Origin of the sequence: Streptomyces sp. NBC_00247 (genome assembly GCF_036188265.1) — a bacterium.
In the GTDB taxonomy this organism is placed as follows: Bacteria; Actinomycetota; Actinomycetes; order Streptomycetales; family Streptomycetaceae; genus Streptomyces.
The window spans coordinates 921,087-976,905 of record NZ_CP108093.1 but is presented as its reverse complement, the minus strand read 5'-3'; the positions used below and the strand labels follow the sequence as shown (position 1 = coordinate 976,905).

The 55,819-nt window shown below is 72.2% G+C and carries 54 protein-coding genes and 3 pseudogenes (2 of these 57 only partly in view); 26 read left to right on the top strand and 31 right to left on the bottom strand.

What is annotated here, in order from left to right:
- A protein-coding gene (locus OHT52_RS03950) for a hypothetical protein (RefSeq protein WP_328718718.1) crosses the window boundary here: on the bottom strand, positions 1–362 show its 5' portion. 61 nt of this gene lie to the left of the window's left edge; only the first 362 of its 423 coding nucleotides appear in the window; it begins with the start codon at positions 360–362; the stop codon falls past the left edge of the window.
- Positions 363–623: 261 nt separating this feature from the next.
- On the opposite strand from OHT52_RS03950, the pseudogene OHT52_RS03945 reads away from it, so the two are divergent.
- Both OHT52_RS03945 and OHT52_RS03940 read left to right on the top strand, forming a co-directional pair.
- A pseudogene (locus OHT52_RS03945) lies at positions 624–812 on the top strand (flavoprotein); the annotation flags it as partial.
- A gap of 8 nt (positions 813–820) precedes the next feature.
- Positions 821–1,357: pseudogene (locus OHT52_RS03940) on the top strand (dienelactone hydrolase family protein); the annotation flags it as partial.
- 208 nt (positions 1,358–1,565) lie between these two features.
- On the opposite strand, the gene OHT52_RS03935 reads toward OHT52_RS03940, so the two are convergent.
- The gene (locus OHT52_RS03935; protein WP_328718717.1) at positions 1,566–1,925 is read right to left on the bottom strand and encodes a hypothetical protein; all 360 of its coding nucleotides are present in this window, start codon (positions 1,923–1,925) and stop codon (positions 1,566–1,568) included.
- Positions 1,926–2,055: 130 nt separating this feature from the next.
- Positions 2,056–2,856 (bottom strand): aminoacyl-tRNA hydrolase, encoded by an 801-nt coding sequence (locus OHT52_RS03930; RefSeq protein ID WP_328718716.1) that lies wholly within the window; start codon positions 2,854–2,856, stop codon positions 2,056–2,058.
- A gap of 112 nt (positions 2,857–2,968) precedes the next feature.
- On the opposite strand from OHT52_RS03930, the gene OHT52_RS03925 reads away from it, so the two are divergent.
- Both OHT52_RS03925 and OHT52_RS03920 read left to right on the top strand, forming a co-directional pair.
- Entirely contained in the window at positions 2,969–3,646 is a 678-nt protein-coding gene (locus OHT52_RS03925; RefSeq protein ID WP_328718715.1) for an AIM24 family protein, read from the top strand.
- Positions 3,647–3,692: 46 nt separating this feature from the next.
- The gene (locus OHT52_RS03920) at positions 3,693–3,887 is read left to right on the top strand and encodes a hypothetical protein (RefSeq protein WP_328718714.1); all 195 of its coding nucleotides are present in this window, start codon (positions 3,693–3,695) and stop codon (positions 3,885–3,887) included.
- 74 nt (positions 3,888–3,961) lie between these two features.
- Here the strand turns inward: OHT52_RS03920 and OHT52_RS03915 are convergent, their stop codons facing one another.
- The 4 genes from OHT52_RS03915 to zapE all read right to left on the bottom strand — a co-directional run bounded on the left by OHT52_RS03915 (position 3,962) and on the right by zapE (position 8,254).
- Positions 3,962–4,810: a polysaccharide deacetylase family protein gene (locus OHT52_RS03915; protein WP_443046487.1), complete on the bottom strand. Its 849-nt coding sequence runs from the start codon at positions 4,808–4,810 to the stop codon at positions 3,962–3,964.
- A gap of 101 nt (positions 4,811–4,911) precedes the next feature.
- The gene (locus OHT52_RS03910) at positions 4,912–6,372 is read right to left on the bottom strand and encodes a nucleobase:cation symporter-2 family protein (RefSeq protein WP_328718713.1); all 1,461 of its coding nucleotides are present in this window, start codon (positions 6,370–6,372) and stop codon (positions 4,912–4,914) included.
- Positions 6,373–6,620: 248 nt separating this feature from the next.
- Entirely contained in the window at positions 6,621–7,046 is a 426-nt protein-coding gene (locus OHT52_RS03905) for an OsmC family protein (RefSeq protein ID WP_328718712.1), read from the bottom strand.
- Positions 7,047–7,162: 116 nt separating this feature from the next.
- Positions 7,163–8,254, bottom strand: a complete 1,092-nt coding sequence (gene zapE / locus OHT52_RS03900; RefSeq protein ID WP_328718711.1) for a cell division protein ZapE — start codon at positions 8,252–8,254, stop codon at positions 7,163–7,165.
- Between the two features lie 37 nt (positions 8,255–8,291).
- Between zapE and OHT52_RS03895 the strand changes: the two genes are divergently transcribed.
- The 4 genes from OHT52_RS03895 (at position 8,292) to msrB (ending at position 11,612) form a co-directional block, all read left to right on the top strand.
- Positions 8,292–9,077 (top strand): pyrimidine reductase family protein, encoded by a 786-nt coding sequence (locus OHT52_RS03895; RefSeq protein WP_328718710.1) that lies wholly within the window; start codon positions 8,292–8,294, stop codon positions 9,075–9,077.
- 204 nt (positions 9,078–9,281) lie between these two features.
- Positions 9,282–9,734 (top strand): indole-3-glycerol phosphate synthase, encoded by a 453-nt coding sequence (locus OHT52_RS03890; RefSeq protein WP_328718709.1) that lies wholly within the window; start codon positions 9,282–9,284, stop codon positions 9,732–9,734.
- A 58-nt stretch (positions 9,735–9,792) separates the two neighbouring features.
- Positions 9,793–11,193, top strand: a complete 1,401-nt coding sequence (gene murC / locus OHT52_RS03885) for a UDP-N-acetylmuramate--L-alanine ligase (protein WP_328718708.1) — start codon at positions 9,793–9,795, stop codon at positions 11,191–11,193.
- A 14-nt stretch (positions 11,194–11,207) separates the two neighbouring features.
- Positions 11,208–11,612 (top strand): peptide-methionine (R)-S-oxide reductase MsrB, encoded by a 405-nt coding sequence (gene msrB, locus OHT52_RS03880; RefSeq protein ID WP_328718707.1) that lies wholly within the window; start codon positions 11,208–11,210, stop codon positions 11,610–11,612.
- Between the two features lie 105 nt (positions 11,613–11,717).
- Here msrB and OHT52_RS03875 read toward each other — a convergent pair whose 3' ends face one another.
- From OHT52_RS03875 to OHT52_RS03865, 3 genes and pseudogenes are all read right to left on the bottom strand, one after another.
- On the bottom strand, positions 11,718–13,238 hold the full coding sequence (locus OHT52_RS03875; protein WP_328718706.1) for a SulP family inorganic anion transporter: 1,521 nt from the start codon (positions 13,236–13,238) through the stop codon (positions 11,718–11,720).
- Between the two features lie 625 nt (positions 13,239–13,863).
- On the bottom strand, positions 13,864–14,295 hold the full coding sequence (locus tag OHT52_RS03870) for a DUF2267 domain-containing protein (protein WP_328718705.1): 432 nt from the start codon (positions 14,293–14,295) through the stop codon (positions 13,864–13,866).
- Between the two features lie 241 nt (positions 14,296–14,536).
- Positions 14,537–14,791, bottom strand: a pseudogene (locus OHT52_RS03865) (hypothetical protein); the annotation flags it as partial.
- Between the two features lie 283 nt (positions 14,792–15,074).
- On the opposite strand from OHT52_RS03865, the gene OHT52_RS03860 reads away from it, so the two are divergent.
- Positions 15,075–16,133, top strand: a complete 1,059-nt coding sequence (locus tag OHT52_RS03860; RefSeq protein WP_328718704.1) for an aminoglycoside phosphotransferase family protein — start codon at positions 15,075–15,077, stop codon at positions 16,131–16,133.
- 204 nt (positions 16,134–16,337) lie between these two features.
- Positions 16,338–16,913, top strand: a complete 576-nt coding sequence (locus OHT52_RS03855) for a TIGR03086 family metal-binding protein (protein ID WP_328718703.1) — start codon at positions 16,338–16,340, stop codon at positions 16,911–16,913.
- Between the two features lie 30 nt (positions 16,914–16,943).
- On the opposite strand, the gene OHT52_RS03850 is transcribed toward OHT52_RS03855, so the two are convergent.
- Positions 16,944–19,427, bottom strand: a complete 2,484-nt coding sequence (locus OHT52_RS03850) for a GTPase-associated protein 1-related protein (RefSeq protein ID WP_328718702.1) — start codon at positions 19,425–19,427, stop codon at positions 16,944–16,946.
- Between the two features lie 237 nt (positions 19,428–19,664).
- Positions 19,665–20,057: a VOC family protein gene (locus OHT52_RS03845; protein ID WP_328718701.1), complete on the bottom strand. Its 393-nt coding sequence runs from the start codon at positions 20,055–20,057 to the stop codon at positions 19,665–19,667.
- Positions 20,058–20,122: 65 nt separating this feature from the next.
- On the opposite strand from OHT52_RS03845, the gene OHT52_RS03840 reads away from it, so the two are divergent.
- On the top strand, positions 20,123–20,779 hold the full coding sequence (locus tag OHT52_RS03840) for a nucleoside/nucleotide kinase family protein (RefSeq protein ID WP_443046485.1): 657 nt from the start codon (positions 20,123–20,125) through the stop codon (positions 20,777–20,779).
- A 71-nt stretch (positions 20,780–20,850) separates the two neighbouring features.
- On the opposite strand, the gene OHT52_RS03835 is transcribed toward OHT52_RS03840, so the two are convergent.
- Positions 20,851–21,822, bottom strand: a complete 972-nt coding sequence (locus OHT52_RS03835; protein ID WP_328718699.1) for a GNAT family N-acetyltransferase — start codon at positions 21,820–21,822, stop codon at positions 20,851–20,853.
- A gap of 307 nt (positions 21,823–22,129) precedes the next feature.
- Between OHT52_RS03835 and OHT52_RS03830 the strand changes: the two genes are divergently transcribed.
- Positions 22,130–23,257, top strand: coding sequence for an aminopeptidase P family protein (locus OHT52_RS03830; RefSeq protein ID WP_328718698.1), 1,128 nt, complete (start codon positions 22,130–22,132; stop codon positions 23,255–23,257).
- Positions 23,258–23,377: 120 nt separating this feature from the next.
- Complete coding sequence (locus OHT52_RS03825) at positions 23,378–24,229, top strand: hypothetical protein (protein ID WP_328718697.1); 852 nt, start codon at positions 23,378–23,380, stop codon at positions 24,227–24,229.
- 120 nt (positions 24,230–24,349) lie between these two features.
- Here OHT52_RS03825 and treZ read toward each other — a convergent pair whose 3' ends face one another.
- Entirely contained in the window at positions 24,350–26,110 is a 1,761-nt protein-coding gene (treZ, locus tag OHT52_RS03820) for a malto-oligosyltrehalose trehalohydrolase (RefSeq protein WP_328718696.1), read from the bottom strand.
- Positions 26,111–26,375: 265 nt separating this feature from the next.
- Here treZ and OHT52_RS03815 point away from each other — a divergent pair, with 265 nt between their 5' ends.
- Both OHT52_RS03815 and OHT52_RS03810 read left to right on the top strand, forming a co-directional pair.
- A complete protein-coding gene (locus OHT52_RS03815) occupies positions 26,376–27,851 on the top strand; it encodes a GH1 family beta-glucosidase (protein WP_328718695.1) in 1,476 nt (491 codons plus the stop codon).
- Positions 27,852–27,910: 59 nt separating this feature from the next.
- Positions 27,911–29,050 (top strand): alpha-L-fucosidase, encoded by a 1,140-nt coding sequence (locus OHT52_RS03810; RefSeq protein WP_328718694.1) that lies wholly within the window; start codon positions 27,911–27,913, stop codon positions 29,048–29,050.
- 62 nt (positions 29,051–29,112) lie between these two features.
- Here the strand turns inward: OHT52_RS03810 and OHT52_RS03805 are convergent, their stop codons facing one another.
- Positions 29,113–29,721 carry an NAD(P)-dependent oxidoreductase gene (locus OHT52_RS03805; protein WP_328718693.1) on the bottom strand — a complete coding sequence of 203 codons (609 nt, stop codon included), beginning with the start codon at positions 29,719–29,721 and terminating at the stop codon, positions 29,113–29,115.
- A gap of 146 nt (positions 29,722–29,867) precedes the next feature.
- On the opposite strand from OHT52_RS03805, the gene OHT52_RS03800 reads away from it, so the two are divergent.
- The 4 genes from OHT52_RS03800 (at position 29,868) to OHT52_RS03785 (ending at position 32,492) form a co-directional block, all read left to right on the top strand.
- Positions 29,868–30,206: a winged helix-turn-helix transcriptional regulator gene (locus OHT52_RS03800; RefSeq protein WP_328718692.1), complete on the top strand. Its 339-nt coding sequence runs from the start codon at positions 29,868–29,870 to the stop codon at positions 30,204–30,206.
- A 116-nt stretch (positions 30,207–30,322) separates the two neighbouring features.
- Positions 30,323–30,928 carry a DUF1707 and FHA domain-containing protein gene (locus OHT52_RS03795; RefSeq protein WP_328718691.1) on the top strand — a complete coding sequence of 202 codons (606 nt, stop codon included), beginning with the start codon at positions 30,323–30,325 and terminating at the stop codon, positions 30,926–30,928.
- 221 nt (positions 30,929–31,149) lie between these two features.
- Positions 31,150–31,821 (top strand): DUF2238 domain-containing protein, encoded by a 672-nt coding sequence (locus tag OHT52_RS03790; protein ID WP_328718690.1) that lies wholly within the window; start codon positions 31,150–31,152, stop codon positions 31,819–31,821.
- Between the two features lie 128 nt (positions 31,822–31,949).
- Entirely contained in the window at positions 31,950–32,492 is a 543-nt protein-coding gene (locus OHT52_RS03785) for a GNAT family N-acetyltransferase (protein WP_328718689.1), read from the top strand.
- Between the two features lie 113 nt (positions 32,493–32,605).
- Here the strand turns inward: OHT52_RS03785 and treY are convergent, their stop codons facing one another.
- The gene (gene treY, locus OHT52_RS03780; RefSeq protein WP_328718688.1) at positions 32,606–35,014 is read right to left on the bottom strand and encodes a malto-oligosyltrehalose synthase; all 2,409 of its coding nucleotides are present in this window, start codon (positions 35,012–35,014) and stop codon (positions 32,606–32,608) included.
- 184 nt (positions 35,015–35,198) lie between these two features.
- A complete protein-coding gene (gene glgX, locus OHT52_RS03775) occupies positions 35,199–37,379 on the bottom strand; it encodes a glycogen debranching protein GlgX (protein ID WP_328718687.1) in 2,181 nt (726 codons plus the stop codon).
- A gap of 393 nt (positions 37,380–37,772) precedes the next feature.
- On the opposite strand from glgX, the gene OHT52_RS03770 reads away from it, so the two are divergent.
- Entirely contained in the window at positions 37,773–39,005 is a 1,233-nt protein-coding gene (locus tag OHT52_RS03770) for an SAV2148 family HEPN domain-containing protein (RefSeq protein WP_328718686.1), read from the top strand.
- 84 nt (positions 39,006–39,089) lie between these two features.
- The gene (locus OHT52_RS03765; RefSeq protein WP_328718684.1) at positions 39,090–39,800 is read left to right on the top strand and encodes an exonuclease domain-containing protein; all 711 of its coding nucleotides are present in this window, start codon (positions 39,090–39,092) and stop codon (positions 39,798–39,800) included.
- A 98-nt stretch (positions 39,801–39,898) separates the two neighbouring features.
- Here the strand turns inward: OHT52_RS03765 and OHT52_RS03760 are convergent, their stop codons facing one another.
- Positions 39,899–40,789, bottom strand: a complete 891-nt coding sequence (locus OHT52_RS03760; RefSeq protein ID WP_328718683.1) for a phosphotransferase enzyme family protein — start codon at positions 40,787–40,789, stop codon at positions 39,899–39,901.
- A 124-nt stretch (positions 40,790–40,913) separates the two neighbouring features.
- Between OHT52_RS03760 and OHT52_RS03755 the strand changes: the two genes are divergently transcribed.
- The 3 genes from OHT52_RS03755 to OHT52_RS03745 are packed head-to-tail and all read left to right on the top strand — an operon-like array spanning position 40,914 to position 44,022.
- Complete coding sequence (locus tag OHT52_RS03755) at positions 40,914–41,888, top strand: carbohydrate ABC transporter permease (protein WP_328718682.1); 975 nt, start codon at positions 40,914–40,916, stop codon at positions 41,886–41,888.
- Positions 41,885–42,724, top strand: coding sequence for a carbohydrate ABC transporter permease (locus OHT52_RS03750; RefSeq protein ID WP_328718681.1), 840 nt, complete (start codon positions 41,885–41,887; stop codon positions 42,722–42,724). Before OHT52_RS03755 ends, OHT52_RS03750 begins: the two co-directional genes overlap by 4 nt.
- Positions 42,724–44,022, top strand: coding sequence for an ABC transporter substrate-binding protein (locus tag OHT52_RS03745; RefSeq protein ID WP_328718680.1), 1,299 nt, complete (start codon positions 42,724–42,726; stop codon positions 44,020–44,022). Before OHT52_RS03750 ends, OHT52_RS03745 begins: the two co-directional genes overlap by 1 nt.
- A 25-nt stretch (positions 44,023–44,047) precedes the next feature.
- Here OHT52_RS03745 and OHT52_RS03740 read toward each other — a convergent pair whose 3' ends face one another.
- Positions 44,048–44,800: an SDR family oxidoreductase gene (locus OHT52_RS03740; RefSeq protein WP_328718679.1), complete on the bottom strand. Its 753-nt coding sequence runs from the start codon at positions 44,798–44,800 to the stop codon at positions 44,048–44,050.
- Between the two features lie 484 nt (positions 44,801–45,284).
- Here OHT52_RS03740 and OHT52_RS03735 point away from each other — a divergent pair, with 484 nt between their 5' ends.
- Positions 45,285–45,833, top strand: coding sequence for a DUF1697 domain-containing protein (locus tag OHT52_RS03735; RefSeq protein ID WP_328718678.1), 549 nt, complete (start codon positions 45,285–45,287; stop codon positions 45,831–45,833).
- Positions 45,826–46,209, top strand: coding sequence for a nuclear transport factor 2 family protein (locus OHT52_RS03730; RefSeq protein ID WP_328718677.1), 384 nt, complete (start codon positions 45,826–45,828; stop codon positions 46,207–46,209). Before OHT52_RS03735 ends, OHT52_RS03730 begins: the two co-directional genes overlap by 8 nt.
- A gap of 162 nt (positions 46,210–46,371) precedes the next feature.
- Here the strand turns inward: OHT52_RS03730 and OHT52_RS03725 are convergent, their stop codons facing one another.
- The 12 genes from OHT52_RS03725 to OHT52_RS03670 form a co-directional block, all read right to left on the bottom strand.
- Positions 46,372–46,812 carry a hypothetical protein gene (locus OHT52_RS03725; RefSeq protein WP_328718676.1) on the bottom strand — a complete coding sequence of 147 codons (441 nt, stop codon included), beginning with the start codon at positions 46,810–46,812 and terminating at the stop codon, positions 46,372–46,374.
- Between the two features lie 165 nt (positions 46,813–46,977).
- On the bottom strand, positions 46,978–47,832 hold the full coding sequence (locus tag OHT52_RS03720; RefSeq protein WP_328723605.1) for an ABC transporter ATP-binding protein: 855 nt from the start codon (positions 47,830–47,832) through the stop codon (positions 46,978–46,980).
- Between the two features lie 100 nt (positions 47,833–47,932).
- On the bottom strand, positions 47,933–48,706 hold the full coding sequence (locus OHT52_RS03715; RefSeq protein ID WP_328718675.1) for a sirohydrochlorin chelatase: 774 nt from the start codon (positions 48,704–48,706) through the stop codon (positions 47,933–47,935).
- A gap of 9 nt (positions 48,707–48,715) precedes the next feature.
- Positions 48,716–49,633, bottom strand: a complete 918-nt coding sequence (locus tag OHT52_RS03710; RefSeq protein WP_328718673.1) for an ABC transporter permease — start codon at positions 49,631–49,633, stop codon at positions 48,716–48,718.
- Positions 49,620–50,411, bottom strand: coding sequence for an ABC transporter ATP-binding protein (locus OHT52_RS03705; RefSeq protein ID WP_328718672.1), 792 nt, complete (start codon positions 50,409–50,411; stop codon positions 49,620–49,622). The genes OHT52_RS03710 and OHT52_RS03705 overlap by 14 nt, the downstream gene beginning before the upstream one ends.
- Before the next feature lie 43 nt (positions 50,412–50,454).
- Entirely contained in the window at positions 50,455–51,576 is a 1,122-nt protein-coding gene (locus OHT52_RS03700) for an aliphatic sulfonate ABC transporter substrate-binding protein (protein WP_328718671.1), read from the bottom strand.
- A gap of 233 nt (positions 51,577–51,809) precedes the next feature.
- Entirely contained in the window at positions 51,810–53,165 is a 1,356-nt protein-coding gene (locus OHT52_RS03695; RefSeq protein WP_328718670.1) for a sulfate adenylyltransferase subunit 1, read from the bottom strand.
- Positions 53,166–54,101 (bottom strand): sulfate adenylyltransferase subunit CysD, encoded by a 936-nt coding sequence (gene cysD, locus OHT52_RS03690; protein ID WP_328718669.1) that lies wholly within the window; start codon positions 54,099–54,101, stop codon positions 53,166–53,168. It lies immediately after the preceding gene.
- Positions 54,098–54,667, bottom strand: coding sequence for an adenylyl-sulfate kinase (gene cysC, locus OHT52_RS03685; protein ID WP_328718668.1), 570 nt, complete (start codon positions 54,665–54,667; stop codon positions 54,098–54,100). Before cysC ends, cysD begins: the two co-directional genes overlap by 4 nt.
- A complete protein-coding gene (locus OHT52_RS03680; protein ID WP_328718667.1) occupies positions 54,667–55,383 on the bottom strand; it encodes a phosphoadenylyl-sulfate reductase in 717 nt (238 codons plus the stop codon). Before OHT52_RS03680 ends, cysC begins: the two co-directional genes overlap by 1 nt.
- Positions 55,380–55,559 carry a hypothetical protein gene (locus OHT52_RS03675; RefSeq protein WP_328718666.1) on the bottom strand — a complete coding sequence of 60 codons (180 nt, stop codon included), beginning with the start codon at positions 55,557–55,559 and terminating at the stop codon, positions 55,380–55,382. Before OHT52_RS03675 ends, OHT52_RS03680 begins: the two co-directional genes overlap by 4 nt.
- A protein-coding gene (locus tag OHT52_RS03670) for a nitrite/sulfite reductase (RefSeq protein ID WP_328718665.1) crosses the window boundary here: on the bottom strand, positions 55,556–55,819 show its end. 1,434 nt of this gene lie beyond the right edge of the window; 264 of the gene's 1,698 nt are visible here — the last part of the coding sequence; its start codon lies beyond the right edge, outside the window; it ends in the stop codon at positions 55,556–55,558. Before OHT52_RS03670 ends, OHT52_RS03675 begins: the two co-directional genes overlap by 4 nt.

The following is a 55,819-nucleotide window of genomic DNA, read 5'->3' as shown; positions in this document are numbered from 1 at the left end:
GGCGCGTGCGAGGTGATCTCGGGGACGGGCGGAGTGCCCCGCTCCACCGAACGGCGGTTCTCCCGCCAGGCCTTGACCCCGGACTCGGTCGCGGCGAGCACCTTCTCGAAGAGTCCGGGCGTCACCGCGCCGATCAGGACCAGCACGATGTCCATCCCCGCGCCCATGGTGACGTTCGCGTCACTGGTGTCAACGGCTCGGGGACGCTCATGGATGCGGATCGTGTTGTCGTTGACCCAGCGTTCCAGGGTGCGTTCGCGCTCCAGCCACTTCTTCAGCGCGGCCACATCGACGTCGTCGGTGGTGTCTCCGAGAAGTGTGACGCGGATCGAGCTGTGTCCCCCGCGCTCTCCATCTGTCATAACTCCTCATGATGTCATGGGAGTTACGGCTCCTATGCGGCTGAAGTCATCTGTTGTGACCACTCTGTGACAGATTGCGGGCGGTGCGTGGCGAGTCGGCCCGGGGAAGAGGCCCGGGTGGGGCCGCGGTGACTCCCGGCGTGCGGCCAGCTGCCCCGCACGGACTCTCCCGACCTGGGGCGGCCGCCACGGTCCGTTCCGTGAAGGGGGCGGTCAGCCCCCGTACGGCCCCGAGCGCCGTGATCGTGCTGACCGGCTTCCGCCCCGACCTGCCACGAACAGGCCCGCTCCGCCGCCGCCCTCGCCGGAGACCTCGAAGCAGCCGACCGCGTCGAACGCACCCTCCCCGAGACCGGCGTCCGCGGAGGCGCCGGACTCTTCGACGACCCCGCCGCCGCACGGGCCGACGGCGCAGGCTGCGGCGCGACACCGCAACCCGCCCTGGTCCAGCCGCCGAGGGTTTCGCGGTCGTCGCGATCGACGCACCCAACCACGGGGACAGGCCCAAGGACGAGGAGTTCGGCCGGATCGCGGCCGATATGCGGGCCGGCATGGCCGCCGGCGAGAATCCGGGTGCGCTGGTCGCCGGCATGCACGGCCATCTCGCCCCTCAGGCCGTCGCGGACTGGCAGGCGGTCCTGACCGCTGTCCAGCGCCTCGACCACGTGGGCGTGGGCCCCGTGGGCTACTGCGGCATGTCGATGGGCTGTGGGCTCGGTATCCCGCTCATCGCGGCGGAACCCCGGATCCGCGCGGCGGTGCTGGGCCTGCTCGGCGTGCGCGGGCCGGCCAAGGACGCCGGGCGGATCACCGTGCCGGTGCAGTTCCTGGTCCAGTGGGACGATCAGATGGTGCCGCGGGACGAGAGCCTGGCTTTGTTCGACGCCCTGGCCTCGGCCGAGAAGACGCTGCACGCCAACCCCGGCAAGCACGGGGACGTACCGTCGTTCGAAGTGGACGGCTCGCTGGGGTTCTTCCACCGGCATCTGAGCTGACACGCATTCCCGTACTCGGTGCGCCGGCCCGGAACCCGTTCCCGGCCGGCGCGTTCGGTACGGACGGCTGGGCATGCCCGAGCGGTCGCAGGTGCGGCACATCGAGGGCAGGCGGCCACTGCGGATTGTCGGCAGGGGCACGGGGTCGGCGGTCACCCGGCGCCGCAAAGCAGTTCTATCGGCACCGGGATCGATGGCGTCGGACCGGTCACCGCCTGATACGTGTGTGCAGGGCAAGTGCGCCGGCAAGGGCGAGTACGCCCGATCCGAGCAGTGCGAGCGTGCCTCGCGAGCTGATCACGCGGTGAGGGCCGACGGCCAGCACGGAGCGCCGTCCCTGGATGGACAGCGCACTTCCGGTGCTCTGGATGGACCCCAGCGAAACGAGGGACATGGCAGAGCCGATCGAGCCGACTGACAGGGAAGAGCCGATGGACCCCACGGACAGAGCGCTGCCAACCGAACCGATGGACAGCACGGACCCGACGGATCCGATGGACAGGAACGAGTCCGTCGACCACAGGGAGAGTGAGGAACCCCCGACGGTGCGGGAGGAAGTGTGCGCCATGGGAGTCATCATGCCGCGTGTGGGGCCGGCGTACACAGTGACGACAACCTCAGCCTCCCGCTGGTGACGGGGCGCCCGGCCAAGGGCCTCACACCGGTCGCCCCGGAGCTGCTCGTCGGACGGAAGCCCCTCAGCCCGCCGCGCGCGCCCGGAGCGCCGGGTGGTCCGCGATCACCGTGGCGGAGTTCGGGGCGATCTCGGTGAACCCGGCGTCGCGCACCACGGGCAGACCGCTCACCGTGAGGCGGTGCCAGGTCTCCGTGTCCGGGGTGGCCACCGAGAGCGGGAAGCCCGCCTCCTGCCACTCCTTGCGCTCCGCGTCCGTCAGCTCCCACCAGGCGAGTTGTGCGCCGTGGCCGACCTGGGCCATCGTCTTGCCCGCCGACATGTCGATCCCGGGGTTGAGCCAGAGGACCGGGCCGGTGGTGTCCGGGGCGGCCGGGGGCTCGGGGTCGTCCAGGTCGGTGCCCGAGACCTGGAGCTTCGCCAGCTCCTTGGGCCAGCCGTCCAGCGGGACCGGCGGGTAGACGCGCACCTCGGCGGCGTCCCCGGTGACCGTGATCCCGGGCAGCGTGCACGCCTTGCGCCACTCCGCGCCCCGGGCCCGCCGCACCACCTTGCGTATCCGGGCGTCCTGCCAGTCGCGCATCGCCTGCGCCCACTCGCCCTCACCGAGCGCGCGGTCGTCGGCCAGGATGGTGAGCACCGCGCGGGCCGCCGTGCGGAGCGCGTCGTTGCGGGCGGGCGGGTCGGTCTTCTCGATGTGCACCACCAGCGGCAGCACGAACTGCGGTGCCTCGTCGCGCGGGGTCGGCTCGGTCCGGAACGGGCTGTCCGCCGGAAGCGGTCCGGCCGGCTCGGCCGGGGGAGCCGGGGAGGTGGTGGCCGGGGCCGGTGCCGCCGCGGCTGCGGGAATGTCGTTGCTGCTCACGGAGCCAGTCTGCCAGGCACCTCGGACATGCCGGGCGCCCGGCGGACGGAGTTGTCCGACGGCCCGGTGGGCCGCTTGGACGCGTGGCATGTTCCGGGCGAGGATGCACCGCATGAAGAGCGACATATTCTCCGGTGAGCACATGGCGGAGCAGGCCACCGCCCCCGGTATGACCCTGCAGAACACCAAGTCGGTCAAGTACGCGGTCAGCGGGGAGATGCACGCGCGCCAGGGATCGATGATCGCATTCCGCGGGGACCTGAAGTTCGAGCGCAAGGGCCAGGGGATCGGCGGCATGCTCAAGCGGGCCGTCACCGGTGAGGGGCTGCCGCTGATGGCGGTCCGCGGGCAGGGCGAGGCGTGGTTCGCCCACGAGGCGCAGAACTGTTACATCGTCGAGATCGAGCAGGGCGACGTGCTCACCATCAACGGTCGGAACGTCCTCTGTTTCGATTCGACGCTCGCGTACGAGATCAAGACCGTGAAGGGCGCCGGAATGACCGGCGGTGGCCTCTTCAACAGCGTCTTCAGCGGATACGGGAAGCTGGGCCTGATCTGCGAGGGCCATCCGATCGTGATACCCGTCACGTCGCACCAGCCGGTCTTCGTCGACACGGACGCGGTCGTCGGCTGGAGTGCCCGGCTCACCACCTCGCTGCACCGCTCCCAGAGCTTCGGCTCGATGGTGCGGGGAGGTTCGGGCGAGGCGGTCCAGCTGCGGCTGGACGGTGAGGGCTTCGTCATCGTGCGCCCGAGCGAGCTGAAGCCGGAGAAGACGTCGTCGAGCTGAAGCGGACCGTGCCAGGGGGCACAAGGGCCGTCGTACGCTCGACTCCATGGACGACGACACGTACTGCGCGGCCCCCGGCCCCTCGGCCCCCGGGCCGGACGTACCCGCCGACGAGGGCGGGCCGTTCGCCGAGTGCGTGCTCTGCCGGAAGCCCACGGAATACCCGGAGTCGGTGAAGGGTGCCCCCCTCTGCCCGGTCTGCGCCTGGCAGGAGGCCGGCCGCAACGCCTGCTCCGGCTGACCGGGCGTCGGCGGCCGGGCCCGGGGGTCACCCGGGACCCGGACCCGGCCGCCTTCCGGTCGCGCTCCGCCCCGTCAGCTTCCGGGGGCCGCCCGCATCAGCTCCGACACCTTCACGAACCGGTAGCCGCGCGCGCGGAGTTCGGGGACGATCCGGCGTACCGCCCTCTCGGTGGCCGGGGCGGCGCTACGGGTGCAGTGCAGCACCACCAGTGAGCCGGGGGTCACGCCTGCCAGTACCTGCTCGGCCACCGCGTCCGGGTCGGTCGCGAACGCGTCGCCTCCGACCACGTCCCACTGGACCGCCGTCACCTTCTCGGGGGCCAGCGCGCGCAGCGCCTCCTCGTCGTAACAGCCGCCGGGGAAGCGGAAGTACGGGACGACGTTGCGGGCTCCTGCCGTACGGAAGGCGGCGAACGCACGCTCCACCTCGCCCTTCATCTCCTCCTTCGCCACGGCCGGCAGGCCGTAGCAGGGGGAGGAGAAGGCGTAGTGGCTGTAGGAGTGGTTGGCGATCTCGAAGGCGGGGTCCGTGCCGATCGCCCGGGCCTGGTCCGGGTACTCCTCCGCCCAGCGGCCGGTCATGAAGATCGTCGACTCGACCCTGAGGTGGTGCAGCAGGGCGATCAGCGGCGGGTTGTCGAACGGTTCGCCCGCCGCCGCCCGGTCGCCCTCGTCGGCGGTCATGTCGGCGTCGAAGGTGAGCGCCACGACCTTCTCGCCCGTCGGAGCCGCGCCCTTCGGTCGCCGCTCGAAAACCGGGGTGAGGCCCTCGGGTCCCGGGGCGAGGGTGGGCGGAGGTCCGGGGACCGGCCGCGCGGGTGCGGAGGAGGGGGAGGCGGAGGAGGGGGAGGCGCCGTGCGGCGGTCGGGTGGTGGCGGGGTGCCCGCCCGGACCGCCGCATCCGGCGAGCACCCCGCTCAAGACAGCCAGACCGGCCAGGCACACAGAACCGATCAGAGGCGAAACTTTCCGTGCTGAAGTATTCACTCACGGAAAATATCGGACAATATGATTTATATGGGTCAGGTGGTCCCTGCGGCGCTCGGAGCGCCCCGATCGGCCGACGCGCTCCCCTCCGGTACCGGCTCGGTTTCCGGTGCGGGCTCTTCCGTCGCGGGTGTGGCCGGTACGCCCTCCCTTCCGGGCGCAGCTCCCCAGGGCGTGTGGTGGAACAGCAGGTTCAGCAGGAACGCCGTGAACGCCGCCGCCGTGATACCGCTGCCGAATACGATCTGCACCCAGGACGGGAAGTTCGCGTAGATGCCCTCGGACATCTCCGGCAGCAGACCGATCCCCAGCGCCACCGCGGCGATCGTCAGGTTGTGGCCCCGGTCGAGGTCCACCCGGCGCAGGGTGTTCACCCCGACCATGGTCACCGTGGCGAACAGCACCAGGGCGGCTGCTCCCACCACCGGGCCGGGCAGCGCGGCGACGAGCTCGCCGAGCCTCGGGACCAGGCCGAGCGCGACCAGGACGCCGCCGGCGACCGCCGTGACGTAACGGCTGGAGACCCGGGTGAGGCGGATGAGTCCGACGTTCTGCGAGAAGACGGTGTCCATGAAGGAGTTCATCGCGCCGCCGAGCACGCCCGACAGCCCGTCCGCCGCGAGTCCGCGCGCCAGGTCCTTGTCCGTGAGGGGCCGCCCGGTCGCCTCGCCCACCGCCAGCATCGTGGCCGTCGACTCGGTGAAGATCACCAGCATCACCACGCACATCGAGACCACGGCCGAGACCGGGAATTCCGGGGCGCCGAAGTGGAACGGGGCTGCCAGTCCCACCCAGTCCGCGTCCGGGACGCCGGAGAAGTCGGTGAGGTCCAGGGGTATGGCGACCAGGGTGCCGACGATCAGGGCGATCAGAATGCCTGTCTGCCCGGCGAAGCCCCTGACGAAGCGGGCGAAGAGCACGATGAAGACGATCACCCCGGCGGCGAGCCCGAGCCGGGTCCCCGACGCGTAGTCGGCCGCCTTCGGGTCGCTGCCGGTGATGAGCCCGGCGGCCACGCCGATCAGCGAGAGGCCGATGACCGTGATGACCACACCGCTGACCAGGGGCGGGAAGTAGCGGACCAGCCGTGCGAACGGCACGGCCATCAGCAGTCCGAAGAGCCCGGCGGCCAGCATCGACCCGTACACCGCCTGCATGCCGTACTCGCCGTGGATCAGGATCATCGGGGTGACCCCCGCGAAGGTGGCGCCCGTGACGACCGGCAGGCGTACACCGAGGACCTTGCCCACGCCGAGGCTCTGGATCAGGGTGATCAGCCCGGCGACCAGCAGGTCCGCGTTGATCAGCAGGCCGATCGTCGAGGTGTCGAGCCCGGCGGCCCCGCCGAAGACCAGCGGCACGGTGACGCAGCCGGTGTACATGACGAGCACGTGCTGGAGTCCGAAGGTGGCGAGTCTGCCCGGGGAAGGGCGCCGGTCGACCGGATGGACGTCCTGCTCCCTCGGCGGAACCGGTGCGGGATCTGATACGCCCATGTCATGCCCTCCTGTGCAGGTCGCTGCGTTGGAGTGCATTGAGCCAGCCGTTCTTTGAGAACGTGCGGCCGTGCGATGACGCGGGTGTTACGGGGGTGGGGAGCGATCTTTGGGACATGGCCGGGGTGCTGAGACCGCGGCGGTTCCCGTGCTGACGACTCGTCGCGAAACCGGCGCCCCGCCGTCGTACGGGCCACGGCCCGCCCCGGAACGAACGCCGGGGCGGGCCGTGGCCCGAAGCCGTACGGTCAGGCGAGGGTGGCCGTCAGGGTGATCGTCGTACCGGACAGCGCCTGGCTGACCGGGCAGTTGGCCTTGGCGTCCTCGGCGGCCTTGACGAAGCCCGCCTCGTCCAGGCCGGGCACCTGGCCCTCCACCGTGAGGTGGATGCCGGTGATGCCGGTGCCGGGCTGGAACGTCACCTCGGCCTGGGTGTTCAGACGGGTGGGCGGGGTGCCGGCGCCGGCCAGGCCGTTCGAGAGGGCCATCGAGAAGCAGCTGGAATGCGCGGCGGCGATGAGCTCCTCCGGGCTGGTCTTGCCGTTGGCCTTCTCGGCGCGCGAGGGCCAGGAGACGGGGAACTCGCCGACACCGGACGAGTCGAGGGTGACGACACCCTTGCCCTCCAGCAGGTTGCCTTCCCAGACCGTGTGGGCCTGACGCGTGGTAGCCATGGTGAATCCCTTCGAAAACGGTGTGCGCGGTCGCGCGGGACCACGGCACCTCGTGTGCCGCGGAACCGGTGAACGACGCGGCCACCCGGAGGAGTCGCGCCGTCACCCCCACGAACCTACTGCGCAACCAGCCCCTTCGCGTCCCTCGCCAGTGCCGTCAGCCGGGAGATGGCCCGGAAGTACTTCTTGCGGTACCCCCCGTTCAGCATCTCCTCACTGAACAGCCGGTCGAAGGGTATGCCCGAGGCGAGGACCGGGATCTCACGGTCGTACAGCCGGTCGGCGAGCACCACCAGACGCAGCGCCGTCGACTGGTCCGGCACCGGCACCACCCCGGTGAGGCAGACCGCGTCCACCCCGTCGGTCATCGCCCCGTACCTGCTGGGGTGCACCTCGGCCAGGTGCCCGAGGAGCGCGGTGAAGTCGTCCAACGCCGCGCCCGGGGTGGCGTACGCGGCCCTGGTGACCTGCTCGTCGTCGAAGGGCGGCGGAGCCTCGGGCAGGCCACGGTGCCGGTAGTCCTGGCCGTCGATCCGCAGCGGGCGGAAGTGCGCGGAGAGCCCCTGGATCTCGCGGAGGAAGTCGGCGGCGGCGAACCGGCCCTCGCCGAGCTTGCCCGGCAGCGTGTTGGAGGTCGCCGCCAGTGCGACGCCCGCCTCCACCAGCCTGCTGAGCAGCGAGGAGACCAGCACGGTGTCGCCCGGGTCGTCGAGTTCGAACTCGTCGATGCAGAGAAGCCGGTGCCCGCTCAGGGTCTTCACGGTCTGCTGGAAGCCCAGCGCCCCGACGAGGTTCGTCAGCTCCACGAACGTGCCGAAGGCCTTCAGCGCCGGCTCGGCGGGGGTGGCGTGCCAGAGGGAGGCGAGCAGGTGGGTCTTGCCGACGCCGTACCCGCCGTCGAGGTAGACCCCGCGCGGTCCGGCCGGGGCCGCGGGCTTCTTCGCGAACCACCGCCGCCTGCCCTCGCCCGACGCGTACGCCCCGCCGAGACCGGCCGCGAAGGAGTTGAGGACCGTGACGGCCTCGCTCTGGCTGGGCTGGGTCGGATCAGGGACGTACGTGGCGAAACGCACCGAATCGAAGCGCGGCGGCGGCACCATCTCGGCGACCAGACGATCGGCGGGGACGTGCGGCCGACGGGCGCACAGGGACAGCGGAGCCGCGCCGGCGAGGGAATCTGACCCCGGAGCGGTGGTGGAGGACGACACAACTGTCAACCATAAGGGCCGTGCCACACTGCCTGACATGCGAAGCCTGTTCCCTGTGACGGACCTGACAGTCACCGCCGCCCCCGCCCCGGTCGGCGCCGACGACCGCGAGTGGCGTCTCGACGAGCTGGCCGAGGCGTACGCCTACCCGGCCGGCCCCGGATCCTGGCTGCGCGCCAACATGGTCACCACCCTGGACGGCGCCGCCCAGCACGACGGCCGTTCACAGGCCATCTCCTCCCCTTCGGACATGCGGATCTTCGGCACCCTGCGGGGCCTCGCCGACGTCGTGATCGCCGGCGCGGAGACCGTACGTACGGAGGGCTACCGGCCCGCCCGTGCCCGGGAGGCGTTCGCCGCGCGGCGGGCGGCGGCCGGACAGGGGCCCGCTCCCGCCGTCGCCGTGGTCAGCGGAAGCCTCGACCTGGACTTCTCGGCCCCGCTCTACACCGAACCGCTGGTCCCGACCCTGGTGCTCACCGGGGCGGACGCGCCGGCCGACCGGGTCTCCGCCGCCCGGAAGGCGGGCGCCCGGGTGGTGGTCGCCGGTGAGGGCGCCCGGGTGGACCCCGCGAGAGCCGTCCGGGAGCTGGCCGCCCTCGGCCTGACCCGGCAGCTGACCGAGGGCGGGCCCCGCCTGCTCGGCCAGTTCGTCGCCGCCGGTGTGCTCGACGAGCTCTGCCTGACCGTCTCGCCGATGCTGACGGCGGGCGAGGCGCAGCGGATCGCGGGCGGCCCGTCCGTGCCCGTGCCGGAACGCTTCGCCCTGGCAGGGCTGCTGGAGGAGGACGGGTTCCTCTTCACCCGGTACCGCCGCCGCTGAGGCGCGCCGCGACCGCGCCCGGCGCTGGGCCGTGACTCCGCCCGACTCTTAACGGAATTTGCCGTTCCGCTTGGCTTCCGCTGGGCACACTTACCACTGCAATCTCCGTGCGATCACGGGGAAGGATGGTTTCAGCAGCGGCCCTCCACCGGGTCGGCCGGATGAAGAAGCGGAAGGGCGCCCGTCGTGTTCACAAGCGTTTTGATGATCGAGAAACCGCTCACCCCCGAGGACGTCGAATTCGTCACGACCCTCCACGGCGACGAGCGGATCTCGTTCATCGTGCTCATGCAGCCGCGCGGCGACCAGGCCGACGTCCTGCTCCGCGCGATCGACGACGTGGCGCTCGGGGAGCTGCGGGACGCCGCCAACGAGGGCGACGAACCCGAGGGCAAGGAGGCCCGCGAACCCGCCCGGCTGGCCCTCCAGCACTCGCTGCTCGCCCTGCGGGCGGCGGGGTCCGAAGCGGTGGGGCAGGTCGTGGAGGAGCACCCGCTGGACAGCCTCAAGACCGTGGTGGACGAGGCGGAAGCCGACGAGGTCATCGTGCTGACCGCCCCGCACTACGTGGAGGAGTTCTTCCACCGTGACTGGGCGTCCCGGGCCCGCCACAAGGTCGGCGTCCCGGTGCTCAAGCTCTTCGCGCACAGCGAATAGGCTGGGCACCGGTGCCGGGCGGACCCGGCACCGCGACCGACTTCAGGGAGAGACACGCATGGCACCCGGTATTCCTGCCGCCATGGAACGGCCGCACTTCATCGGCATCGGCGGCGCCGGAATGTCGGGCATCGCGAAGATCCTCGCCCAGCGGGGCGCGAAGGTGGCGGGCAGCGACGCCAAGGAGTCCGGGACGGCCGACGCGCTGCGCGCGCTGGGGGCGACCGTCCACATCGGTCACGCCGCGGCCCACCTGGCCGACGACGCGACCTGTGTGGTCGTCTCCAGCGCCATCCGAGCCGACAACCCGGAGCTGCTGCGCGCCGCCGAGCTCTCCGTCCCGGTCGTGCACCGCTCCGACGCGCTCGCCTCGCTGATGACCGGAACCCGGGCCATCGCCGTGGCCGGTACGCACGGCAAGACGACCACCACGTCGATGCTCGCCGTCGCCCTCTCCTCGCTGAACCTCGACCCCTCGTACGCCATCGGCGGCGACCTGGAGGGACCGGGCACCAACGCCGCCCACGGCGGGGGCGAGATCTTCGTGGCGGAGGCCGACGAGAGCGACCGCAGCTTCCAGAAGTACGACCCCGAGGTCGCGATCGTCCTCAACGTCGAGCTGGACCACCACGCGAACTACGCCTCGATGGACGAGATCTACGAGTCCTTCGAGAAGTTCGCCGGGAAGATCACCCCCGGCGGCACCCTCGTCGTCGCCGCCGATCAGCCCGGGGCCGTCGAACTCACCCGGCGGCTGCGCGAGAGCGCACGGGCCGACCTGAACATCGTCACCTACGGCGAGTCCGGGGCCGCCGACGTGCGCGTCCACAAGGTCACCCCGCGCGGTCTGACCAGCGAGGTCACGGTCCTGCTGAACGGCAAGTTCCTCACCTTCACCGTCTCCGTGCCCGGCCGCCACTACGCCCACAACGCCGTCGCGGCCCTCGCCGCCGGTGTCGCCCTCGGCATCCCCGCGCACAACCTCGCCTCCGCCCTCGGCACGTACACCGGGGTCAAGCGCCGCCTCCAGCTCAAGGGCGAGGCCGCGGGAGTCCAGGTCATCGACTCGTACGCGCACCACCCCACCGAGATGACCGCCGACCTGGAGGCCATGCGCGGCGCCGCCGCCGACGCGCGCATCCTCGTCGTCTTCCAGCCCCACCTGTTCTCCCGCACGCAGGAGCTCGGCACCGAGATGGGCCAGGCACTCGCCCTCGCCGACGCCTCCGTGGTCCTGGACATCTACCCGGCCCGCGAGGACCCGGTCCCCGGGGTCACCAGCGCGCTGATCATCGATGCCGCCCTGGCGGCCGGCGCCGACGTCACCGCCGTGCACGACGCGGCGGACGTCCCGGGGATCGTCGCGGGAATGGCGAAGCCGGGTGATCTGGTTCTCACCATGGGAGCGGGCGACGTCACCGACCTCGGCCCGCACATCCTGGACCAGCTGTCGAAGTGAGGGAGCGAGCCACCGTGCCGTACGACATCGAGAAGCCAGACGAGCAGTGGCGGGAAGAGCTCTCCCCGGCCGAGTACGCCGTGCTGCGCAAGGCCGGGACCGAACCCGCCTTCGTGGGCGAGTACACCGACACCAAGACCGAGGGCGTCTACTCCTGCCGCGCCTGCGGGGCGGAGCTGTTCCGCTCCGACACGAAGTTCGAGTCGCACTGCGGCTGGCCGTCCTTCTACGACCCGAAGGACACCGACGCGGTCGAACTCATCGCGGACAACAGCCACGGCATGGTCCGCACCGAGGTGCGCTGCGCCCGCTGCGGTTCCCACCTCGGCCACGTCTTCGAGGGCGAGGGGTACGAGACCCCGACCGACCAGCGCTACTGCATCAACTCCATCTCGCTGAAGCTGACGCCCGAAGCCTGACGCCCGAAGCCTGACGTTCGGCGCCTGACGGGGCCGCCCGTCACCGGGCACGGAACAGGGCCGGAGCCTCATGGGCTCCGGCCCTGTTCGTGTACCGGGGTGCTGTCAGCCGCCCGCGGAGAGCTGCCCGCTGAGCCGGTCGTGGAGACGGGCGCTGGGCTCGTTCAGGCCGGTGATCCCGACGGTCTTGCCCCGCTGGGCGTACCGGGCGCCGATCGTGTCGAGGACGGCCACGGACGAGGCGTCCCAGACATGCGCGGCGGACAGGTCGATCACCACCCGCTCCGGGTCCCCCGCGTAGTCGAAGCGGGAGACGAGCTCGTTGGAGGAGGCGAAGAAGAGGGCTCCGGTCACCCGGTAGACCACGGTGGTGCCGTCCGGGTCGGTGACGGCGGTGACGTCCGCGGAGTGGGCCACCCGCTTGGCGAAGACCACCATCGCGAGGACCGAGCCGACGACCACGCCGATGGCGAGGTTGTGGGTGGCGACGACGACCACCACGGTGATCACCATGACGGCGATCTCCCCCGCGGGCATCCGGCGCAGCGTCCTCGGGGCTATGGAGTGCCAGTCGAACGTGGCGAACGAGACCATCGCCATGACCCCGACCAGGGCGGCCATCGGGATGTCGGAGACCACCGGGCCGAAGGCGATGCAGAGCACCATCAGGAACACGCCGGCCAGGAACGTCGACAGCCGGGTCCGCGCCCCGGACACCTTCACGTTGATCATCGTCTGGCCGATCATCGCGCAGCCGCCCATGCCGCCGAAGAAGCCGGTGACGATGTTGGCGATGCCCTGGCCGACCGACTCCCGGGTCTTGTCCGACCGGGTGTCCGTGATCTCGTCGACCAGCTTCGCCGTCATCAGCGACTCCATCAGCCCGACCAGCGCCATCGCGAGCGCGTACGGCGCCACGGTCGTCAGCGTGTGGAGGGTGAAGGGCACGTCCGGCAGGCCGGGCACCGGCAGGGACGACGGCAGCTCGCCCCGGTCGCCCACGGTCGGCACCGAGATCCCCGCCGCCACGGTGAAGGCGGTGAGCACCACGATCGAGACCAGCGGGGCCGGCACGACCGTGGTGACCTTGGGGAAGAACACCAGCAGCGCCAGCCCGGCCACGATCAGCGGGTAAACCGCCCAGGGCACGTCCCGCATCTCGGGCACCTGCGCCATGAAGACCAGGATCGCCAGCGAGTTCACGAAGCCGACCATCACCGAGCGGGGGACGAACCGCATCAGTTTCGCCACCCCCAGCGCCCCCAGGACGATCTGGAAGACCCCGGCGAGGATCACGGCGGCGACCAGGTAGCCGAAGCCGTGCTCACGGTTGAGCGGCGCGACCACCAGGGACACCGCACCGGTGGCCGCCGAGATCATCGCCCGGCGCCCGCCCACCACGGAGATCACCACGGCCATGGTGAACGCGGAGAACAGGCCGACCGCCGGATCGACCCCGGCGATGACCGAGAACGAGATTGCCTCGGGAATCAGCGCGAGACCGACCACCAGCCCGGCCAGCACCTCGGTGCGCCAGACCTTCGGGTCGCCCAGCCAGTCGGGCTTCAGCGCGCGCAGCCGCGCGGCCGGTGAATCGGTGGAGACGGCGGGGACGGTGGAGGACAAGGCAGCGGAAACCTGTCGTGCTCGGGCACACCACCGTGTCGGGCAGGCCGAGGGCGTGCGTCAGGGCGCGGAGTGCCGGGACGGCGCACCACGGTCGGGCCCGTGACCGGGACCGGAAGCGGAGAGGGAACGGACCCGGGGGAAGATCCGTTCGGGCAGGTCGCGCGAAAGGCTCAGCAGCCTCGCGGGACCGGACCTCCGCCGGGGGCGGCGTCGGCCCCGGCGTGGTGGGAGGGCGCGCGGAGCGTACCTTCACCACCTCAAAAACCCTACCCCGATCTCGGGGCAGGGTCCGATGGCGGTCGTCTCCCGGAGCCGTGAGGGGGCGGTGCGGGGGAGTCGGCGGTGCGGGAGCGCGGGGGAGCCGGCGGTGCGGGGGCGGGTGCCACCGCGGCTCAGACACGGCCCAGGGAGAGGGGCCCGTCCGTCCTCGGGGGCCGAGCCACCGCGCCCCGCCCCGCCCAGCCCGTGCCCCCGCGGCGCTCCGGACGGACCGGGCGGCGCGGGGGCGGGGAGCGAGGATTCGGCGCGTGTGGCACCTGCCCGAAGCGCGGGCCAGGGAGCCGGGGCGCCGGAATGTGGGGTCACCGGGGCCACCAGGGCCACCGGGGGCGCTTGCCCGGGTTCAGGCGGCGCGGGCGAGCTCGGCGCGGCCGAAGAGGAGCGCGTACCCCTGGGGGAGTGCCTGGAGCAGCTGGGCCAGGAGATCGGGGCCGGCCAGCTGGGCCACCGTGGTCAGGACGGAGCCCGTGTCCCAGCGGGTGGTGGCGGTGCTCGCGCCGGTCAGCAGAGCGAGCGAGGTGACGAAGTCACGTCCGGTGAGCGGGGCTTCGGGTCTTCCGGCGAGGAAGATGCCCGCGGCCTCACCCGGGAGCCGGGCCGCCAGGTTCTCGCGCTCGGTTCCGGACAACTGTCCTCCGAGACCGGCCAGTACGAGCCGTACCGCTTCCTCGGCCCGTTCCTTGGTCGGGTACGCGCCGTCGTAGCGGATCTTTTCGAGCATCAGGGTGTAGGTCATGGCCGGAGCGCACTGGGTGGAGTCAGTCATGTTCTGCATCGTTCGCCGGTCGCCTCTCTCGTCGCAGTGGCCTTCTCGCCCGCGCCGGAGGTGGAACGTACGGAGCCGGTGCGCGCGGGGTGCGGGGCTGGTGTTCAGCCGTTACCCCCGACCGGCCTCCTCACACGTACCCACTCGAAGTGTGGGGCGGCACGTGGGTGACGCGTCGTAGGACGGTCGCCCCGGCGGTGCGCGGACGGGCCGCCGGGCTCCCACCGACTGGGCTCGCGCCCATCTGCCCCCAGGCGCGGAAAGTACGGATCTCCTCATCGACCTGGTACATGAACCAGCGCATGACCCGGTACGGGACGTCCACGTGCCCTGCGTGCGGGTTGAAACACACCGTGGGTTCCCGTGACGGATCCTCGTCGGGGACGATCGCGGTCACGAGTGCCCGCTGCCCGGCCACGACATCCGGTTCCGGATACCAGGCGTCATCGGGAACGGAGTGCATCGCGGTGATCGCGTGGTCGCCGCCGGGGTGTCGAATGACCAGGGCCGCATGCTGCCGGGCGGGACTGAGGGCCGTCGCCACCTCGTGCGGCCCGACGCCCCTGGGCCTGGGCCCGGATGAGGTCATCCGGAACTAGACCAGCACGCGATCGGACCACCATGCCGACCAAGATCGCTGGGGCGTGTGTCGAAAGTGGCGCCGTCCGTCCGCCGGACAGGCAGGACTTTCGACACACGCCCCAGGGTGCAAAAGCTCACGGTCCGACTCATTCTGACGTTCCGTAATTCGGTGGCCGCTGACATACCGGGCAGGTTGACTGACCGTCATGAACCTGGAGTGCGCGGCCGAGCGGCTCGGGTTGGGGCGGTTACTGGGAGCACCGCTGCGACTCAAGGACGACGAGCAGGGCCCGGTGTGGAAGGCCGTTACTGACTCCGGCTCATGGGTGGTGAAGCTGCACCGGCCCTGGGGTGACTTCTGGTTGTCCATGGCCGCTCAGGCGGGGGCGCTTGAAGTCGCCGCGTGGGAGAGAGGCCTCGCGATGCCCGGGCCGCAGTCGACGACTCTGGCCGAAGCGGGTCTGTGGCGACCGATCGGGGGCGGTGTCCACGCCCGCGCGACGCGCTTCGTCGAGGGCTCGCATCCGACCGCGCCGACGTCCGAAGCCTTGGCGGCATGGGCCGGAGGGCTCGTCGCCGACCTCGCCCGGTGCGCGATTCCGGCCGATCCGGCCGTCGATGGCGACTACCGGTCGCACTCCCGGGACGAGTGGGAGGAATGGTTCGCTCAGGCCGAACGCCTTGAGGTCCTCAGCGCCGAGCACGTCCGCGTCCTCAGGCTGTCGGTGGAACAGGCCGAGGCCATGGCCGAGGACCAGCAGGAGCTGGGGCGGACGAAGTTGGTCATGCACCGCGACATCCGGCACCAGAACGTTCTGACCGGCTCCGGTGGTCCGGTGCTGCTGGACTTCGATGCCGCCGGGGCGCAGGAGCCGTGGTGGGAGCTCGTCCTCACCGCCTTCGGTCTCGCCGGCTTCGGCCGTGGGCTGGAAGTGCCCGAGCGCCGCATCGTCGAAGCGTGCCTCTCCGGGTATGTCGCCGCGGGAGGGGCGGTCGGGGCGGTCGACGAGTTCGCGTTCACCGGTATGTTCGCCGGACGCGTAGGAACGGCGGCCTGGCAGCTGTGGATGGCCTGTGGCCACCGGGGCGGGAGCCCGGAGTACCGGGCCGGCTTCGCTCGGACGCTCAGGGAGTCGGTGGAAGCGATGGCCGTGATGCGCGAGGCCATGCCCACCTGGGCCACTTGGCTCGCCGCTCAGACGGAGAACGCCGGGCGCGGCGCCGCCGACCGCCGGTCCCAGGGGAGGAGCGCCTCCAGCGGGTGAACCGCGATCCCGGCCGATCAGGGCGTGCAGGGCACATCCCGGCCGGCGGATGCTCGCATTCCGGTCCGCGTGGACCAGGTGGTGGTCAGCGGCCAGTCCGTCGTGGAAACGGGTGACCGAGGTCTCGTACATGGACCGGGGCTGTCGGTGCGGGAACGGCGGTGCGGGCCCCGATCCCGGTCCGACGGCTCGTAGAGTCCGCCCATGAGCGACATCGAACTCCTCGCGGGAATTCTGTCCAAGACCGGAGACCTCGTCGAGGGTGTCCGCCCCGACCAGCTCTCCCTGCCGACCACCTGCGAGACCTACGACGTGGAGGCGCTGCGCAACCACCTCGTGGGGTGGCTCCAGGTCTTCGAGGCGGGATGCGAGGGCCGCGCGTACGAAGGCGATCCGGCGGCCCACGTCTGCGGTGACGACCCGGCCGGTGAGTTCAGGGCCGCCGCGCAGGGGCTGCTCGCCGGATGGCGGAGGCACGGATTCGACCGCCAGGTCCGGGTCCGGGAGGGCGAGTTGCCCGCGCCGATGGTGTTCGACATGACGCTCATGGAGTACCTGGGGCACGGCTGGGACCTCGCCGTCGCCACCGGGCAGGCGGTCCCCTTCACCGAGGAAGAGGGAGCGCGGGTGCTGGACCGCGCACGGGGCACGCTGCCGCCTCGGTTCCGGGGCGAGGGGCAGGCGTTCGGCGAGATCGTGCCGGTCCCCGAGGACGCCCCGGCGATGGATCGGTTCGTGGGCTTCCTCGGGCGCGACCCGCGGGCCGCCCGGCCGTCCTGACCGCGACTTCCGGAGGCCGCCCCCGACCCGTCACGGCCGGCGTACTCGGCCCGTCAGGCGGCGGCCGATCCGGCCCAGCGTGCCCGTCTGGCGACGGTTCCACGCGCGGAAGGCATCCGTCCGGCCACTGCTCCCGGCCCGCCCGACGGCCTCCTCCACGGCCAGGACCCCGGCGGAGGAGAGCTCGCGCACGGCGGGGCGCAGCACCTCGTCCAGCAGGGCGGTGCTGGTGCCCGCCCAGTGGGCGCCCGCGTGCGGATGGGCACTCCAGTTCAGATAGCAGTCGGCGGCGAACGCGGGATCGGACCGCAGCCGGGCGAGTACGGGCTCCTCCCGCGCGGCCCTGCCGTAGGCGGCGAGCAGGTCCGGGTCGTCGGTGTGCACGAAGGCGTACAGCTCCGCGTCCGGCCGCTCCGGTGCCAGCAGGCGGCGGGCCAGTGCGCCGAACGCGTGCTCCAGGACGCCCGGTTCCACCGGTTCGGCGGCCGGGCGCAGCGCGAGCGCCCGATCCGCCCAGCCCTCTGCGGGCGCCGCCCCGTCCGGAGTCTTCGCATCGTCGGCTTCCGGCTCGGTACCCGTCCCGCGCATCGAGCGGGCGAAGTCCAGCAGAAGCAGCGCGCCGCGCTCCCGGCCGAGGATCTGGTGCGGGAAGCCGCGCAGCAGATCGTGCGCCAGTTCGGCCGCGTCCGCGTCGTCGGCCGCCGCGCCGAGCGCCGCGCCGACCAGGTGCGACCAGGTGCCCGCGCTGCGGTGCGCGTCCGAGGTGGCCGCCTCCAGCAGCATCCGGGCCTCCGTGGCGGTCGGCTCCCGGTCCGCCCAGACGAGCCCCACGGCCGAGCGCAGCACCAGCGGCTCGGCGAACGGCGAGATACCGGCGGTCCGCAGCACCCGGCTCAGTGCGGAGATCCGGTCCTCGCCGCAACTCGCCCTGACCGCACGTGACTCGGCGCACATGCGCAGATGCGGCAGCGACTGCGTCCCGGTGAACGGAAGCGGCACCCGCCCCAACAGCCGCTCCATGGCGGCGGGATCGTCCGGGGCGATCCGGTCCAGCGCCACCAGCAGGGCGGTCCGTACGTCGAACTGCTCGTCCAGCAACTCCAGCAGGGCCGGACCCCAGGCGAAGTCGGGGGCGGCCAGGAGGGCGGGGGCCACCCGGTCCACGAGGGAGGGCAGCAGTCCGGTGCAGTCGATGTCCAGGAGCCGGGCCACCCGCAGGAGTTGCACGGTCCGGACGATGTCGAGTGCCGCACCGGAGCCGCCCAGTTCGGCCAGGATCTCCGGCGCGAGGGTCTCGGACATGGCCTTGCCCTCCGGGCCGGCGAAGGCGCTCCGGTCGGGGAGTTCGAGAGAGCCGTTGCCGCCGCGTACCGCCTCGGTCACCAGCATCGCGGCGAGCGGAGCGGTCACGGCGGCCGGAGACCTTCCGTCCAGCGCGCCGAAAAGCCGTCCCACCGCGTCGAATTCGCCGCCGCTGCGGTCGTCGATCGAGACTGCGGTCAGGGCGCCGACCAGCTTCCGGGTCTGTTCCTCGTCCAGCGTGTACGGCCGCTCCGCCGCCCAGACGGCGGCTGTGGAACGCTCGCCGGGCCCGAGCGCGATCCCGGCGCAGAGCGCGGTGACGGCCAGCGGCCCGGCGGCGAACGGCTCGCCGTGCAACAGGCGTGCCTGGTCGAACAGTTCCGGTGCGCGGTTGCGCCAGACGCGGGCGGCGGTCTCGGCCCAGGCGTCACCGGACGGCGGGGACGGCCGACCGTGCGGCCCGCCGCACAGGTGCACCCGGATCTCGGCGGCGTCGAGGAGATGGGCGTCCTCGGGGAGCACCCCGACGACCTGCTGCGGGGCGAGCGAGGGCCGCCGGGAGTACGTGGTGAACGTCAGCCGCTCCGCGTGCTCCGGAGGCAGGACCGAGGAGGCCAGCCCGATCCAGCGGGCCACGTCCTCGCTCTGCCGCTCCACGAGTGCCACCCGAGCCGTTCCGCCCGAGGCGTTCTCCAGCCGTACCCGGCGCAGATCGGCGAAGACGGCGGCGAGCCACGGGCCCCGGGAGACGGCGAAGTCACCGAGCGCCTCACGCTCCAGGCCCGGACCGGCGTGCGGCGAGGTGAGCGGGTCGGGTACCGCCCCGCTGGGGGTGACGGACACCCAGCGGGGCGAGCGCCACGCGGTGATCGGCAGCCGGTCGCCCGGCAGGCGCGCGCCGGCCGGCAGCAGCACGGCGTGGGTGTGGAACCGCAACTGCCCGGACGAGGCGCCCGGCGAGGCCAGCGGCACCGCCCGGGACAGCAGTCTGCTGCCGTCCGAGAGCTGGGTGAAGCCGAACGCCTGCGGCATGGAGCGGAGTTCGGCGTCCGTGGGGAGGAACGGCACGTCCCCCGGAGGCTCGTACCCCAGAAGAGGTTCGATCTCCGAGAGGAGTGCCGTGGGTATCCCGGGGCCGACGGCGGTGAACCGTCCCACCGTCCCCTCGTCCCCCGGAGCTGCCGAGGTGTAGTGCAACTGCGCGAGGCTCATGCCCGGGGCCCTCTTCGTCCTGCGGCGACCGTCCCCGAACCCGCGTGCGCGCAGGCCCGTTCCGGTGACGCGCGGGGCCGGCCGGCGACCGGGGCGGGGAGCGTTCCGCAGTCGCGTGGGGGCGACGCTATCAAGGTCCGGCGAACGCGCGGAGCGATCCGCGGGACACCGGCCGGGGGTGGGGCGAGCGACGGGTGATTCCGCCCGCCCCGCTCGCTCACGCGGGCCGGAGCTCGCTCACGCGGGCTGGAGAAGGTCCCACCGGTTGCCGTACAGGTCTTCGAAGACCGCGACCGAGCCGTACGTCTCGTGCCGGGGCGCCTCCAGGAACCGCACCCCGGCCGCCGTCATCCGTGCGTGGTCGCCCGCGAAGTCCTCGGTGTGCAGGAAGAACCCGACCCGGCCGCCCGTCTGCGCCCCGACCGCCGCCCGCTGGTCCCCGTCCTTCGCGCGGGCCAGCAACAGGCCGGTGCCGGCCGCACCGGCACCGCGCGGACGGACGACGACCCACCGGGACCCGTCGCCCCGGTCGGTGTCCTCGGCCAGCTCGAACCCGACGGCGTCCCGGTAGAAGGCGATGGCCTCGTCGTAGTCGTGGACGACCAGGGTGGTCAGGGCGATGTGGGGCATTTCGGCTCCTCGTGCATGGCGGCGGTCCCACGCCACCCTACTGAGATGCCGCGCGGACCAGCAGAATGCCCCGTATGGACTCGTACGACCTCGCCCCGCTCACCGCCCGCGCCCGGGCGCTCGTCGTCCCCGGCCGACGCCGGATCCTGGGGATCGCCGGGCCGCCCGGTGCCGGGAAGTCGACCCTCGCCGCTGCCCTGGTGGAGGCCCTGGACGGTACCGCCGTACTCGTCCCCATGGACGGCTTCCACCTCGCCGGCGCCGAGCTCGAACGCCTCGGGCGAGCCGCCCGCAAGGGCGCGCCGGACACCTTCGACGCCGCCGGATACACCGCACTGCTGCGACGGCTGCGCGAGCCCGGTACGGACCGGCACGCGACGGACAGCGGCGAGACGGTCTACGCCCCCGCCTTCGACCGCGCCCTGGAAGAGCCGATCGCCGGGTCGGTGGCGGTGGAACCGGGCACGTCGCTCGTCGTCACGGAGGGGAACTACCTCCTCCACGACGACGGGCCCTGGGCGCCGGTGCGCGGGCTGCTCGACGAGGTCTGGTACGTGGAGATCGACCCGGACCTGCGCGTGCGGAGGCTGGTGGACCGGCACGTCCGTTTCGGCAGGCCGAGGCCGGACGCCGAGCGGTGGGTCGCGGACTCGGACGAGGCGAACGCCCGGCTGGTCGAGGCCGGACGCGACCGCGCCGACCTGGTCGTCCGGCCGTCGTGACCGGCCCCCGTGACCACGCCGGGGAGCCCCGACCCGACCGGGGTGCGCCGCCGGTGTGGCGCCCGCCCCGCTCAGCCCCGCGTGCGGGCGCCGTCCGCGGTCGCGCCGGACACCTCGCGTTCGAAGCGGCCGATGGAGACCGTGACCGTCATTCCCGCCCGCGCGTAGAGGAGGTGCGCGCCCGTCAGGCTCTCGCTGTCGACGTCCAGCCCGACCGAGGGAGCGCCGCGCTCGGCGAAGAGCGCGAAGGAGCTGAGCAGCAGGGACCGCCCGATGCCGAGGCGGCGGTCCTCCCTGCCCACCGCCAACTGGCCGACCTCGCCCGCGAGTTCGCCCCGTACGTCGCGGAACCGGCACAGTGCCGCGCCCGCGATCCGGCCCGCGCGTTCCGCGAGCAGCCAGAGCGACGGGTCGAACCCGTCGTACAGCAGGTCGTCGGCCCAGACGTCGTACGGGCGGGGCTCGCCGCCCCAGCGGTCGCCGAACGCGTCCTCCACGCAGGCGTGCACCGCCCGCAGGTCCTCGGCCGTTCCGGTGCAGGGCCGCAGGGTGACCCCGTCGGCCCACACCGGGGCGGCGAGCGGCCCGTCCAGCGCGATGGACATGCGCTGGTGGACCCGTGTACAGCGGTAGCCGCGGGCGCGCAGCAGCCGTTCCGAATCGCCTCCGAGATAGACGTAGTTGTACAGGGAGAGGTCTTGTCCGGCAGTGGTCGCCAGCTCGGCGGCGCGGGTCTCCGCCAGTTCCAGCAGCCGGGTGCCGATGCCCGCGCCCTCATGACCGGGATGCGTGTACGCGTCGGCGTGGACGCGGCCCTCGCCCGTCTCGGCGGTCACATGTCCGTAGCCCGCGACCTCCCCGCCGGGCCCGGTCACGATCCACGCGTCCCGCCCGGTGTCGAGACGCGACCAGACGCGCAGGTACTCGTCGACGGTCTGGGCCGCCGCCGTCGGGTCCCCGGCCCGGCCGGCCGCGTTCACGGCGTCGAGGATCTCGGTGAGTTCGGATCGGCGAGGGGCGCGTACGGCGTATCCCGGCTTCATGGGGGTCCTTGCTCAGGGGGTCGGGGCGCGTCGGGCTCGTACACGCGCCCCGGTAGGGAAGCAGGAGGCGCGGCGGCCCGGCAACCCCTTTCCCGATCATGGCACCCCGGAGTCGCCCCGCCGCGCCGCGTACCGCCGTGCCCGCCCGGGGCCCGTCCCGCCGCGCCCCGCCCCGCCGTACCAACCGTCCCGCCACGCCCGTCCGGCGCTCGCGTCCCGCGGCGGGCGGCGGCAGGATGCTCCGTGCGGCGCGCTCAGTGGTGCGCCGGAACCGGCAGCCGTACCGGCAGCATCTCTGGAGGCCCGCATGACCAGCCCCACCCCGCCCGAGCCCTTCACCGCCGACGTCTACCGGGCCCGGATGGCCCGTGCGGCCGACTCCGCCGCCGGGGCCGGGCTGGCCGGCGTCCTGGTGGCGCCCGGCCCGGACCTCGTGCACCTGACCGGCTACCAGCCCGTCAGCACCGAGCGCCTCACCCTTCTCGTGCTGACGCCCGGTCAGGAACCGGTGCTGGTCGTACCGACCCTGGAGGCGCCCGACGCCGAGGCGGCGATCGGTGCCCCCGCCCTGTCGTTGCGCGACTGGACCGACGCCAGGAACCCGTACGAGGTGGCCGCCCCGCTCCTCGACGCGGCGGGCCGGTACGGAATCAGCGACAACGCCTGGGCCATGCACCTGCTCGGGCTCCAGCAACTGCTGCCCGGCACCTCCTACGCCTCGCTCACCCAGGTGCTGCCGATGCTGAGGGCGGTCAAGGACGCGGCCGAGCTGGAGCGTCTCGCGGCGGCGGGCGCGGCGGCCGACGCCACGTACGAGGAGATCCTGAAGGTTCCCTTCGCCGGGCGGCGGGAGACCGAAGTCTCGGCGGACCTGGCGGAGCTGCTCATCGGATTCGGCCACTCGCAGGTGGACTTCGCCATCGTCGGCTCCGGGCCGAACGGCGCCAACCCGCACCACGAGGCCGGGGACCGGGTCATCGAGCACGGCGACATGGTGGTCCTCGACTTCGGCGGCCTGCGGTACGGCTACGGCTCCGACACCTCCCGTACGGTCCACGTCGGCGAGCCCACCGCCGAGGAGCAGCGGGTCCACGACGTGGTGCGCGAGGCCCAGGCGGCGGGGTGCGCGGCCGTGCGGCCCGGAGCCGCCTGCCAGGACGTCGACCGGGCGGCGCGCGCGGTCATCACCGAGTTCGGCTACGGCGACCGGTTCATCCACCGCACCGGCCACGGCATCGGGGTCACCACCCACGAACCGCCCTACATGATCGAGGGCGAGGAGCAGCCGCTGGTGCCGGGGATGTGCTTCTCGGTGGAGCCGGGGATCTATCTCCCGGGGCGGTTCGGGGTGCGCATCGAGGACATCGTGACCGTCACCGAGGACGGCGGGCGGCGCCTCAACTCCACCGCCCGGGAGCTGGCGATCGTCGGATAGCCGGTGCCGGAAGGGGCCTGAACGCGGTGTGCGGCAGGTCGTGTTCGCCGGCGGGCCCCGAGCGTGGTCAAGCCGGGGCCCGCCGGGTCGCCGGCCGTGGCGATCACTTAGGGTGCGCGCATGTCGCACGACGATGAGAGACCCGCGGATTCCGGCAGTTCCCTCGACGACCGGTGGAAGTCCCTGGTCGACGAGTACTCCCACCCGGACACCGCCCAGGGCGGCCCCGGGGCCCCCGAGCCCGAGTCGGCCCGGGTGTGGCCCCGGAACCTGGCACTCGCGCTGCTCGCGGCGGGTGCCGCGTTCGGCGTCGTCACGCTGACGGGCGGGGCGGACGACGACCCCGAATCCGGTGCGACCACGGCGACGGCGTCCGCACCGTCCTTTGCCCCGCCCCCCGTGTCCGTCTCCGCGCCGGCCGCCGCCTCGGGGCGGCCGGGAGCCGGCACGGCCGCCGGTGAACGGCCGATGATCCCGCTCGCCGACGTCTTCCCGGCGGAGGTCGCGGGCGCGTCCGGAACCACCTTCACCAGGGTGGGCGCGTCCGTGGTGGACTCCTGCACGGAGCCGGGCGAGGTCGGAGCCCGTCTCGCCGCCCTGATCGAGGCCGGGGCGGGTTGCGTGGGCGAGCAGGTCGCGCTCTACAAGGACGACCAGGACAACCAGTTCAACCTGGCCGTGTTCACGATGAAGGACCCACTGGACACGGTGAAGGTGGTCACCAGGCTTTCCGCGGCCTTCGACGACTACCAGGTCGCCGCGCAGGCCCCGCCGCCCGGATCGGGCCTGCCCACCCTGCCCGCGGACAGCGCACTGGTGCAGGCGTTCAGCGGCTACGCCCGCGTGATGACGGTCGGCATGGGGCAGTGGGCGGACGGCCGCAGCGCCGACCTCCAGCAGCTGGTCGACCGCCTCGGGCCACTGCAGGACGCGGTCGCCGACAAGGTCACCGCCTACGAGGGCACCGGCTGACCCCGGCCCGTACCCGACGCCCCGCGCAGGGCCCCGACCAGCCGGTCCCACCGCCTCGCCACCCTCCGACCAGCCGGTCCCACCGGCTCGGCCACCCGACCGGGCGTCCCGCCCACCGGGTCACCCGTCCGCCAGCACCACGCACGACTCGGCCGGCAGTCGCAGCAGGCCGTCCGCGCCCGGGGCCTCCACCGGCTCCCAGGCCGCCAGCACCCGCCCGGCTGCGGCCCGGTGCCGTCCGCCGCCCAGCGGGACGGCGGCGGGCCGGCCGGCGAGGTTGACCGCGATCCGCACGTCGCCCCGGCGCAGCGCCAGCCACCGGGCCTCCTCGTCGAAGGCGACCTTCACCGAGGCGAGGTCCGGGTCGTGCAGATCGGGTACGGACCGGCGGAGCGCGATCAGCTCCCGGTACCAGGCGTGCAGCCGGTCGTGCGGTGCGCGCTCCGGTTCGCTCCAGTCCAGGCAGGAGCGTGCGCGGGTGGCCGGGTCCTGCGGGTCCGGGATGTCCTCCTCGGCCCAGCCGTGCGCCCCGAACTCCCGCCGCCTGCCGTCGCGTACCGCCTCGGCCAGCTCCGGATCGGTGTGGTCGGTGAAGAACTGCCAGGGGGTCCGCGCCCCCCACTCCTCGCCCATGAAGAGCATCGGGGTGAACGGGCCGGTCAGCACCAGCGCCGCCGCGCACGCGAGGAGGCCGGGGGAGAGGGCGGCGGCGAGCCGGTCGCCGAGGGCCCGGTTGCCGATCTGGTCGTGCGTCTGGGCGTACCCGACGAAGCGGTGGGCGGGGGTGCGGGTGACGTCGACCCGGCGGCCGTGCGACCGCCCCCGGAAACTGGAGTACGTGCCGTCGTGGAAGAAGGCACGGGTCACCGTCTTCGCCAGCCCGGCCAGCGGTGCGGTGGCGAAATCGGCGTAATAGCCCTGCGCCTCGCCCGTCAGGGCGGTGTGCAGGGCGTGATGGAAGTCGTCGTTCCACTGGGCGTGCAGCCCCAGGCCGCCCGCCGCGCGCGGGGTCGTCGTACGGGGGTCGCAGAGGTCGGACTCGGCGATCAGCGTCAGCGGCCTGCCCACCTCGGCCGACAGGGCGTCCACCCCGGCCGCCAGTTCCTCCAGATACGTCAGCGCCCGGGTGTCGGCGAGCGCGTGCACCGCGTCCAGCCGCAGCCCGTCGAGACGGTAGTCGCGCAGCCAGGCCAGCGCGCTGCCCAGCAGATACGCGCGCACCTCGTCCGAACCCGGCGCGTCCAGATTGACCGCCGCGCCCCACGGGGTGTGGTGCGTCTCGGTGAAGTACGGGCCGAAGGCCGGGAGGTAGTTGCCGGACGGGCCCAGGTGGTTGTGGACGACGTCCAGCAGGACCGCGAGGCCCAGCCCGTGCGCGGTGTCCACGAACCGCTTCAGCCCCGCCGGGCCGCCGTACGGCTCGTGGACGGCCCAGAGCGACACGCCCTCGTACCCCCAGCCGTGGGTGCCGGGGAACGGACAGACCGGCATCAGCGACACGTGGGTGACGCCGAGTTCCGCCAGATGGCCGAGCCGGCGCGCCGCCGCGTCGAAGGTGCCCTCGCCGGTGTACGTACCGACGTGGAGCTCGTACAGCACGCCGCCCGGCAGCCCGCGTCCGGGCCAGTCGCTCCGCCAGACGTGCGCGTCCTGGTCGACCACCGCGCTCAGCCCGTGCGGCCCGTCCGGCTGGCGGCGGGAGCGCGGATCGGGGAGCGGTGGCCCCTCGTCCACCGAGAAGCCGTAGAGGTCACCGTCGGCCGCGTCCGCCTCCGCCGTCCACCACCCCGCACGGGACTCGTCGCGTCCCATCGCCTGCCGTGTGCCGGACAGCCGGAGACCGACCGACCCCGCCCCGGGGGCCCACACCTCGAACCGCATCCGCCACTCCCCGTCAGTCGTGTCAGTGATTCGTATGAATAGCCGGATGTGCCGGAGGGAAGTCCGGACCGGCTTCCATGATCGGCTGAAGTCCTGCGCCCGCCCCGGAATACTGGACCGGTTCCACGACGGGCGACCGAAGAGATGTCCCGTGTTCCGTGCATGCGCGCACAGGAGTACGGAACACCCCTTAAGGTCTGCTCTGATCATTGCCCTGCCCGATCCTGCTCATACGTACGCCGACGTACGGCTGATGGAGGCCGAAATGACCGTTCCGAAGTTCCCGCCGGGCTTCCTCTGGGGAGCCTCCGCCTCCGCGTTCCAGACCGAGGGAGCCGTCGACGCCGACGGGAAGGGCCTCTCCGGCTGGGACGCCTTCGCCGCCGTGCCCGGCCGCATCAAGGACGGTACGGACACCACCCGGGGGACCGGTTTCCTCGAACACTGGCGCGAGGACGTCGGCCTCCTGGCCGGGCTCGGCGCCGACGCCTTCCGCTTCTCCATCAGCTGGCCCCGCGTGGTGCCCGGCGGCAGTGGCGCGGTCAACCCGGCCGGACTCGACTTCTACGACCGGCTCGTCGACGAACTCTGCGCCCGGGGCATCACCCCGGCACCGACGCTCTACCACTGGGACACCCCCCTGCCGCTGGACGAGGAGGGCGGCTGGCTCAACCGCGACACCGCCTACCGCTTCGCCGAGTACGCGGGCATCGTCGCCGAACGGCTCGCCGACCGCGTCCCCATGTGGATCACCATCAACGAGCCCGCCGAGGTGACCCTGCTGGGCTACGCCCTCGGGGAGCACGCACCCGGCCGCACCCTGCTCTTCGACGCCCTGCCCGCCGCCCACCACCAGCTCCTCGCCCACGGACTGGCCGTCCGGGCGCTGCGCGCCGCCGGGGCCGCCAACATCGGGATCGCCGTCTCGCACAGCCCCGTCTGGACGGCCGGCGACTCGGACGAGGACCGGGACGCGGCCGGGCTGTACGACACCCTCACCAACTGGCTCTTCGCCGACCCGCTGCTCGCCGGCCGCTACCCCGACGAGGGATTCGCCGCCCTGATGCCGGGCCCGGTCGCCGACGACCTGAAGACCATCTCCACCCCGCTGGACTGGTACGGCGTCAACTATTACAACCCCACTCTCGTCGGCGCGCCCCGTCGGCCGGAGGTGCTCGAATCCTTCGCCGGGTTCGACATTCCCGCCGAACTCCCCTTCGGCATCAGGGAGATCGAGGGATACGAGAAGACGGACTTCGGCTGGCCCGTCGTCCCGGACGGACTGCGCGAGACCCTCGTCGGGCTCCGCGCCCGCTACGGCGACCGGCTGCCGCCGCTCTACATCACCGAGAACGGCTGCGCGGTGGACGACGCCGTCAGCGACAGCCGCCGGATCGCCTTCCTGGAAGGCCACTTGGGCGCCCTGCACGCCGCGATCGGTGAAGGCGTGGACGTGCGTGGCTACTTCACCTGGTCGCTGACCGACAACGTCGAGTGGACCGAAGGGGCCAGCAAGCGCTTCGGGCTCGTCCACATCGACTACGAGACCCTGCGCCGGACCCCGAAGGAGTCCTACGCCTGGTACCGCGACGTCATCCGGGCCCAGCGCGCGCCCGACGGGGCCGGGGCGGCGGGGGACGGGCCGGCGGAGCCCGTGGCGCCGGGGATCGAGATCATCGGGCAGCAGGCCGCCGGTGCGGCGGAACCGGCCGGAGCCGAACCCGCCGTCGGGCCCGCCTGAACCCGGGGCGGGACGGGCGGGGCTTCCCGGCGGGGCCCCGGTGACCGATACTTCGCGCCATGGTTGCTCAATGGTGGACCCAGGCCGGCCTGGGGATATTCGTGCACTGGACGCCCGCGTCGGTACCCGGCTGGGCCTCGCCCCGCACCGCGCCCGCCGACCTCCCCCTGGCCGGGCGAGCCGCCCCGCTCGCCTGGACCCCGTACGCCGAGTGGTACGAGAACGGGCTCCGCTTTCCCGGCAGCCCGGTCTTCGCCCACCACCGGGCCACCTACGGGGACAAGCCCTACACCGACTTCGGCCGGGAGTTCGAGGACGGGCTCGCGAGCTGGGACCCGGCCGCGTGGGCGCGCGCCTTCCGTGCCGCCGGGGCCCGTTACGCCGTCCTGGTCACCAAACACCACGACGGCTACTGCCTCTGGCCCTCCGAGGTCCGCAACCCGCACCGCGCCGGCTGGCACACCGCCCGTGACGTCGTGGGCGAGTTCGCCGAAGCGGTCCGGGCCGAGGGGCTGCGCTTCGGGGTGTACTACTCCGGCGGACTCGACTGGACCTTCGACAGCCGCCCGGTGGGCACCGCCGCCGACATGCTCGCTTCCGTGCCCCGGGGCCGCTACCCCGAGTACGCCGACGCCCAACTGCGGGAACTCGTACGCCGGTACCGCCCGGACATCCTCTGGAACGACATCGCGTGGCCGGCCGGCGCCCCCGAGATCCGGCGGCTGATCGCGTACTACCGCTTCACCGTCCCGCACGGAGTCGTCAACGACCGGCTGCTGCCGCGCTCGCCGCTCTGGCGCACCTTCGGACTCCCGGTGGCCGGGGCGCTGTACGACCGCTGGGAGCGGCGGACGGTCGCCCAGGGCGAGGGCTTCGTGCCGCGCAAGCCGCCCTACTACGACTTCCGTACACCGGAGTTCGCCCGCTACACGGGCCCCGACCCGTACGAGATCACCCGCGGCATCGACCACAGTTTCGGGTACAACCGCAACTCCCCGTCCGACGCCTTCCTCGGCCGTGACTCCCTCACCGCCCTGGTCCGGGACACCGCCGCGGACGGCGGCAACCTGCTGCTCAACGTCGGACCGCGCGGCGAGGACGCCACCATTCCCGAGGAGCAGATGCTGCGGCTGCGATGGCTCGCGGAGAGGGCGGCGGAGAACACGAGGTCCACCCGGGCTCCGGAGAACGCCGGCTGATCGCGGGCGGGCGGGTGGGTAGGGAGCGGTCCCGGCCCGGGCCACCCGCCCCGGTCCGGCGTTCAGTTGCTGATCGCCGGGGCCTCGCGCAGGTGGGTCAGGTCGGTCACCTGGCCGAGGAGGAAGGACGCCATGTCGGCGCGGCTGAGGGAGAGACCCACCACCGCGTGGCCGTAGTGACCCACCTTGATCTCCCCGGTCGCCGGACCGTTGTCGAGTTTGGCCACGCGGACCAGCGTCCAGTCCAGGTCGCTGGCGCGCACCGCCTCGGCTGCGGCGCGCACTTCGGCCCACGCGCGGGGCGCGGCGGTCTTGACGAACCGGACGAGGGCCTTGAACTTCAGATCCGGCAGGTCGGCCGGGTCCGGCACGCTGCACGTGGACACCACGACCAACCGTCCGACCCCGGACGCGTCCATCGCGGCGATGATCCTGCGGGTGGCGGCGCTCTCCGAGCCGACGCCCTCGATGACGGCATCGGCGCCGCGGACCGCTTCGAGGATCGCTTCCTCGTCGTCGAGTTGGCCGGCCACGACGGACAAGTTCGGGTGCGAGACGAGGAGTTTCGCCGGTGTGCGGGCGTAGGCCGTGACGATGTGCCCCGCGTCGAGGGCTTGACGCACCAGTAACTGGCCCATCCGCCCGGTCGAGCCGAAGATCGTGATCCTCATGGAGTGCCCCCTTCGAAGAACCACTAAAGATTCTTTAGCGGTAGGGGGTGACGCTACCACGGCGGTCACCCGGAAACCCCCCCAGGCCGTGTCCCCCTGCCCGTCGGGGCGGGCAAGGGGCGGGCGCGGCCTAAAATGGCCACACCATGAATCAACCCGAAGACCTCCAGACAGCGCGGTGCATGGAGATCCTGTCGGTCGTCGGTGACCTGTGGACCCTGGCGATCGTGATGACCCTGCAGAAGTCGGAAATGCGCTTCAACGAACTGCAGCGGGCCATTCCGAAGGTCAACGCCGTCACTCTGACCAGCCGGCTGCGCAAGCTGGACGACGCCGGCGTCGTCGTACGGGTCGCGGAGTCGAGGAGCAAGCAGTCGGCGGTGTACGGCCTCACCCCGTTCGGCCGGAAGCTGCTGCCCATCGTCGAAGCCGTCCGCACCGTGGCGCTCGACCTGGAGCGCTCGGGAGAAGCCCCCACCGGTTGAGGAGCCCCCACCGGCTGAGGAGCCCCCGGCCGGGCCTCCTCGGCGCGTCGCCACCCGGTCCGGTCCGCCGACGCCGCTTCTGGACACCCCGGGCCGCTCGGCCCGACAATCACCGGGTGACGTCTTCCTCCGAGTTCCACACGTATCCCGCGCGGGTGTCCGACGTCCAACGCGACCGTGTCCTCGACGTGCTGAGGGAGGGCGCCGCCCAGGGACGGCTGTCCCACGACACCTTCCTGCGCCGGATGGAACTCGCCCTCGCCGCCCACCGGCCCGAGGACCTGGCGGCCCTCACCGCCGACCTGCGCGAGGAGCGCGTGTGGAGCCGCGGCCTGTTGCGCGCGGTCGGCACGGTCTCCGGTTTCCCCGGCCGGCTGCGCATGGCGTGGCAAGCCGGGAAGCTGCCGCGGCTCCTGCTGCCCGCCCCCGGACCGTACCCGCTGCTCATCGGGCGCGACCCGGGCAACGGACTGCGGCTCAACCACGAGACGGTCTCCCGCAACCACGCCGAACTCACCGCACGGGGACGGATCTGGCTGCTCCGCGACCTCGGCTCGACCAACGGCACCTGCGTCAACGGACAGCGGGTCGTCGGAGTGGTCCCGGTCCGCGAGGGCGACCAGGTGAGCTTCGGCCACATGACCTTCCGCCTGACAGCGCCCCCGCCCCTCCCGCCGGAGCGGCGGCCGGACCTCCCGCCGGACAGCCCGCCGGCCCTCTGAAGCGGGCGGCGCCCCGGTCGTCGTCGGACCCGCGGGTGCGGACCGCCCGGGCGGGACCGGGGAACGCACCCCACCGGCGCCCCCATGGCGCCACCTCGCGCGGCACGTGCCCTCAGCCTCCAACCAGGTACATGAGCACGGCTGTTGAGTAGCGGCACTCAGTCCCGGGCTCCTCGGGCCGGCCGAGAATGGCGGCACAGCCCAGACAAGAGGAGCGCGTGATGCCCGCCACCCACCCGTCCGTCGAAATCCCGTCGGAGGTTCCGTCGACCACGGGCCGCCTGCTGCCCGCCGTTCTCGCACCGGCGGTCGCCGTGGCGCTGGCCGTGTCCGCCTGGGGCGCCAAGGAACCCGGCACCTGGGTGCTGGAAACGGTGTGGGTGATGATCGGCCTGCCGGCCCTGTTCCTGCTGCGCAAGCGGTTCCCGCTGAGCGGCCTGCTCTGTGGACTGCTGGCCGTCCACGCCCTCGTCCTCATGGTGGGCGGGCACTACACGTACGCCGAGGTGCCCGCCGGTGACTGGGTACGCGACTGGTTCGGTCTGGAACGCAACCCGTACGACCGCCTCGGCCACCTCATGCAGGGGTTCGTGCCCGCGATCCTGGTCCGGGAACTCCTCGTCCGCACCTCGCCCCTGCGCGGCAGCCGCTGGCTCCCCCCGCTGACCGTGTGCGCCTGCCTCGCCTTCAGCGCCGTCTTCGAGATGCTGGAGTGGCTGGCGGCGGTGACCGGAGGAGAAGCCGCCGACTCGTTCCTCGCCACCCAGGGCGACGTGTGGGACACCCAGTGGGACATGTTCTGCGCGCTCATCGGCGCAGTCTGCTCCCTGCTGCTCCTCAGCCGCCCGCACGACCGCAGCCTCACCCGCCTCGCGACGCACGGGAAGGGCTGACGGCTGTGGCCCGGGCCGGCGACGCGGGGGCGGCAGCGGCTGCCAGGCACGGAGAGGCCGTCGAGCACGCCCCCGGTGACGACGGAAATCGCAGGACGATCCGAAGGGCCGCGCCGGACAATGCCAGGGTGAACTTCGTGACCGACACCCCCCGGGTCGAGGACGCCCCAGCCCTTGCCCACACCCTCCTGGCGGCCTGGCTACTGACCTACCCCAACCAGGACGCGGGGATCGACGAGGCATGGATCCGGGCGCAGCGCGGCGACGTGGTCACCGACGAGGGCATCGCCCGGTGGCAAGGGTTCATCGACGAGGCCCAGCGTCGACCCGCACACCGTTTCTGCCGTGTCGTGCGGGAGGAGGGCGAGATCATCGGCTTGCTGTGCGGGCGTCGCGACGACGACGGCGGAGCGGTCAGTCTCGGACCGATGTACTTGCTGCCCCGGGCGCAGGGCCGGAGCATCGGAGGCGAGTTGATGGTGGCCTTCCTCACCTGGGCCGGCTCCGCACCCGTCCGCCTGTGGGTCACCGCCTACAACGACCGGGCCATCGACTTCTACCGGCGCCACGGGTTCGAGGACACCGGCGAGCGGCACTTGTGGCGGGACAAGCTGCCGAACCTCCGGATGGCCCGGCCCGGCCCGGGGGAACAACGCGAAGACCGGCCCTGACCGGTTCCACCGCGGCGCCCGGGCACGCGCGGCCGTCAGCCTTCCGCACGCGCGTCCGCCCACCTGCCCGGGCCGCCCCGCACGCCTCCGGTGTGTCGGTCGCGTCCCCCGTGTCACCCACGCTCGTGACCGGTACCCCTGGGCCCCCTCCTGAGCAGCGCGACCGGGCGTGCGGCGAACAGCTCGGCGGCCGCCACCTCACCGCCGCCGAACTCCCCCTCCTCGGAGAGGAGATCGTGCCAGGGACCGGAGTCCGGCAGTGGCAGGACGGTGTCCCGCCAGCCGCCCGCCTCGGCCAGCCGGAGCGAGAGCCGGGTCACCGCCGTGACCACCTCGCCCGACCGGCAGAACGCCAACGCGTGCGCCGCCGCGGGACCCCGCGCGGTGAGCGGGGCGTACGTCCCCGACTCGCCGAACACGGACGGAAGCGCGGCGCGGAGCCGGAGCGCGGCGGCGGTCACCCGGGCCTTCTCGCCCGAGGTGCCCGCCGCAGCGGCTGCCCGCACCGGCTCCGCGAAGGGCCTCCGATTGTCCGGGTCCACCAGGGCGAGGTACTCCACCTCCGATCCCTGGTAGAGATCGGGAACTCCGGGCATCGTCAGATGGACGAGGGCCGCGCCCAGCACATTGGCCCGCACCTGGGGGGCGAGCGTACGGGCGAAGGCCGCGAGGAGCTCGCGGGCGGGACCCCCGGCGCTGCCGGGCCCGGCAGCGACGAAGTCGGACACCGCACGCTCGTACGAGGGGTCGGGCTCGGTCCAGGTGGTGTGCAGACCCGCCTCGCGTACGGCCTTCAGCAGTGCGGGCTCCAGCCTGCCCGCAGCCTCGGAGGCCGGCAGGTCCACACAGCCGAAGGCCGACTGCCAGGCCTGCCAAGCGAGTTGCCCGTCCGGGGCACGGGCCGGAGTCGCGTCCGTCACCTGACGCATCAACTCCGCCCATCGGGCGGGGCATTCGGAGAGGACGGCGATCCGGGCGCGGACGTCGGCGCTGCGCTTCGTGTCGTGCGTGGTGAGCACCGTGCCGGTGGTCGGCCAGTCCCGGGCCAGTCGGGAACAGAACGCGTGGAATTCGGCGGGCTCCACCGCGGGCCTGCCCGGCCGCGCGCCCACCTCGGTCGCCGAGATCAGCGGTACGTACCGGTAGAAAGCGGTGTCCTCCACGGACTTGGCGTGCAAGGCGGACGCCGTCTGGGCGAACCGGGCGCAGAAAGAGGCCTGTTCGGGGCCGCTCCCCAGCCTGCCCAGCGCGAGTTCCCGCACCACGTCGACCGCCCCCGCCTCCTCGGGTACGGAGAACGCCGCTTTCGCGTCCCGTACCGCCGCCTCGGGGAGGGCCGCCTCGGCCGACTCGGAGACGGGGCCGCCCGCACCGACGTACGGCCGGTACACCGGGACCCGGACCAGCAGTTCGGTCACGGCGGTGTGCAGCGCCCACGGGGCGTGGTCGCGCAGCCGGGAGTCCCGCGCGCAGATCCGTACGGCCAGCCGGGTGAGCCAGGCCGTCTCGGCAGCGAGGTCGTGGCCGACGACGTGCCGTGCGGCCCGCCGCGCGGTCTCGGTCCAGGACCCGCCCTCTTCGGCGGGCGGCCCGGCGAACTCGCGGTAATGGCCCAGTAGTCCGGCGGCGCCGAGCGGGTCGGTGAAGAGCCCGTCGATGCGGTGCAGCGCGTCGTAGCCGGTGGTTCCCGCCACCGCCCAGCCGGCCGGGAGGGTCTCCTCGCCGGTGAGGATCTTCTCCACCACCGTCCACCGGCTGCCGGTCCCTTCGGCGAGGCGTTCCAGATACCCGGCGGGATCGGCGAGTCCGTCCGGATGATCGATGCGCAGCCCTTCCACGACACCGTCCCGGACGAGTCCGAGGATCTTGCCGTGCGTGGCGTCGAAGACCTCGGGGTGTTCGACGCGCACGGCGATCAGGTCCGAAATGGTGAAGAAGCGGCGGTAGTTCAGCTCGGTGCGGGCCAGCCGCCACCAGCCGAGCCGGTAGTGCTGGGACTCCAGCAGCTCGGGCAGCGCGAGCTGCCCGGTGCCCGCGCGGAGCGGGAACTCCTGCTCGCCGTACCGCAGCACCCGCCCGTCGACCGCGAACCGCCCCAGCTCCTCGCCGACCGGCCCCGCGAGGACCGGCAGCAGCACCTTCCCGCCGCCGCCCTCCCAGTCGATGTCGAACCAGCGGGCGTACGGCGAGGACGGACCTTCGCGCAGCACCTCCCGGAGCGCCTCGTTGTGGCGCGGGGAGGCGGCCATGTGGTTCGGCACGATGTCGACGATCAGCCCGAGCCCGTGCGCGCGGGCGGTCGCGGAGAGCCTGCGCAGCCCCTCCTCGCCGCCCAGCTCGGCGCGGACCCGGCCGGGATCGGTGACGTCGTACCCGTGGCGGGAACCGGGCACCGCCTCCAGGACCGGGGACAGGTGCAGATGGGAGACTCCGAGCGAGGCGAGGTACGGGACCGCCTCCCCGGCATCCGCGAAGGTGAAGTCCGGTTGGAGCTGGAGCCGGTACGTGGCGGTGGGCGTCATGCCCGGTTACGTACCCACTCGCGGCCCGTCCGTGTCATCCGCCCCGCTCCCGGCTGCCCGCGACCGCACGGATGCACCCGGCGGAATTCACCCGGACGGAGGGCGCGGGACACTCCGCCGCAGGCCGGGACGGGGAAGCGCGGGCGCCGGGGGCCTCGACGCGCGCGCTTCCCCCGCGCACCACTCAGGCGGGCCGCTTCAGCACCGTCAGGCTCCGGCCGATGAGCGAGAGGTGTTCGCCCGCCGCGACCTTGGGCCCGCTCCCCGGCGGCACCCCCTCCGGGCGGCCCGTGTCGACCACGACCTGCCACTGTTCGCCGTGGTCGACGGGGACCGCGAAGTCCAGCGTCTCCGCACCCGCGTTGAACATCAGCAGGAAGGAGTCGTCGAAGATCCGTTCGCCGCGCGGTCCGGGCTCCGAGATGGCGTGCCCGTTGAGGAAGACGGTCATGGCCTTGGCATGCGCCGCCTGCCAGTCCCGCTGGGTCATCTCCTTGCCCTCGGGCGTGAACCACGCGATGTCCGAGAGGTCGTCGTGGGTGCCTTCGACGGGACGTCCGTGGAAGAAGCGGCGCCGCCGGAAGACCGGATGGTCCCGGCGCAGCCAGACCATGGACCGGGTGAACTCCAGCAGCCCGTCGCCCGGCCTCCGTACGGCCTCCGCGTCCCCGGCTTCGGCCTCCCCGTCCGGACCGGCCCCGCCCCGCTTCGGCGCGGGATCGGGCCAGTGCACCCAGGAGAGTTCGTTGTCCTGGCAGTAGGCGTTGTTGTTGCCGTCCTGCGTACGGGCGAACTCGTCACCGTGGCTGAGCATCGGCACGCCCTGCGAGAGCATCAGCGTGGCGATGAAGTTGCGCATCTGGCGGGCCCGCAGCTCCAGCACCGCCGGGTCGTCGGTCTCGCCCTCCGCGCCGCAGTTCCACGAGCGGTTGTGGCTCTCGCCGTCCCGATTGCCCTCGCCGTTGGCGTCGTTGCGCTTGTCGTTGTACGAGACGAGGTCGTGCAGGGTGAACCCGTCGTGGCAGGTGGTGAAGTTGATCGAGGCGAGCGGCCGCCGGCCGTCGTCCTGGTAGAGGTCGGAGGAGCCGGTCAGGCGCCCCGCGAACTCCGCCAGCGTCCGGGGCTCGCCCCGCCACAGGTCGCGCACGGTGTCGCGGTACTTGCCGTTCCACTCGGTCCACAGCGGCGGGAAGTTGCCGACCTGGTAGCCGCCCTCGCCGACGTCCCAGGGCTCCGCGATCAGCTTCACCTGGCTGACCACCGGGTCCTGCTGCACCAGGTCGAAGAAGGACGACAGCCGGTCCACCTCGTGGAACTGGCGGGCGAGCGTCGCGGCCAGGTCGAAGCGGAAACCGTCCACGTGCATCTCGGTCACCCAGTACCGCAGCGAATCCATGATCATTTGAAGCACGTGCGGGGACCGCATGAGCAGCGAGTTCCCGGTGCCCGTGGTGTCCATGTAATAGCGCTGGTCGTCCGTCAGGCGGTAGTAGGAGGCGTTGTCCAGCCCTCGGAAGGAGAGCGTCGGTCCCAGGTGGTTGCCCTCGGCGGTGTGGTTGTAGACCACGTCGAGGATCACCTCGATGCCCGCCTGGTGCAGCGCCCGGACGGCCTGCTTGAACTCCAGCACCTGCTCCCCGCGGTCGCCCCAGGAGGCGTACGCGTTGTGCGGGGCGAAGAAGCCGATGGTGTTGTAGCCCCAGTAGTTGGCGAGTCCGGCGTCGGCCAGACGGTGGTCCTGGACGAACTGGTGCACCGGCATCAGTTCGATCGCGGTGACGCCCAGCTCCGTCAGGTGGGCGATCACCTCCGGATGCGCCAGGCCCGCGTACGTCCCCCGCAGCTCCTCGGGCAGGCCCGGGTGGAGCATCGTCAGGCCCTTCACGTGGGCCTCGTAGATCACGGTGCGGTGGTAGTCCGTCCGCGGTCTGCGGTCGTCGCCCCAGTCGAAGTACGGATTGACCACGACGGAGCTCATCATGTGCGGCGCCGAGTCGAGGTCGTTGCGCGCGTCGGGGCGCCCGAAGGGGTAGCCGTACACCGCCTCGCCCCACTCGATCTTCCCGGCGACGGCCCGCGCGTAGGGGTCGAGCAGCAGCTTCGCGGAGTTGCACCGCTGCCCGTTCTGGGGTTCGTAGGGTCCGTGCACGCGGAAGCCGTACCGCTGGCCCGGCATGATGCCGGGCAGGTAGGCGTGACGGACGAAGGCGTCGGTCTCGCGCAGCTCGACCGCCGTCTCGGAACCGTCGTCGTGCAGCAGACACAGCTCGATGCGGTGGGCGGCCTCCGAGAAGACCGCGAAGTTGGTCCCGGCGCCGTCGTACGTGGCGCCGAGCGGATACGCCTGTCCCGGCCAGACCTGCATAGATATGACTCTTCCACTTCTGATCCGGGTGTGGTGCGGTTCTTCAGCCAGATAATCCCCGAAAGTGGCGCGCGTACCTAGTACGTCGGCCGGTGCGGTCGCGAACGGGAGGCGCCGTGCGCCGTATACCCCGGCGCGGGCCGTCAACACGCCGCACCGCCTTACACCCCTGCGGTCCGCCCGGTCCGCAGGAACCTCCCCACCACCCCGAACACCGGGCGCCGACCGGACACCTCACTATGAATCAGCTCACTCCGCCGCGTGACCGGCCAGGGAACCCGCGTTTTCGGTACACCAGTTGACGGAGCGTCCTCGGCAGGGGGCTGCACGGGTCCGTGCTCGCGGAGTACCCTTCCGTGATCGTTGGGTGGGGGAGTGGAAGGCGGTGTACGGGTGAGCTCGGGAGGGTTCGAGCTGCCTCCGGGTGACGTGAGTCACGAGGGGGAGTCGAACGACGCGCCGCCCGGGACGGTATCCCTGGCGCAGCCCCTGGAGATCGGCGCGGAGCTGGGCTGGAGCGCCGAGGACTGGGGCGAGGTGCGGACTCGTGCCCAGCGCGCCGGGCGTGCGTACATCTGGCTGAATCTCGTCGAGCAGCGGCTCCGCGCGGTCGTCGCCGCCGTGCTGCGGCCCGTCTACGCGCCGGTGAACGGCGAGGACTGGGTGGTGGCCGCCGCCGGGCCCGCCGGGCAGGAGTGGGTGCAGCGGGCCGTCGCGGTACGTGAGGTGTCCCGCAGGAAGGGCTATCTGCTCGATCCGGCCGACGACAACGTCCTGAGCTTCCTGACCCTGCCCCAGCTCCGCGAGCTGATGGTCCAGCACTGGCCGTGCTTCGAGCCGTACTTCGACGACCGGCGCGACGTCGAGCTGGCGCTGGACGAGCTGGAGGTCGCGCGCAACGTCGTCTCCCGCAACCGCGCGCTCAACGAGGCGGTCCACGCCCAGGCCGAGCGGGCCTCCCAGCGGCTCCTGACCATCCTCGGCGGCGGTGCCGCCGTGCCCTCCGCCGACCGGCTGCCCGTCGACGCCGTGGAATCCCTGGTCGGCGACCGGTACGCCGACGTGGTCTCCGTCCACCCCGACCGGGTCCGGCTGCAGCGCCAGCTCCCCGCCGAGGACCTGTTCGGCAACTCCCGCCGGCTCGACGCGATCGGCATAGGGCTCAACCTGCTCGTGCAGAACTTCTCCGGACGACGGCTGGTCCGGCTCGCCGAGACCGGCTGCCGGATCAGGCTGCTCTTCATCAACCCGGCCAGCAGCGCGGTCCGCCGCCGCGAGAGGGAACTCAGCCTGCGCAAGGGCGAGCTGAGCCGGTCCGTCGAGATGAACATCCTGCACATGCGCAGGGTGCGGGCCCGACTCCGCGACCCGGGGGCCTTCCAGATCCAGGTGTTCGACGAGACCCCGCGCTTCACCGCCTATCTGGTCGACGGCGACGGACCGGGCGCGGTGGGCGTCGTCCAGCCCTACCTGCGCCGCGCACGCGGGATGGAGGCGCCCGTCCTGGTCCTCCGGGGCGGCGGGCGTGCGGTCGTCCGGGTGGGGCAGGAGGCCGAGCACGGACTGTTCGAGACGTACCGCGAGGAGTTCGAGTCGGTGTGGACCGACTCCCGGCCCGTCTCCTGAGCCGGACCGCCCGCCGACCGGTGTGTCAGTGGTGCGTGACAGGGTGTTCCTCACTGGGGGTAAGCACCACGGAGGAGGTACGGGATGAGCTGGCACCGGGAACCACTGGTCGGCTTCGACCTGGAGACGACGGGCACGGACGTCGAGACCGACCGCGTCGTCACGGCGGCGGTCGTGCGGCTGGATCCGGACGGAGCGGTCTCGTCGGAGCGGACCTGGCTGCTCGATCCGGGGGTGGCGATACCCGAACAGGCTTCGGCGATCCACGGCATCTCGACGGACCACGCCCGCGAGCACGGCGTCCCGGCACCGGTCGCGATCGAGGAGATCGCGGAGACCGTCGCCGGGGTCCTGCGCTCGGCAACCCCGCTGGTCGTGATGAACGCGCGCTACGACCTGTCCCTGCTGGACCGTGAGTGCCGGCGCCACGGACTGCGGTCGATCACCGAGCGGCTCGGCACGGCGCCCTCGCCGGTCGTCGACCCGCTGGTGCTCGACAAGCACGTCGACAAGTACCGCAAGGGCCGGCGTGCCCTGCACGCGCTGTGCGCGCACTACGGGGTGTCGCTGGACGACGCGCACGACGCCAGGGCGGACGCGGTGGCCGCCGCCCAGGTGGTGCGGCGCATGGGCGAGCTGCACCGGCCGGTCGGGGCGATGCCCCTGACGGACCTGCACGACCTCCAGGTGGTGGCCGCCGCCGCGCAGTCGGCCTCGTTGCAGGCGTACCTGCGGCGGACCGACCCGACGGCCGTCGTCGAACCGGCCTGGCCGGTCATCCCGCGGAGCCGGTAGACCGGTGTTCCGGTAGGGCCGGGGCCCATGGGCGGACGACGGGCCGCGCACACCCCGCGTGCCGTCGGCCGGCGCACTCTCCCTGGTCAGACCCGGTCCTAGAAGGGGTACCACCGCACCTCGGGGTCGTTGTCCCGGAGCGAGGCGATGCGGCGGCGGAACTCGGCGAGCGCCTTCGGGCCCGCCGGTGCGTGCTGGGCGACCCAGGCGCAACTGGCCGTCTCCCGGGCCCCGCGCAGCACGGCACAGCCGTCCCACTCCCGTACGTCCCAGCCGTAGGCGGCGGTGAACCCGTCGTACGCCCCGGCGGGCAGCCCGTACCGGTCCCGGGACAGGGCGAGCACCACGAGGTCGTGCTCGCGCAGGTCGAAGGAGAAGGTCTCCAGGTCGACCAGGACGGGGCCGTCCGGTCCGACATGGACGTTGCGCGGCAGTGCGTCGCCGTGCACCGGGCCCGGCGGCAGGTGGGGTACGAGGGCGGCGGCGGCAGCCGCGAAGCCGTCACGGCGTTCGCGCAGGTAGTCGGCGTCCGCCGGGTCGACGGCGTCGCCCGCGAGGTGGAGCCAGCGCTCGACGCCGCCGAGCAGTTCGCGGCGGGGCAGGGTGAAGCCTTCCGGCCCCGGCAGCGCGTGGACCAAGGTCAACAAAGGGGCCAGATCGCGCGGTTCGGGTGGCCGTACGGCGTCCGGAAGCCGGTGCCAGAGGGTCACCGGGTGGCCCTCCACGATGCGGGGCGCGGACTCGGCGGCCCGTACGGCGGGAATCCCGGCGTCCGCGAGCCAGCCGGCCACGGCGACCTCGCGTTCGGCGCGTTCGCGCAGCTCCGGATGGTGCGTCGCGTCGCGGCCGACCTTGACCACCAGACCGCCCACGGCGAAAGCCGCATTCTCGCCCAGCGCCAGGAGTTCCGCCCCGGAGGCGGAGCCGGGAACGCCATTTCCGGCCAGTCCGGCAGCGGTCAGTACCTCGCGCGCTCGCTCTTCTTTCATGGCCTGATTTTCGCATTCACGCAGGCCACCTTGACGAACGGTCGGCCCGTCAGGACCATGACGGGGGCCGGGTGAACGGCCAGAGCGGCAGAAAGCCGATCAGATGCGACGAAGAGGTCAAGCAGTGACATTGGCGACTCCGGCCGTGACGGAGCGGCCGGGCGGCCGGACGGCCGGACGGTGGCCGGGACAGCGCCGCAAGGACGACGGACGCGGCGGCGAGCGGGCCGCCCGGGACCGGGCCACCTGGTTCCTGGTGCTGCCCGCACTCATCCCGATCCTCGTCCTCAGCGTGGGACCGCTGCTCTACGGCATCGGGCTCGCCTTCACCGACGCGCAGTCCGGCCGCACCCGCTCCACCCAGTGGATCGGCGCGCTGAACTTCCAGGACCTGCTGCACGACACCCTCTTCTGGGACTCCTTCCGGATCGGTCTGCTCTGGGCCGTGGGCGTCACCGTCCCCCAGTTCCTGCTCGCCCTCGGACTCGCGCTGCTGCTCAACGAGAACCTGCGGATGCGCTGGCTGGCCCGCGCGCTGGCGATCATCCCCTGGGCGATGCCCGAGGTCGTCGTCGGCATCATGTGGCGGCTGGTCTACAACCCGGACGCGGGCATCCTCAACGAGACCATCCGCGACCTCGGGCTCGGCGACGGCCGCGACTGGCTCACCGGCTTCGGCACCGCGCTGCCCGCCGTGATCGTCGTCGGGATCTGGGCCGGGATGCCCCAGTCCACCGTCGCGCTGCTGGCCGGACTCCAGAACACCCCGCACGAACTCCACGAGGCCGCCGCCCTCGACGGCGCCGGGGCCTGGCGCCGCTTCCGCACCGTCACCTGGCCCGCGCTCAAACCTGTCGCGCTCTCCATCACGGCGCTCAACTTCATCTGGAACTTCAACTCCTTCGCCCTGGTCTACGTCCTGACCAGCGGCGGACCCGGCGGACGGACCCGGCTGCCGATGCTCTTCGCGTACGAAGAGGCCTTCCGGTACGGACAGTTCGGCTACGCGGCGGCGATGGGCTGTGTGATGGTCGCGGTGATCTCCGTGATCCTCGCCGTGTACCTCGCCGGCCGGCTCCGGGGAGGCGACGACAAGTGAGCATGCGCACCGGACGCGCCACCCGCGCGGGGCAGTACCTCGCGCTCACCGGGTACCTCGTCTTCCTGGCGTTCCCGTTCCTCTGGCTGATCTCCACCGCCTTCAAACCCGCCCGCGAACTGGGCTCGCTCCACCCCACCTGGATTCCCCAGCACCCCACCCTGGACAACTTCCGGCAGGCGTTCGACGAACAGCCACTGCTCCAGGCAGCCGGGAACTCCCTGCTCGCCGCCGTCAGCGCCGGAGTGATCTGCGTCCTGATCGCCACCCCGATGGCCTACGTGATGGCCCGCCACCGGGGCAAGCTCTCGGCCGCCGCCACCGGCTGGGTCGTGGTCAGCCAGGCGTTCCCCTTCGTCCTGCTGATCATCCCGCTCTTCCTCATCCTGAAGAACCTGCACCTGATCAACTCCCTGGCGGGCCTGATCATGGTCTACGTCGTCTGGTCGCTGCCCTTCGCGCTCTGGATGCTCGTCGGCTACGTCCGGGCCGTGCCCGCCGAACTGGAGGAAGCGGCCTCCGTCGACGGCGCCGGACGACTGCGCACCCTCGTCTCGGTCACCGCCCCTCTGCTGGCCCCCGGGATCGTCGCCACCGCCCTCTTCGCCTTCATCACCGCGTGGAACGAGTTCTTCTTCGCCCTCGTCCTGCTCAAGACCCCGGAGAAGCAGACCTTGCCGGTCGTCCTCACCCACTTCATCGGCGCCGAGGGCGCGGCCGACCTCGGTCCGCTCGCCGCAGCCGCGTTCCTCGCCACCCTGCCCTCACTTCTCCTCTTCGCCTTCATCCAGCGCCGGATCACCGGCGGCATGCTGGCCGGGGCGGTGAAGAGCTGATGCGCGCACTCACCAGGGCGGCGGCCTCGGCAGCGACCGCGCTCACCCTCCTGCTCGCCGGATGCTCGGGCGGCGGGAGCGACGGCAGGGACGCCGACGGGCCCGTGCACCTGCGCTTCCAGTCACTGGCCTGGCAGACGGAGTCCGTCGACGCCAACAAGGAACTCGTCGCCGAGTGGAACGCCGCCCACCCGGACGTTCAGGTGGAGTACGTCCAGGGCAGCTGGGACAGCGTCCACGACCAGCTGCTCACCTCGTTCGAGGGGGACGAGGCGCCCGACATCATCCACGACGCCTCCGACGACCTCGCCGACTTCGCGTACGGCGGCTACCTCGCCGATCTCCGTACCCTCCTTCCCGAGCGGCTCACCGAGGACATCCCCGAGGCATCCTGGTCCACCGCCACCTTCGACGGCGGTGTCTACGGCGTCCCGTTCCTCCAGGAACCCAAGGTCCTCATCGCCAACACGAAGATCCTCAAGGCCTCGGGCGTCCGCATCCCCACCGCCGACCGGCCGTGGAGCTGGGAGGAGTTCCGCCAGGTCACCAAGGAACTCACCGGCAAGGGGCGGTACGGAGTCGCCTGGCCGCTCAAGGAACCCGTCTCGGTCACCCTCAACCTCGGGCTCTCGGCCGGGGGCCAGCTCTTCCACCGGGGCGAGGACGGCAAGGTGGACCTCCGCTTCGACGACGGCGACTCGGTGGTGCCCAGGACCATCCACGACCAGGTCACCGTCGACCACAGCGCGGCCCGCACCGCCCTCGGCATGGGCGGTTCCGACACCCTGCCAGGGTTCTTCGGCGGGAAGTACGCCATGGTGCCGCTCGGCTTCGCCTACCGGCAGCAGGTCGTCGAGCAGGCTCCCGAGGGCTTCGAGTGGAGCGTGCTGCCCGCGCCCGCCGGCAGCGACGGCACGGCCCAGGGCGTGAGCCCGCAGACCCTCTCCGTCGCCGAGGACAGCCCGCACAAGAAGGAGGCGGTGGAGTTCATCGACTTCCTGCTCGACCCGCCCAACATGGTCCGCCTCGCCAAGGGCGACTGGATGCTGCCCACCGGCACCGAGGCCCTCGCCGACCCCGCGCTGCACACCGAAGACAAGGGCTGGGCCACCGGCACCGCACTCGCCCAGCGGCTCCGCCCGGCCCCCGCCCAGTCCGTACGCGGCTACCCGGAGTGGAAGGACAAGGTGGCCACCCCCGCGCTGCAGGAGTACTACAGCGGCGCGATCGGCCTGGACGAACTGAGGAAGCGCCTGGTGGACGACGGCAACCGGGTCCTCGCCCGCTATCAGCGCTGACCCGGCCGACGCGCGTCGTGACTCCTCACACCGTGGGTCGCCGGAGCCAGAGCCACGTCGCGTAGGTGAGCGTCCCGTGGTCGGCGGGTGCTTGCGTGAGCAGGCTCCCGTCCCGCATGGCCCGGCCCGTTCCGCCGGGCAGGGGCACCTCCACGATCAGGCTTTTCTCGCCGGTGTGGTGCGCGTAAGCCCTGACCATCGCCGCCATCGACTCGACGCGCGGGCCGCCCAGATCGGGGACCCGGCCCGCCGGGGCGCCGGTGGCCAGCTCCACCAAGCGCTCCGCCACCTCGCGGGCGGCGACCGGTTCGGACTTCATCCTCGGCACGGCCACCACAGGGCCTCGCTTGGTCCGTCCGTAGAGCTGGCCCGCGAACTCGTGGAACTGCGTCGCCCTCAGGATCGTCCACGGCACGGCGCCGCTCTCGACCAGCCGCTCCTGGGCCACCTTGCCGGCGTAGTAGCCGTGCGGGGCGCGGTCGACGCCGACGATCGACAGCGCGACGTGGTGCCCCACTCCGGCCTCCTGCCCGGCGGCGAGCAACCGCCGGGTCACCGAGGTGAAGAACTCCACGGACGCCTTGGCGGACATCGTCTGTCGGGACGTCACGTCCACGACCGCCGCGACCCCCTGGAGCGCCCCGGCCGCTCCGGATCCGGAGACCAGATCGACACCGTTCGAACGGGACAGCACCACGGCCTCGTGACCCCGCTCGCGGACGACGTCGACCACATGCCGCCCGACGGTTCCGGTACCGCCGGCCACTGCGATCTTCACGGGAACTCCTGTCACTCGGCCGCCCCGGAGAACCCGTCGATCGCGCTCCGGTGTCCGCGACCGATCATCCCTCCGACCGGCGGCCCCGGCACGTGCGCGCCGGCCCCGGGGAGGCCGCCTGCCGCCGGGGCCGGCGTGACCACCCCCCGAGGGGTCCGGGCGTCCGAGAGATGTGGATCCCGTCCGTCCCGGCTCACCCGTCCGGGCTCCGGGGCCGCCGGGCGGGGGCGGAGTCGCCGCCGTCGACGGACATGCGGGCCTTTCGATACACGGCCCAGGAGGCGCGGGCCCCGGCGGACCGGTGCGGACGCCCGCCAGGACCCCGGGACCAGCTGAGCCCGCCTGACGAGTACGCCGACGCCCACCGCGAGCGGCCCCCCCGGCGGCGCCGGATCGCGCGGCCCTCCCACCGCGCGACCACCCCGGGGGCTCATGGGAACGGACACGCGCCGGTGTGGGTGCCACCGCCCCTTAAGGTGGGCGCATGACGACGACGTACGCACTCCTGCTGCGCGGCATCAACGTCGGGGGCCACCGCAGGGTGCCCATGCCGGAACTGCGCACGCTCCTCACGGAACTGGGTCACAGCGGCGTGACCACGTACCTGCAGAGCGGCAACGCGATCCTCACCGCGGCGAGCGACGACGAGAACGAGGTCGCGACCGGGATCGAGCGGGCGGTCGAGAAGCACTTCGGTTTCGCCGTCGACTGCCTCGTCCGCCCGGCCGCCTACCTCCGGGCCCTCGCCGACGCATGCCCCTTCCCGGCGGCCGAGCTCGAAGGCAAGCAACTGCACGTCACCTTCTACGACCGGCCGGTCACCGAGGACCGGTTCTCCCCGGTGGACCCCGCCGCGCACCTGCCGGAGGAGTTCCGGCTCGGCGACCGCGCCCTCTACCTCTACGCCCCGGACGGCCTCGCGCGCTCCACCCTCGCCGTCGCCCTCGCCAAGCCGGCCGTCACCAAGGGTCTCGTGGCCACCAGCCGCAACTGGAACACCGTCGCCAAGCTCGTGGAGCTCACCCGTGACTGAACTCCCGGACTCCGTGGCCGAGGTGATCGAGAACGAGCTGCGCCTGCTCGACCCCGAGGTACGCGGTTCCGCGCCGCTCCTCGCGACGATGCTGCACCCCGATTTCCGGGAGATCGGAACCAGCGGCCGGCTCTGGGACCGCGACACGATCGTCGCGGAACTCACCGCCGAGGCGACCACCCGCCCCGGCCCGCTGACGGCGTCCCGGATGGAAGGCGTCGAGCTCTGCCCCGGCCTCGTCCAGCTGACCTTCGACACCGAGCACAAGGGCAGCCGCGCGCACCGGAGTTCCCTGTGGCGGCTGGGCGACGGGGGATGGCGGCTCTACTTCCACCAGGCCACTCCGTTCGTCGCCGACCCGTTCGACGAGTCGTAGTACCGCAACGGCGTCCGGCGTGACTGCTGTCCGGTGGAACGCATGCGTTCCACCGGACAGCAGTCACGCCGTGGCTCGCGGGCACCGCCGGATCTCGAAGAACCCACACCTCACCGAGACCAGCGGCGGTCGTACCGGTTCCCGCCGCGGGCCACCGGAGTGTCAGCCCCGCCATCCGTCGCGCAACAGCCAGGTCGACCGCTCCCTGAAGTGGTGCAGCCACAGCCACCACGGCAGCCGCCGGTGGGCGACGAAGGACCACAGGTCGTCATCGGCTTCGTTGCCACGCGGGCAGCCGCGCAGGAGATCGAGACATCGTCGATCAACCGTCCGATGCAGACGGGCGACGTGGGCCAGAGCGATGACACCCTGGCGGCGGACCTCCGGGTCCCCCGACTCCAATGCCCGGCCGATGCGGGGCAGAACCGAATCCGCGTCAGTGTGGTTGAGGGCGAGAGCGACAACGGCCACCCCGACGAGCGGCTCGCCCCGGTCGAACGCGGCATCGACCTCGTCGGGCTGATCGGTCCAGCGCAGCGTGCGGCCGTCCCGCCAGTTCAGAACAGCTGCCGGATCGGCAGGGCCGCTCTCGTCAGGGTGCACGGCCCGACCTTACCGAGCCGCTCCCGCAGGGGGCCCTCCGATATTCGGGCACCCCTCGCGGAGCACCCGATCCGCGGTGTCTCGACGCCCCCTCGCGAAGGCCGGCTGGAGCGGGTTCGGCACGATCCGCCGGGCAGCCCCCGGCAGACCCCGGACATACCCGGCTCAGCGGCGCGTCACCCGCTGCGCCCGCTGCGCCCGTGCGGTCCAGCGGCCCTCCGTACGCGTGATGCGCACCGGATGGCCGAAGCAGTCGCTGACCCGGTCGGTGGTCAGCACCTCGTCGGCGGGACCCGACGCCACGCACCGCCCGCCGCGCAGCAGCATCGCATGCGTGGTGGAGGCGGGCAGCTCCTCCAGATGGTGGGTGACCAGTACCGTCGCCAGCTCCGGATGCTCCTCGCGCAGGGCGTCCAGGCTGTCCAGCAACTGCTCCCGGGCCGCCAGATCCAGGCCGGTGGCCGGCTCGTCCAGGAGCAGCAGCCGAGGGCTCGGCATCAGGCTCCGGGCGATCAGGGTCCTGCCCCGCTCGCCCTGGGAGAGCGCCGGCCAGCGGGACGCTTCCTTGCCGGCCATCCCGAGCATCGCCAGCAGTTCGTCCGCCCGCGCCCGCTCGTCGGCCGTCGGCGTCCAACGCGGCAGCGGTTCGACCGAGTTGGTGAGACCCGTCAGCGTGACCTGGCGCACCGTCAGTGCGGACTGGAGCGGGTGGCGGGGGTTGACGTGGCCGAGCAGGGTCCGCAACTCCCGCAGATCCACCCGGCCCAGCGTCCTGCCGAGCACCCGCACCGTGCCCCGCGTAGGGTGGGATACCGCCCCGAGCAGCCCCAGCAGGGTGCTCTTCCCGGCGCCGTTGGCACCCAGGAGCGCCCAGTGCTCCCCCTCCCGGACGGTGAGCGAGACGGCGTCCAGGATCGCTCTGCCGTCACGCACCACGGCGACCTCGTCGGCCTGGATCACCGGTACGGGCCCCTGGTGGGAGGTGCCGGCGGGGAAGACGAGGGGGGCCGTGGTCACGATGACTGCTCCTTACATCCATACGTTCGACCCGTGGACCCTATCGGTCCAGGATGCGGACGAACGGCAGGGGGCGACTCAGTACCGGCCTCCAGGAGCGCGTTCAGGCCGACAGGGGGAGCGCGCGGTCCGCCCGCGCCTCGTCGTACCGCGCCAGCAGCAGCCGGGCCAGCGCCGGGGAAGCCCCGAGCACCTCGGAGAGCACGTCCGCGCCGGCCTCGGCCGCACCCGCGACGATCCGGTCCGGGAGCCGGCCGGGCGCGACGACGTACGGCGCGACCGCCACCCGTTCCACCCCGTCGGCGCGCAGCCCCCGCACCGCGTCCGCGGTGCGCGGGAACCCGCCGGGAGTATTGGCGGAGGCGAACGCAGGCCGCACGGCGCACCAACCGGTGTGCCGCAGCTCCCGCGCGATTTCAGCGATCACTGCGATCGCCTCCGGGTCCGTGGTGCCCGCCGAGGCCAGAACCAGCCCCGTCGAGCGTCTGTCGGCGGCGGTGACCCCGGCCTCGCGCAACCGCTGTTCCAGAGCGGTCAGGAGCAGCGGGGACGGGCCGAGGACGCCTGCCTGCCGAACGCGTAGCCGGGGCAGCCGGGCCCGGGCCTCGCGCAGCACCGACGGGATGTCGGTCTTGGCGTGGAAGGCTCGGGTGAGCAGCAACGGCAGCGCGACGACCTCTTCCGCACCCGATGCGCCCCGGGGGTGCAGGCGTTCCAGTACCCGGGGCACGGACGGGGCGTTGAAGTCGAGGAAGGCCGTCTCCACGCGGAGCCCCGGCCGCAGCGACCGTGCCCGCGCGGTGAGCGCGTGGACGGTCGCCGCGTGCCGCGGATCGCGGCTGCCGTGGGCGATGACGAGAAGGACGGGTGCGTGCATGGACGTGGCTCAGTTCTTGACGAGAAGACCTCGGCTGCGCAGTACCCACCGCTCCAGCGGACTGAAGATCAGCAGGTCGATCGCGACGCCGACGAACAGGATGAGCAGGATCGACAGGAAGATGCCGGGCATGTCGAAGTTGTTGCGGCCGTTCTCCAGCAACTGCCCGAGTCCCAGGCCGAGATCGGGGGAGGAGGCGATGATCTCGGCGGCCATCAGCGAACGCCAGGAGAAGGCCCAGCCCTGCTTCAGCCCCGCGAGGTAGCCCGGCAGCGCAGCCGGCAGCACGATGTGCCAGGTGCCGCGCAGCCCGGTCGCGCCGATGGTGCGGCCCGCCCGGAGGAAGAGCGGCGGGACCTGGTCGACGCCGGAGACCAGGCCGTTGGCGATCGACGGGACGGCGCCGAGCAGGATCACCGCGTACATCATCGAGTCCTGGAGCCCGAGCCAGATGACGGCCGGGGCGACCCAGGCCACCGAGGGCAGCGACTGGAGGCCGGACAGGATCGGCCCGATCGCAGCCCGGACGAACCGCACCCGGGCGACCAGCAGACCGAGCGGCGTCCCGATGACGACCGCGAGGACGAAGCCGAACAGACCGCGCGAGACACTGGTCCAGATGACTTCCAGCAGCGTGCCCTTGGCCCACATGTCCTGCGCGCTGTCCCAGACGGCGGCGGGCGGCGGGAGTTTGTAGTCGTCGGTGACCTTCGCCCAGACGAGCACCTGCCAGACCAGGACGACCAGGACCACCGCCAGGACCGGCGGCAGCACCTTCTGGACGACGACCTCCCGCACCGGGGTGCGGTGCGACTGGACGGCGTCCAGCGCGTCGAGCCCGGCCTCCAGGCCCGCGAGGTCGTCCCGCTTCGCGGGGCCGTCCGTGCCCGCCCTGTCCTCGGCGGACTTGATGTCAGTGCTGGCCATGGCGGCGGATCTCCCCACGCAGTTCTTCGGTGATCTCGACGGACAGCTCCGCGACGGCGGAGTCCTCGATGCGGCGCGGGTGTTCGATGCCGACCGTCCACTCGCGGGCGATCCGTCCCGGCCGGGACGACAGCAGCACGACCCGCTGGGCGAGGCGCACCGCCTCGCGCACGTTGTGGGTGACGAAGAGGACCGAGGCGTTGGTCTCCCGCCAGATCCGGGTGAGTTCGTCGTGCAGCACGTCGCGGGTGATCGCGTCGAGTGCGGCGAACGGCTCGTCCATGAGCAGCAGTTGGCTGTCCTGGGCGAGTGCGCGGGCCATCGCGACCCGCTGGCGCATACCGCCGGAGAGCTCGTGCACCCGCTTGCCGTACGCCCCGTCCAGGCGTACGAGTTCGAGCAGCCGCTCCGCCTCGGGGCGGCGCTCGGCCTTGGACACCCCGCGGAGCCGCAGGGCGAGTTCGATGTTCTTGCCCGCGGTCAGCCACGGGAAGAGGGCGTGCTCCTGGAACATCAGGGCCGGCCGCCCGCCGGGGGTCTCGATGGACCCCGCGGACGGGCGGTCGAGTCCGGCCACCAGGTTGAGCAGCGTCGACTTGCCGCACCCGGAGGCTCCCAGGAGGGTGACGAACTCGCCGGGAGCGACATCGAGCGTGATGTCGTCCAGGACGAGCTGCTGACCGGTGGGTCCGGCGAAGGACTTCGATACGTGGCTGATACGAGCGGCGTGCTCGACCGACGCGCGGTCCTCGGCCTTGGTGAGGGTACTGGTCGCCATGGTCGTCACCTCCTGGGAAGCCTGGTGGGGATGGGCGGACGGGTTACTTGACGCCGAGACCGGCGTCGTCGACCGCGGGCTCGCCCTCGGCCTTCAGGACCTTGTTGAGCAGGTTCAGGTCGTAGATGCCGTCGAGGTTGGGCTTCTCCAGCAGACCGGCCTTGACCGCGTGGTCCGCCTCCGCGTTCAGGGTGGCGGCCAGCGGGTCATTGGTGACCAGGATCGACTTCCAGGCCGGGTCGAGGATCTCGGGAGCGAGCGCCTTGCCGCTCAGGGTCTCCAGCGCCTTGTTGGCGGACGCCTTGGCCAGGTCCGGGTTCTCGTTGATCCACTTGTTCGTCTTCACCGAACCGCGCAGGACCGCCTCGACCACGTCGGGGTGCTCGGTGAGGAACTTCTGCGACACGATGATGTTGGTGATGACGAACTTGTTGTCCGGCCACAGGGTCGTCTCGTCCAGCAGTACCTTGGCGCCCTCGGCGACCAGCTTGGACGCGGTCGGCTCGGGAACCCAGGCGCCGTCCAGGGAACCGGCCTTGTAGGCGTCCGGGGTCACCTTGTTGTCCGAGCGGACGACGGAGACGTCGCCCTTGCCGCTCTGCGCGTCGACCTTCCAGCCCTGCTCGGATATCCAGTTGAGGAAGGCCACGTCCTGCGTGTTGCCGAGCTGCGGGGTGGCGATCTTCTTGCCCTTGAGGTCCGCCACGGTCTTGATCTTGTCCGGGTTCACGACGAGCTTCACGCCGCCGGAGGCCGAACCACCGATGATCCGCAGGCCCTTGCCCTGGGACTTGGTGAAGCCGTTGATGGACGGCGAGGGGCCGATGAAGCCGATGTCGATCGAACCCGCGTTGAGCGCCTCGATCTCGGACGGGCCGGCGTTGAAGGTCGACGTCTTGACCTTCGTACCGCCGAGCTCCTTCTGGAAGGTGCCCTCCTGGACTCCGACCAGGGCGGTGGCGTGCGTGAGGTTCGGGAAGTACCCGATGCTCACGGTGTCCGCGGAGAGCTTCTCCGCCCCGGCGGTGGCGGCGGCGTCCGTCTTCTTCGAGTCGTCGTCGGTCGACTCGGAGCCGTAGCCGCAGGCGGTGAGAACCACGGCGAGCAGCGGCAGTGCGGCGGCAGCGAGCAGGCTGCGGCGGACGGTGGTACGGGTGGCTGGCACGGGAGGTGTTCCTCTCGTTGGCCGGGCTCTACGTCCCTCGGGTCTCCGGGGACGCGGCCGGGCGGTCGGCAGGTCTTCGTCTGTACGGGCGGTGCGGGTGGTGCGGGAGGGCGCGCAGGCAGTGCGCGTACGTCATCACGCACATCGCGCCACTCCGCCCTGGCCGCTGCCGAGGGCACCGCTGCCCACCCGGCCGCCCTCTTTCGCGAAGGAGGAGAAGAAGTCGGTTCTCATCAGAAGTCCCATTCGGCGTCGTCTTCGGCCGCTTCGGGTGCGGACCCGCCCCGGACGGCAGCGGCGAACGAGGCGCCCGCCATGCCGGCCGAGAGGGTCGTACCGTCCGCGGGGTCGATCAACAGGAACGAGCCGGTACGCCGGGAGTCGGCGTACGCGTCGAGCGCGAGCGGTTCGGCGGTACGGACCACCACCCGCCCGATGTCGTTGGCGACCAGCTGCCCCGGGGCGGGGTGCTGGGAGAGGTCGTCGAGGGTCAGCCGCGAGGGGATGTCCTTCACGATCGCCTTGACCGTGCGGGTGGTGTGCTTCAGCAGCACCCGCTGGCCGACCGAGAGCGGCTGGTCGGCGACGTGGCAGACGGTCGCCTCGACGTCCTGCGTCGAGGCCGGGAGGCTGCCGCTCGGCGCGATCAGGTCGCCGCGCGAGACGTCCACGTCGTCCGTGAGCCGTACGGTCACCGACTGCGGGGCCCACGCGGCGTCCACGCTCTCGCCCAGCGCGTCGATGCCCGCGACCGTCGTCGTACGACCCGAGGGCAGTACGGTGACGGGCTCGCCGACCCGCAGCACACCGGAGGCGATCTGGCCCGCGTAGCCCCGGTAGTCCGGGTGCTCCGCGGTCTGCGGCCGGATCACGTACTGCACCGGGAAGCGCGCCGGGCACGCCGTGAGGTCGTGGCTGACCGGGACGGTCTCCAGGTGCTCCAGGACCGTCGGGCCGCCGTACCAGTCCATGTGCGCGGACGGGTCCACGACGTTGTCCCCGGCCAGTGCGGAGATGGGGATCGCGGTGATCTCCGGGACGCCGAGGGAGGCCGCGTACGCGGTGAACTCCTTGGCTATCGCGGCGAACACCGGCTCCTGGTAGTCGACGAGGTCCATCTTGTTGACGGCGAGGACGACGTGGGGGACGCGCAGGAGGGCGGCGACGGCGGCGTGGCGGCGGGTCTGTTCGACGACGCCGTTGCGGGCGTCGACGAGGACGACGGCGAGTTCGGCGGTGGAGGCGCCGGTGACCATGTTGCGGGTGTACTGCACGTGGCCGGGGGTGTCGGCGAGGATGAACCGGCGCCGGGGGGTGGCGAAGTAGCGGTAGGCGACGTCGATGGTGATGCCCTGCTCGCGCTCGGCGCGCAGGCCGTCGGTGAGGAGCGCGAGGTCGGGGGTGTCCTGGCCGCGGTTGCGGGAGGCGTGCTCGACGGCTTCCAGCTGGTCGGTGAGGACCGACTTGGAGTCGTGGAGCAGGCGGCCGACGAGGGTGGACTTGCCGTCGTCGACGGAGCCGGCGGTGGCGAAGCGCAGCAGTGTGGTCTCGGCCAGTGTTTCGTTCAACGGCTGTGTGGTGGTGGTCATTTAGAAGTACCCCTCGCGCTTGCGGTCTTCCATCGCGGCTTCGCTCATCTTGTCGTCGGCGCGGGTGGCGCCGCGTTCGGTGAGGCGGGAGGCGGCGATCTCGGTGATGACGGCGTCGAGGGTGGTGGCGTCGGAGTCGACGGCTCCGGTGCAGGACATGTCGCCGACCGTGCGGTAGCGCACGAGGCGGGTCTGGGTGGGTTCGGTGTCCTTGGGGCCGCCCCAGTCGCCGGCGGTGAGCCACATGCCGCCGCGGTCGAAGACCTCGCGGTGGTGGGCGAAGTAGATCTCGGGGAGCTGGATGTGTTCGCGCTGGATGTACTGCCAGACGTCGAGTTCGGTCCAGTTGGAGATCGGGAAGACGCGGACGTGTTCGCCGGGGGCGTGGCGGCCGTTGTAGAGCTGCCAGAGTTCGGGGCGCTGGCGGCGGGGGTCCCACTGGGAGAACTCGTCGCGGAGGGAGAAGACGCGTTCTTTGGCGCGGGCCTTCTCCTCGTCGCGGCGTCCGCCGCCGAAGACGGCGTCGAAGCGGTGGTGCTGGATGGCTTCGGTGAGGGGGACGGTCTGGAGGGGGTTGCGGGTGCCGTCGGGGCGTTCGCGCAGGGTGCCGGCGTCGATGTAGTCCTGGACGGAGGCGATGTGCAGGCGCAGTCCGTGGGCGGCGACGGTGCGGTCGCGGTAGTCGAGGACCTCGGGGAAGTTGTGTCCGGTGTCGACGTGCAGGAGCGTGAAGGGGATCGGTGCGGGGGCGAAGGCCTTCAGCGCGAGGTGGAGCATCACGATGGAGTCCTTGCCGCCGGAGAAGAGGATCACCGGCCGCTCGAACTCCCCCGCCACCTCACGGAAGATGTGCACCGCCTCCGACTCCAGCGAGTCCAGGTGGCTGAGCGCGTACGGGTTGACGGTGCCTTCCGGCACGGTGGCGACGGACGTCACGCCAGGCCCCTCTCGGTGAGCAGCGCGTGGAGCGCGGTTGCGGACTCCTGCACGGTCTGCTGGTGCGACTCGATGCGCAGGTCGGGTGATTCGGGTGCCTCGTAGGGGTCGTCGACCCCGGTGAGGCCGCTGATCTCGCCCGCTGCCTGCTTGGCGTACAGCCCCTTCACGTCACGTACGGAGCACACCTCGACGGGCGTGGCCACGTGCACCTCCAGGAAAGGGGTGCCTTCGGAGTGGTGCCGCTTACGGACCGCGTCACGGCTGTCCGCGTACGGAGCGATCACCGGAACCAGCACCTTCACGCCGTTCGCCGCGAGCAGTTCGGCGACGAAGCCGATCCGCTGCACGTTCGTGTGGCGGTCCTCGCGGGAGAAGCCGAGGCCCGCGGAGAGGAACTCCCGGATCTCGTCCCCGTCGAGGACCTCCACCCGGTGGCCGTCGCTCTTCAGGCGGCCCGCGAGTTCGTACGCGATGGTGGTCTTGCCCGCGCTCGGCAGACCGGTCAGCCAGACGGTGGCTCCCGTCCCCGTCACGCTCATCGATATCTCCTGATCAGTCGTCATCAGCCGTGCAGTCCGCACTCGGTCTTGCCCCGCCCCGCCCAGCGGCCGGCGCGCGCGTCCTCGCCCTCCAGCACCCGGCGGGTGCAGGGCGCGCAGCCGACGGAGGTGTAACCGTCCATCAGCAACGGGTTGGTGAGCACCCCGTGTTCCAGCACGTAGGCGTCCACGTCGTCCTGCGTCCAGCGGGCGATCGGCGACACCTTCACCTTGCGGCGCTTGGCGTCCCAGCCGACCACCGGGGTGTTGGCCCGGGTCGGGGACTCGTCGCGCCGCAGCCCGGTCGCCCAGGCGCCGTACGCGGTCAGCCCCTCTTCGAGCGGCTTCACCTTGCGCAGCGCGCAGCACAGGTCGGGGTCGCGATCGTGCAGTTTTGGTCCGTGCTCGGCGTCCTGCTCGGCCACCGACCGGCGAGGCGTCAGGGTGATGACCTTCACGTCCATCACCGCTTCCACCGCGTCCCGCGTCCCGATGGTCTCGGGGAAGTGGTAGCCGGTGTCGAGGAAGACCACGTCCACGCCGGGCCTGGCCCGGGACGCGAGGTGGGCCACCACCGCGTCCTCCATCGAGGAGGTGACGCAGAACCGCTCGCCGAAGGTGTCCGCCGCCCAGGTCAGAATGTCGAGCGCCGAGGCGTCCTCCAGTTCCCGGCCCGCCCGCTCGGCCAGTTCCTCCAGCTCGGCGTCGGTGAGCCCGTCGGCCCGCAGCGTGTCCGTCATGTCCGCTTCCCCTCAACGTCGTTGCGCAGCAGTCCCTGGGTCAGCAAGCCCAGGAACTTCAGCTGGAACGCACGGTTGCAGGACGCACATTCCCAGGCGCCGTGCCCGGTCTCGTGCGGGCGCAGATCCTCGTCGCCGCAGTAGGGGCAGTAGAACGGCGCGGCTCGCTCGCTCATGACAGCGACTCCGCGGTGGCCCGCGCCGCCCAGGTGGCGAAGCGCTCGCCCTCTTCGCGCTCCTCCTGGTAGCGGCCCAGTACCCGCTCGACGTAGTCCGGCAACTCGGCCGAAGTGACCTTCAGGCCACGGACCTTGCGGCCGAAGCCGGCCTCCAGGCCGAGCGCGCCGCCCAGGTGCACCTGATAGCCCTCGACCTGGTTGCCCTCGCCGTCCAGCATCAGCTGCCCCTTGAGACCGATGTCCGCGGTCTGGATACG

Coding starts and splice junctions, on each gene's coding strand:
- OHT52_RS03790 (WP_328718690.1), top strand. CDS start 31,150: ATGCCCGCCACCCACCCGTCCGTCGAAATCCCGTCGGAGGTTCCGTCG.
- OHT52_RS03695 (WP_328718670.1), bottom strand. CDS start 53,165: ATGACCACCACCACACAGCCGTTGAACGAAACACTGGCCGAGACCACA.
- OHT52_RS03860 (WP_328718704.1), top strand. CDS start 15,075: ATGAACCTGGAGTGCGCGGCCGAGCGGCTCGGGTTGGGGCGGTTACTG.
- glgX (WP_328718687.1), bottom strand. CDS start 37,379: ATGCAGGTCTGGCCGGGACAGGCGTATCCGCTCGGCGCCACGTACGAC.
- OHT52_RS03760 (WP_328718683.1), bottom strand. CDS start 40,789: ATGAAAGAAGAGCGAGCGCGCGAGGTACTGACCGCTGCCGGACTGGCC.
- OHT52_RS03735 (WP_328718678.1), top strand. CDS start 45,285: ATGACGACGACGTACGCACTCCTGCTGCGCGGCATCAACGTCGGGGGC.
- OHT52_RS03890 (WP_328718709.1), top strand. CDS start 9,282: ATGATCGAGAAACCGCTCACCCCCGAGGACGTCGAATTCGTCACGACC.
- OHT52_RS03935 (WP_328718717.1), bottom strand. CDS start 1,925: ATGGCGCACACTTCCTCCCGCACCGTCGGGGGTTCCTCACTCTCCCTG.
- OHT52_RS03845 (WP_328718701.1), bottom strand. CDS start 20,057: ATGCCCCACATCGCCCTGACCACCCTGGTCGTCCACGACTACGACGAG.
- OHT52_RS03855 (WP_328718703.1), top strand. CDS start 16,338: ATGAGCGACATCGAACTCCTCGCGGGAATTCTGTCCAAGACCGGAGAC.
- OHT52_RS03920 (WP_328718714.1), top strand. CDS start 3,693: ATGGACGACGACACGTACTGCGCGGCCCCCGGCCCCTCGGCCCCCGGG.
- OHT52_RS03710 (WP_328718673.1), bottom strand. CDS start 49,633: ATGGCCAGCACTGACATCAAGTCCGCCGAGGACAGGGCGGGCACGGAC.
- OHT52_RS03910 (WP_328718713.1), bottom strand. CDS start 6,372: ATGGGCGTATCAGATCCCGCACCGGTTCCGCCGAGGGAGCAGGACGTC.
- OHT52_RS03745 (WP_328718680.1), top strand. CDS start 42,724: ATGCGCGCACTCACCAGGGCGGCGGCCTCGGCAGCGACCGCGCTCACC.
- OHT52_RS03895 (WP_328718710.1), top strand. CDS start 8,292: ATGCGAAGCCTGTTCCCTGTGACGGACCTGACAGTCACCGCCGCCCCC.
- OHT52_RS03925 (WP_328718715.1), top strand. CDS start 2,969: ATGAAGAGCGACATATTCTCCGGTGAGCACATGGCGGAGCAGGCCACC.
- OHT52_RS03705 (WP_328718672.1), bottom strand. CDS start 50,411: ATGGCGACCAGTACCCTCACCAAGGCCGAGGACCGCGCGTCGGTCGAG.
- OHT52_RS03680 (WP_328718667.1), bottom strand. CDS start 55,383: ATGACGGACACGCTGCGGGCCGACGGGCTCACCGACGCCGAGCTGGAG.
- OHT52_RS03675 (WP_328718666.1), bottom strand. CDS start 55,559: ATGAGCGAGCGAGCCGCGCCGTTCTACTGCCCCTACTGCGGCGACGAG.
- OHT52_RS03810 (WP_328718694.1), top strand. CDS start 27,911: ATGGTTGCTCAATGGTGGACCCAGGCCGGCCTGGGGATATTCGTGCAC.
- treZ (WP_328718696.1), bottom strand. CDS start 26,110: ATGCGGTTCGAGGTGTGGGCCCCCGGGGCGGGGTCGGTCGGTCTCCGG.
- OHT52_RS03850 (WP_328718702.1), bottom strand. CDS start 19,427: ATGAGCCTCGCGCAGTTGCACTACACCTCGGCAGCTCCGGGGGACGAG.
- OHT52_RS03830 (WP_328718698.1), top strand. CDS start 22,130: ATGACCAGCCCCACCCCGCCCGAGCCCTTCACCGCCGACGTCTACCGG.
- OHT52_RS03800 (WP_328718692.1), top strand. CDS start 29,868: ATGAATCAACCCGAAGACCTCCAGACAGCGCGGTGCATGGAGATCCTG.
- OHT52_RS03805 (WP_328718693.1), bottom strand. CDS start 29,721: ATGAGGATCACGATCTTCGGCTCGACCGGGCGGATGGGCCAGTTACTG.
- OHT52_RS03715 (WP_328718675.1), bottom strand. CDS start 48,706: ATGCACGCACCCGTCCTTCTCGTCATCGCCCACGGCAGCCGCGATCCG.
- OHT52_RS03765 (WP_328718684.1), top strand. CDS start 39,090: ATGAGCTGGCACCGGGAACCACTGGTCGGCTTCGACCTGGAGACGACG.
- treY (WP_328718688.1), bottom strand. CDS start 35,014: ATGACGCCCACCGCCACGTACCGGCTCCAGCTCCAACCGGACTTCACC.
- OHT52_RS03905 (WP_328718712.1), bottom strand. CDS start 7,046: ATGGCTACCACGCGTCAGGCCCACACGGTCTGGGAAGGCAACCTGCTG.
- murC (WP_328718708.1), top strand. CDS start 9,793: ATGGCACCCGGTATTCCTGCCGCCATGGAACGGCCGCACTTCATCGGC.
- OHT52_RS03840 (WP_443046485.1), top strand. CDS start 20,123: ATGCCCCGTATGGACTCGTACGACCTCGCCCCGCTCACCGCCCGCGCC.
- OHT52_RS03835 (WP_328718699.1), bottom strand. CDS start 21,822: ATGAAGCCGGGATACGCCGTACGCGCCCCTCGCCGATCCGAACTCACC.
- OHT52_RS03815 (WP_328718695.1), top strand. CDS start 26,376: ATGACCGTTCCGAAGTTCCCGCCGGGCTTCCTCTGGGGAGCCTCCGCC.
- OHT52_RS03825 (WP_328718697.1), top strand. CDS start 23,378: ATGTCGCACGACGATGAGAGACCCGCGGATTCCGGCAGTTCCCTCGAC.
- cysC (WP_328718668.1), bottom strand. CDS start 54,667: ATGACGACTGATCAGGAGATATCGATGAGCGTGACGGGGACGGGAGCC.
- OHT52_RS03870 (WP_328718705.1), bottom strand. CDS start 14,295: ATGCAGAACATGACTGACTCCACCCAGTGCGCTCCGGCCATGACCTAC.